The following is a 57,671-nucleotide window of genomic DNA, read 5'->3' as shown; positions in this document are numbered from 1 at the left end:
CGCGCCAGCCGCCGTGCCGACCTGGCCATCGGATAGAGCGCCAGGAAGACCAGGAACGGCCACAGGCAGAACAGCAGCGGCACCAGGGCCCACCACCTGGCCACCCGCCGCGCGGGCGCCAGCAACTCCCGCAGGGTGGGCCACTCCTCGCCCCGGAACCGCTGCCACAGCGGGACTCCGGCCGGTCGCGGCCACTGGCGGGGATCCCGCGGGTAGGGGCTCCGTGGGAACGAGCCCTGATCTCCGTACGTCACGCCGAGTTCCTCACGCCTCTCCGTGTCACTGCCGACACTCCGTCAACCCGTCAGCGCCGCACCCTACTGCCCTGCTCCCGTGCTTCGTCCACCCCCTGCCCGCCACCCGTCCGGCCGACGGCCGTTCTCGGATCGCGCTCGGACCAGGCCGGTCACCCGGTCTCGGGGGAGCAGGAGGGCCCCGCCGTCCTCGTGGACCCCGGTCGGAGCGGGTGCGCGGGCCCGGCAGCGGCGCCGCCGGGCGGTGGTGCAAGCCGCAGGCTCGAACGAGTGGCCAACGCCGCGAAACCTCCACACGAGGACGACGCCGGCCCTGAAAGCCTCGGGGCGGCTGGACGGCTGGACGGCTGGACGGCTGGGCGGCAGGGGGCACCGCTGCGCGCCAGGCGGTGACGCCACGGCGCGGCGTCGGCCCCGCCCTCACCCAGGTCGACGGCGCCGGCACCCTGACCGGTACCACCGCCTCCCCCGCTTCGCCGCTCCGGCCCCGACGCCCCCGGCTCCGGCCTCCGGGCGCACCGCCTGACCCCTGGATACGTCCCGCTCTCGTGCGCTCCTCCTGGTCGCGGCGGTGCAAGGTCACTCGTTCGGAGTAGTCCCGCGATGTGGGGGCCCGGTAGGGGGACGGCCTGGACGGCGGTGCCGCGCCGTGGGCCGCGACTGCCGACGGGTCGCGGACGACCGAACGTCCTAGCGTGGTCCTCGAGCGCCCTTGCCGACCAGGGCGTGGGCGCCGACCGAGAGGGAGTGCGTGATGGAAGAAACGCGCGAGCCGGAAGAGGTCGAGGTCGAGGTCGTGGACGAAGAGGAACTGCCCGACTTCGCCCTGATGGTCGACGTTCCGAAGTGACGGGACGTGACCCACGACCGGGGCGGACCGCTGTGTCCGCCCCGGTCCCCGGGGGGCGGAGTGTCGACCGGAGCAGGGAGGCGGCAGTGCGTGTGGAACCGGACGCCGAGCGGGCCGCCGGGGACGAGGAGCACCTGGACGGCCTGGTGGCCGGCTGCCTGACGGCCGCGGGGTGCGCGGAGGAGTCGTGGCGGCGGCAGGACCTGCGCTATCCCGGACTGCACGCGGCGGCACACCGCCTGCAGCGCAAACGCGGGAAGCCCTCCGATCCCGCCGAGCGGGAACAGGACTCACGGCTGGTGCGCGGTGTCGTCACCCGCGCCCGGTCCAGTGCCGAACGGGCCTGGGCCACGGCCGCTACCGCGGGCTGGGCCGTGGACCTGGCACCGCCGGCGGAGGACCACCTGACGGCGAGCGTCCGGCGGGCCCTGCGCCAGATCCCCGAGCGCACCGACCGCGCCGGGACCGGGCCCGCCGCCGAGGTGGGCGACTGGAGTGCCGAGCAGCGCGCGGTCTTCGCCGACTGCCGCCGGGTGCTGGAGCAGGCATGGCCGTCGATGCTGGCCGAACTCGGCGTCACCCTGCGTCAGATCGCCCTCCTGAACGGCGAGGGCATCGACGGATTCACCGACTTCACCGTGCACGGCACCGCCTTCGTCCACCACCGGCGGCTCACCGACGACCACGAGAGCGGATTGCCGGGGCCGGTCCGGCTGGCCGAGGCACTGGTCCACGAGGGCACCCACAACCGGTGCAACTCGGCGGCCGCGGGCACCCCGTACCTGCGGCCGTCCGACGCGGACGTGCTGCTGCACACCCCGCTGCGCGCCGACCCGCGGCCGTTGACCGGCCTGTTCCAGCAGGTGGTGGTGCTCGCCCGGCTCGTGCTGCTGTACCGGAGGCTTCCGGACGGGCCGACGGTGCGCGCCCGCCACGCGGTCCTGCTCGACCAGGGCCGGGACGGGGCCGTGTCCCTGCGCCGGCACGCCGACGCTCTGACCCCGGCGGGCGGGGAACTGCTGCGGCAGGCCGAGGCGGTCCTCGCCGGCGGGGCGGCGGTGTGAGCGCCGACGCCGACACGGCCTGGCCGGTGCAGGTCCGTGGGCTCTTCCCCGAGGCGCCGGAGTTCCTGCTCGGCAGGGCCGCCGCGCGCAGCCCGGTCTTCGCGGTCAACGACGCGGCCGGCGGACAGCGGGTGCTCATCGGGTCGGCCGCCGGGACCGAGCGCGACGACGTCACCCGGCGCGCCGCGGGCGAGCTGCTGGAGCGGATGCACAACGTCCTGGCCGGGCACCGCGCCGTGCGGCGGGCCGTCGTCGCCTCGTACACCGCCCTGCGCCGCGCGGGTCGGCCCGCCCTGGACCCGTGGGCCTGGCCGGACCTCCAACAGGCGGCGGACGCGCGGGAGATGGAGGTGGAGTGGGTGGAGGGTGCCTCGCTGACCGGCGCCGGGCGCCTGCTCGTCCCGGCGTGCGCGGTGTACCTGGCGTACCGCCCGCCCGCCGGTGGCGCGGCGCCGCCGCCCCCCGGCTCCACCGGACTCGCCGCGCACCGGACCGATGCCGCGGCACGCCGGCACGCCCTGCTGGAGATCCTGGAGCGGGACCTGCTGTGGCACGCCTGGTACGCCGACGGGCCGCGCCTCGTGCCGTGCGGACCGACGCCGCTCGGCGCGCCGTTGCGGCGGGTCCTGGACGCCCTGGGGCTCCGGGACCGCTGCATGGTGCTGCCGGGCCCGGCGGGGACCGCGTGCGTGGTGGCCTGCCTGTCCGATGCCGACGGAGCCCGGCAGAGCTTCGGCGCCCGCGCCACCGATGGCGCTCCCGCCGCGGCCGCGGCATCCGCCGTCCAGGAGGCGCTGATGGTGCGCTGGAGCATGGGGACCCCCAGCGCCCGTACCGCCTGGACCCGGCTGCGCGCGGACCCGGGACACCGGCCCCGCGGCCCGCTGGAGCACGCCCTGCACACGTTCCACCGCCAGGACAGCCTGGCCCACCTGCTGGGCGGAGCCGTCGAGGGCGCATGGCGGACACCGTCCGCGCCGCCGGAGGCGCCGGAGCTGCCCCGCCTGCTCGCCGAGCACACCGGCGAGGACGTGGTCGAAGTCCCCACCACCGCCTCGGGGCTCGGCGACGACGACACGGCGGTGGTGCGCGTGGTGGCCCCCGGCGCCCGCCGACTGCCCGTCGACGAACCACCCCACGCCGCCTCGGCCAGACCGCAGCCCCCGCACCCGCTGGGCTGACCCCAGGAACGGAGACCGACCGTGTCAGCTCCCGCCACCCGCCCCCCGACGGCGGCCCCGTACGCCCGGCACTTCGCCGACCGCTACGACACCTGGTTCGGCAAACCGTCCGTGACCTCCGACACCGTCGCCCTCCTCGCCCGCCTCGCCGGTGCCGGCAGCGCACTGGAACTCGGCGTGGGCACCGGACGCGTCGCCCTGCCGCTGGCGCGGCGCGGCGTACGGGTCGAAGGCATCGACGCCTCGCCCGAGATGGCGGCCGTCCTGGCGGCCAAGCCCGACGGCGACCGCGTCCCGGTCACCATCGCCGACTTCACCCGCCCCCCACGCACAGGGCGCTCCTACGACCTGGTCTACCTCGTCGCCGGGACCCTCTTCGAACTCGACACCCAGGACGACCAGCTGCGGTGCTTCCGCGCCGCCGCTCAACTCACCGGCGAACAGGGGCTGTTCGTCCTGGACGCGTTCGTCCCCGAAGTCCTGGTCGCCGCGCCGCAGGAGCCGGACGGCCAGGCCGTCCCGACGGCCGACGGCGACCGGGTCGTGCTCCACCGCAGCTTCGACCGGGCCGCCCAGCGCTACCACTCCCACTACCGCATCACCCCCGGCGACGGGAGCCCTACGGTGGACCTCGACGTCACCTTCCGCTACGCGGGCACCGGCGAACTCGACCTGATGGCCCACCAGGCCGGCCTGGAGCTGCGCGAGCGCTACGGCGACTGGAGCGGAACACCGTTCACGGACGGCTGCGCCTACCACGTGTCGGTCTACCGGCACGCCCGCTGAACCGGCGGCGCCCGCCATGCCTGCCTGGGCCTGCACCGTCCTGGCCGCCGCCGCGCTGATCGCGCTGGCGGTCCTCGTCGTCTGGGGTGCGTGGACCTCGCCGCACCGCCTCTTCTCCTGGGGCATGTACTCCGGCTCCTCCAAGGGCTTCCTCTGGATCCAGCACGAAGGCCGCCCGCACCCGATCGACATCGAGCAGCTCCACCTGGCCCCGGGCAGCCACTACCTCAACATCCCCGAACTGCGCCGGCTGCTCGCCCACGCCGACCTCGACACCCCGCTCAGCGGACTGATCATCGGATCCGACGGCGGCTGGCAACTCCACTACGACCCCGCCACCCGCAAACTGCGCCTGGCCCGGCTGCCCACCGGACAGCAACTGCGCGCCCTGGCCGAAGCCCTGCGCGAGGCACCGTGACCACCACCCAGACGGCCGCCGAACTGCTCCTGCTCCTCGCCGTCACCTGGCAGGCCGCCCTCACCCTCGCCGACTGCCGCACCATCGCCCGCCGCTACCCCGGGGGCCGCGCCTACTGCCTGGGCCGCGGCTGGACCGCGCCCGCCGAACTCGCCGTCCGACGCCGCCTCGCCCTGAACGTGCTCACCGGCGCCGCGGCGCTGGCGGCCACCACCGGCCTCCGCTGGGCCGTACCCGGCCCCGCCTCGACGGCCGCCTACGGCACCGGCTGCGGCCTCCTCCTGGCGCTGGTCCTCATCGAACGCCGGCACAGCGGCTGCCGCTTCACCACCGTCTGCGTCGCCGAACTCACCACCGCCCTCGGCCTGCTGGCCCTGCCCGGGCCGGGGCCCGTCGCCGCCGGCCTGCTCGCCTCCTTCTGCGCCGCGCAGCTCTACCTCGTGGCCGGCATCCGCAAACTCCGCTCGGCCCACTTCATCACCGGCGGCGTCCTGATCGACAACCTCGCCTACAACGCCGTCCAAGCCGCCGCCGGAAACCGCGACTTCCCCGCCTGGCCCAGCCTCGGCGCACTCAGCGCCATGCTCACCCGGCCGACCCTGCGCCGCCTCTGCCGCGCCGCCGCCATCGCGACCGCCACCACCGAAGTCACCCTCGGCCTCGCCGCCCTCGGCCTCCTCCCGGCCCCCGCCGCACTGACCCTCGCCGTCCTCGTCCACGGCGCCTTCCTCCTGATCAGCCCCCGGCGCATCGTCCCCTTCTCCACGGCCTCCCTCGGCCTGCTCCTCCTCGCCACCACCCACCCACTGCTGCCCACTTGAGGCGTCGGGTAGTAGGGCGGCCGTCCCGGCGGTAGCGGTTCGTCGAGCGTCGGACGAGCCTGCGGGGTGTGACGGGAGTGGCGGTGGGGCCGCCGCGCAGCGGCCCCATCCTTCTGCCATGGCGCCATGGCGGCGGTCTCCGGCTGATGGGTTGTGGGCTCTCGACAAGGTCCTGGGCGGGCAACGGCGTCCGACCCGTGACGGCCGAGACCCTGGTGAGTCGTCCCGCGCACCGGACGCTCCTGCCGGTCCTCAACGAGGGGAACTCCGGGGCGAAGGCGGCGCTTGCGCACCGTCACGCCGTCCGTCCGCCGCGGCGAGCAGGACCTCCGCCGCCTCGGTGCGCACGTACAGGACGTACCGGCCGCTGCGGTGGGCGTCGACCAGGCCGGCGGCGCGCAGGGCGGTCAGGTGCTGGGAGACCCCGCCGGGCGTGATCCCGGTGCGGCGGGCCAGCTCGGTCGTCGAGGCGGGCGTGTCGAGGTCGGCCAGCAGCCGGGCCCTGGAGCGGCCGACGACCGCTGCCAGGGCCTGCGGGACGGTGACCTGCCGTTCCCAGAGCGCGGCCACCCCACGCGGCGGATAGCGCAGGGTGGGCTGCCAGTTCGGGCTGACGACGGAGAAGACCCGGGGCCAGACGAACACCGACGGCACGAGGAGGAGGCCGCGCCCGCCGAGCCGCCGGCTGCCGTGGACGTAGTGGTGCCCGACGCGCAGGGTGTCGTCGTCCCAGGTCACGACGGACCCCAGGTCGCCCAGCAGTCGGTCCGCCCCGTGCTCGGCGAACAGCCTGGCACGGTGCAGCACGTCCCCCTCCAGCAGCGAGCGCATGCGGGGCCAGTGCGGCGCGAGCGCGATCTCCCAGTACGACGCGATGAGGTCGGCGAGTTCGGCGAGGCCGCGGCGCGGATCGCCGCGCAGCCGGTCGACGCGCTCGGAACGCGGCGCGCGCGGAGCGCCGAGGCCCGACCGGACCTGCTCGGCGGGCGTGGCACGCAGGACGGCCAACTCGCTGTCCAGATCGGCGGCCGGGCCCGCCGGCGGCGGCGCGAGGAAGATCGGGATCGACCCGGGCGGATCCGGGACCAGATCGGCGAGCAGACGCCAGTCCAGCCCCGAGGCGGCCAGCCGGCGTCCGGCCTCGACGCTCCACGGGCGGTGCAGCGGGTGCTCGGCCGGATGCTTCAGCACTCTGACGCTGGCCACCACTTCCCACAGCGGCGACAGGGTGAACCTGGTGCGGGCCAAGTCGCGGACGGAGAACGCCAGATCCAGCACGATGCCCCCTCGAAGGCGGAGGACCCAGCGGCCGGCGGCCCGGGATTCAGTACAGCCTAAATTCCTCGCCCGCCGGCCGGTGCGGCGGGAACCTCGGCTCATGACCAGCACCGATCTTCCCCAGCGGCCGGACACGGCCGCTACCACCCCCGATCCGTCTGCTTCGGTCCTGCGGGACCCGGGTTTTCGCCTGCTCGTCGGCGCCGCCGCGGTGAGCAAGCTCGGCACCGCGGTGAGTGCCCTCGCGATACCGCTGACCGCCGTCCTGGCCCTGCACAGCTCGCCAGGACAGGTCGGCCTGCTGGCGACGCTGAGCACCCTCGCCTTCCTGCTGATCGGCCTGCCGGCCGGGGCCTGGGTGGACCGGATCCGCAAGCGGCCGGTGATGATCGCCGCCGACCTGGTCCGGGCCGCCCTCCTCGGGTCGGTGCCGGCCGCCTGGGCGCTCGACTGCCTGACGATCCAACAGCTCTACCTGGTGGTGCTGTTGACGGGCATGGCCACGGTCTTCTTCGACGTGGCCACGCTGACCCAACTGCCCGACCTGGTCGGGCGCCACCGGCTCACCCAGGCCAACGCCCACCTGGTGACGGTGGACGCCCTCGCCCAGATCGGCGGGCGCAGCGCGGGCGGATTCCTCACGGCCCTGCTCTCCGCCCCGGCGGCGATCGTGGTCGACGCGGTCGGATACCTGTGGTCGGCGCTCCTCCTGCTGCGCATCCGCCGGCCGGAGCCGCGTCCGCGGCACCGGCCCGACACGGGGCTCGGCCGCGAGATACGCGAGGGACTGCGCTTCGTGCTCGGCGACCCGATCCTGCGGGCCGTCGCGCTCGCCGGAGCACTGACGAACCTGTCCATCCAGCTGTGCCAGACCATGGTGCCGGTGTTGTTCGCCCGGGAACTCGGCCTCTCCGGCAGTGTCATCGGCCTGTTCTTCGCCGTCGGCGGTCTCGGCGTGCTCATCGGTTCGATGTCGGCCCGCTGGTCGGCCCGCCGGTTCGGCGCCGGGCGGCTGCTGTGGTCGGTGGGTCTGGCCGTCGCACCGTTCGGCGCCCTGCTGGCCCTGGCCGCCCGAGGACCGGCCCTCTGGCTCGCCACCGGAGCCTGGCTGATCACCACGTACAAGATCGGCGTCGACAACGTGATCCAGGTCAGCTTCCGGCAGAGCGTCACCCCCGACCACCTGCTCGGCCGGATGAACGCCACCATGCGCGTCCTGTTGACGGGCTCACTCGCGATCGGCGCGGCCCTGGCCGGCCTGCTGGGCGAACTCGCCTCCGTCCGAACCGCGTTGTGGGCCGGGGCCGCCGGGCTCGCCACGGTCTGGATACCGATCTTCTTCTCGCCGCTGCGCACCCGGCGCGAACTGCCGGGCACCGGCGCTCCGCGATGAACCGGCAGCCGGGCGATCGCTCCCGCGCCGTCATCACTCCGGCAGCGGGCGCGGGCGGGTAGGCCGGCACCGGAGCGGGAACCGCTTCCGTCCACAGACGGCCGGCGACGGTGACCGGCCCGCGCCCGGGAAGGGGAACGGCATGCCGAAGGACCGTGCACCACGCGCCAAGGTCCGCCTCATCGCTTCGGAGGACACCGACCCACAGGTCCGCGTGCCGCCGGGGCAGACGTACGAGATCGTCACGGCCACGATCGTCGACTCGCAGCTCAGCGACATCGCGGAGGAGACCTCCAGCGGGAGAACCCTCAGTCCAGCGCGGCTGTGCGGCAGCCGCTCGACCTGTGTGGCCATCCTGGAAACCGAGTAGACGGCATGACCGCCCCTCTCGCCACCTCCCGGTACACCCTGCGAGTGCCGTTGACCGAGGGCTACGCCCTCTTCAACACCAGTACCGGCAGCGTCATGAAGTTCGACGGACCGCAGGCCGAGGAGGCCACGGCGCTGCTGAGCGGGAACCGCCGGCTGGTCGCCCCGGACTCCGCGCTGGAGGAGACGGCCAGAAGCATGCTTCCGCCGCAGGCCCGGGACACCCAGGACATCGTGGGCGGATTCCCGCACCCGAAGACGTCCGTGTGCGGGGCCCTCGCGGAGGGCTCGGCCGTCGTCGGGGCCGACGGGCTGGAATACCGCTGCGGTCTTCAGGTGGGCGAGCAGCACCGTGCCGTAGGCCGGTTGAGGGCGCCCCCCACGGCGACGCTCCCGTCGGCGGTGCGGGCCTCCGCTGCTCGCGTCTCGCCCGGGCGGCTCGGGGTGCGGACGGTGGCGCTCCCCACGTCGCCGTCGCCGGACGGGCCGGGAACCGGGTGGCCAGGAGGCGCCGAGGGGTGTGCGGCGGGGCCGCCGGGCCCTGCGGGTCCTCACGCGGCCTGGACCCCTGAAGCGTCGCGGGTCGTCACGCGGCCCGGACCGCCGCGAGGGGGGAGAGCGCCGCGTACTCCAGGGGCGCGGAGGGGTCGATCGAGAGGTTCATCGGGGACGGGGCCGCGCCCGAGCGGACCAGGAGGTCGCCGATGGCCGCGATCATCGCGCCGTTGTCGGTGCACAGCCGCAGCGGCGGCACCCGCAGGGTGATCCCGGCGGCGGCGCAGCGCTGTTCGGTCAGCGCGCGGATGCGGGAGTTGGCGGCGACGCCGCCGACCACGACGAGGGTGCCGATCCCGTGGTCGGTGCAGGCCCGGACGGCCTTGCGGGTGAGGGTGTCCGCGATGGCCTCCTGGAGCGCCGCGGCCGCGTCCGGGACGTGCGGCTCGCCGCCGGCGGCCCGTTGGGCCTCGACCCAGCGGGCGGCGGCGGTCTTGAGGCCGGAGAAGGAGAAGGCGTACGGGGGATCGTTGGGCCCGCTGAGCGGGCGGGGGAGGCGCACCGCGTTCGGGTCGCCCTCGCGGGCGGCGCGGTCGATGGCGGGCCCGCCGGGGTAGGGCAGGCCGAGGATCCGGGCGACCTTGTCGAAGCACTCGCCGGCGGCGTCGTCCAGGGTGTCGCCGAGGTGGACGATCGGGTCGCGGGCGAGGTCACGCACCAGCAGCAGGGAGGTGTGCCCGCCGGAGACGATCAGGACGACGCACGGGTTCGGCAGCGGCTCGCTCTCCAGGGCGGCCGCCGCGACGTGCCCGGCGAGGTGGTGGACGCCGTAGAGGGGCACGCCGAGCGAGAAGGCGTAGCTCTTGGCCGCCGCGACCCCGACCTGGAGCGGACCGGAGAGGCCCGGCCCGGCGGTGACCGCGACGGCGCCGACGTCGGCGAGGGTGAGCCCGGCCCGGTCGAGGGCCTCGCGGACCACGGGCGCCATCGCGTGGACGTGGGCGCGGGCGGCGATCTCCGGCACGACCCCGCCGTACCGGGCGTGCTCGTCCATGCTCGACGCGACCGCCTGCCCGAGCAGGACCCCGTCCCGGACGAGACCGGCACCGGTCTCGTCGCACGAGGACTCGATCCCCAGCACCACTGGCGAGGCCGGCATCGCACCCACTCCTTATTGCTCCTCGATATGCAACTGCAACTATTGTGCAATAAGGCATGGGAGCGGGGTCCGGCGGGGTCCGGCTTCCCGGACGGTGCGGCCCGCGGTGCTGGGGGCGGGCCGGAACAGCCAGCTCTCGGTCTGCTGCACGATGCCGATGCCGGTGAAGCAGTGGACGGTGAAGTCCGGGTTCGGTGCGGAGATGGATCCCGCGACACCGCACCGACTCGCCGACTCCCGCCGCGCCACCACCTCTCGGCCCTGGCATGCCCCGGCATGCCCGCCGACTGTAGGCGAACCGACCGGGCGGCGGTCAGGGTCCGTTCACCCCAATGGAGGAGCTCTCATGAAGCTGTCCCGGCGCACCGCCGCCGCCGTTACGCTGACCGCCCTCACCCTGCTGCCGCTCGGCGCCGCCACGGCGCCGGCCTCGGCGGCCGCCACCGTCCGGGACCGGATCGTTTCGGTGGCCCGCGGGGAGATCACCCCCGCGGGCACCTCGCCGGAGAAGACCGGCTCCTGCGACAGGTACTTCGCCTACCACCGTGGCTCCGGCTCCTGCGCGAAGACCCCGTGGTGCGCGGCGTTCGCCGAGTGGACGTGGCACCGGGCCGGGATCGACGGGACGGTCGACGACCTGGCCGCGCGCGGCATCGGCAAGTGGGGCAAGCAGAAGGGGCTGTTCCACCAGCGGGGCACGTACACCCCGAAGCCGGGCGACCTGGTGATCTACGGGGAGCCGGACGGCGGCACTCCCGGCCACGTCGGCGTGGTCGCCGCCGTCCATGCGAACGGAACCCTCGACACCGTCGACGGCAACCTCGGCGACAAGGTCGCCCTCCGTACCCACCTCGACCCGTCGACGGTGATCACCAACCACCAGCACGTCTCCGGCTACGTCAGCCCGCCCGGGGCCTGAGCCTCGCCCGGAGCCCGAGCCCGCCCGGAGTCCGGGCCCCGCCCGGCCTGGCGCACACCGTACAACCCCCACCGGAAGGACAGACCGTCATGGAACGCACCCGTAGGCACCTCGGCCTCATCGCCTCCCTCGCCGCAGCCGCGGCCGCCCTGCTCACCGTCCCGCAGCCCGCCCACGCCGCCCTCGACCCGTGGTCGTGCGTGGAGGGGCGGGTCTGCGTCTACAGCGGCCCCGACGGGACGGGCAGCGTCTGCGCCTGGCCCTACGACGACCCGGACTGGCAGTCCGGTGACCGCTGCAGCTGGTCCGCCACCACCAAGGTCCGCTCGGTGTACAACCACGGCGGCTCCGGCAGGCCGGTGGCGTTCTACCCCGGCGCGAACTACACGGGCCAGCGGGTGGTGTGCACGGCGGCGGGTGCGAGGGGCAACTTCTCGCAGAACGGCGGCACCGGCGTCCACCTCCGCTCCCACCGCTGGTCCTGCTAGACGAGTAGTTCCGCAGTCGGTCAGTGGTCGTAGGCGATCAATGAGCGGGTGACGGGTCGGCCAGTGGTGCGGTTGTGCCAGATCGCGCAGGTCATCGCCAGCAGCCGCTGGCCAGCTCGGGCGCCGACTCCTTCGATGGTGCACCCGCCGTGCTGTTCGAGCCCGAGTTGGCCGTTGAGGGTGTCGTTGACGGACTCGACGAGCTGGCGGACGGACTTCAGCAGTCCCTCGCCGGGTCGAACGCCGCGCATCCATCGCATGGCGGTGCGCATCGGCTCGGCTGAGAGGGGGTCTCACCGGCGAAAACCCGGGTGATCATCTTACCGACGGGCCGTAGGGTGGCCCGGTTCGGAGGGTTCGAGTACCGGAGGTCGGATGCGGGTCACGGAGTTCCTCGGCTGGAAGCGGGATCTCCCGCTGCGCTACCTGCTCGTCGAGGACGATTCCAGCCTGGAGGACACCGAACGCGTCGCGCTCCTCGCGCGCTGCGTCGACGTCGAAGGGCTGTACGTGGCGCCGGTGCCGCCGCCCCGGGAGGTCGTCACGCTGCGCGGCTGCCCCAGTGACAGTCGGCTCGCCGCGCTCGCCACCCGACCCGCTGCGGAGGGCCGGCTGCTCGGGGACCTGGTCGTGGACGTCCTCGACGCGGACGACAGGACATCGCCGACGGACGTCGAGCTCGTCGACGTCTCCGTCATCACCCACAGCCCCACGCCCAGTGACCCGGACCGGATCGACCTGGTCCTCGGCGCCGGTGTCGCGAACACCATGGACAGGGCCCTGGCCGTGCCAGAGGCCCCGACCTCGTACCGCTTCGAAATCAGGTCGGCGCACCGGCGGAGCGACGAACCGCTCGGCACTTGCCTCGAAGCGCGGGGGCTGTACCCGCAGCGCCCCCCGCGGACAAACCCGATCCACCTGATCGGCTGTGAGCCGACCGACGCGCTGCTGGAACGGCTGAAGGACCCGCACCCCCGGCCTTGGGAGTGCGTGTGGCTGGTGGCGTTGGACCGCAACGGTCGGGTCATGTACTACTACGGCGTCGACGTCGACATCGCCGACGTGCGGCCCTCCGTCGTGGGCAGCTCCCTGCTGGACCTCACGCTCGCGGACCGTCGCGACGACCGCCCGCCCCTGGAGGCCCGCGCGATTCACGAGACCTGGTACGACGGCGAACCGAGCCGGCCCAACCTCTGGGCGCCGCTCACCACCCGGGGCCGCTACGCGTGGCTGCGGCTGACGACCAGTGGCCCGTACGGCCCCGGGATCGGTCGCTCCGGTGGCGAGTACCACCTCGACGGCCGCTTCGCCACCGACGTGCCAGGCCTTCACCTGGCCATCGGCGAGGCCGTCCTCGGCCCCGGCCGGGAACTGGGCGGAGACCTCTTCTGGCTCCGGGACCGACTCGGCGGCGGGTCGGCGGTCGTTCCACCGTTCACTCTGATCTGGCACGATTCCGACATCGCCCGTCGTGCCTTCGCCGACCAGGCCGTCGAGTGCGGCGCGAGCAGCTCCTACTTCGACCGAGTCCTGGAGATCCTCGTCGAGCGCGGCGTGACGGTCGTCCTGGACTGAAGCGCCCGACTCCGGAACTACTCGTCTAGGCCTCCCAGGACACCCCGCGCCGACCGGTCTGCCGGTTCCCGGGCAAACGCAGAACCGGGGGCCCGGGGGGCCAACCGCGGGGCCCGGCGTGGCGGGGTTCCCACCCTGGGCGGGCCCCCGCGGGGGCCGGGGCCCGGGTGGCGCGGGGTCAGCTGAAGGCGGTGGCGGCGGTGAGGGTCGAGTGGGCGATTGGCTGGCCAATGCCTGCCAGGACGTCGATGCAGTTGTCGATGATCGGCTGGTCGCTGTCGATGTTCAGGACCGCGGTCAGGGTCTCCCCGGCGAGGCGGGAGGAGGAGCCGGTGACGGTTCCGGTGAGGGTGCCGGCCCCGTCGACCTCGACGACGGCGATGTTGGTGATGGTGCTGCTGGCATGCGTCCCGTTCTGCAGGTTCCAGGTGAAGGTCGCGGTGGAGCCCGGGACCAGCGCCGGCACCGTGAGCGGGTTGCAGCTGAGCGTGCCGAACGTGAGCGTCGCGGTGACGGTGCCGCCCACCACGGCCGTCGGGCCGCTCTGGGAGTCGGTGCACCCGGTCGCCGTCCCCCCGATCGTCACGGTGGTGGCCTCCGGGCCGGCCGACAACGCCGGGTCGAAGGTGACCGCGGCGTTCACGGTGCAGTTCAGGATCTCCGAGGCGGTTGCCGGGGCGGCGTCGGCGGCCGGTGCCACGCCGGTGGCCAGCGCGGCGAGGACGGCGGACACGGTCAGGGCGCTTCGACGTACGGACATGCGGGTTTCCCTCTGCTTTCGACGGATGGGAATGGTGGGAGGGGACGGGCTCGGCACGTCCCCGGGCAGCAGACGACCCCGGGTACGCCGGGCGGAACGCGTCGGCCCGGCGAAGGTACCGGCGGGCAGTCGGGGGCCGTTCACGCAGCCAATCCGTGGGCCCGACCCGTGGGGCCATCGTCACAACGGGAATCCCCCGACGCACCTCCTGCGAGGCGAATGGGAACCCCGGTCGTGCCGGCCGGAGCCCTGCCCTCTCGCGGATCCGCCTCACCCGGGCCCGCCACCACGACATGGCCGGGAGGCACGCGCCTCCTCCCGTAGACGTCGGGCAGGCCGCGCTGGCGGGACCGGGTGTACCGGCAGGTGAGGGGTGCCGTCAACTGCCCTGCGGCTGACCGAATGTCACAGTCCGGTCCCTGTCATGTCCTGGCGATTGTGACGCTGCGGATGGCACCGAAAGCCGTCGTCCGGCCGTCCTGTGGTGTGTTCGATCAAGCAGTCCGCATCGTCATCGGGGAGCCACCATGTCCGTCCGTCGCCGTCGCCCGCTGTTCGTCTCCGCCGTCCTCGTCGTCGGGGCGGGGCTCGCGTTGACCGCCTGCGGGCCCGAGAACACCGACGCGCCCGCCGGCTCGGCGAGCTCCGCGCCCACCAAGGCGGCCGCCGGTGCTCCCTCGGCGACTGCACCGGCTCCGGGTGCACCGGCTCCCGCCGGCTCGGCGGCGCCCACCGCCGCGCACACGCCGGCCGGTGCGAGCCCGTCGAGCGGTGGCGGGACCGGTGGTGGGAGTGCCGCCGCCCAGCCGTGCGACATCCAGAGCCTCTCGATCAACGCGTCGGCGCGCGCCGGGGCGGCCAACCAGTGGGTGATCGAGGTGCGCAACACCGGCGCGAAGGCCTGCAGCCTGAGCTCCTCCCCGGGCGTCGACCTGGGCGACTCGGCCGCCCGGGACCAGAGCAAGAACCTCAAGCCGGTGCTCGCCAGCGGCACGGAGCGGTTCCCGGTCCCGGCGGGCCGGAGCGCCTACGCGGTGATCGACCTCGACCCGAGCGGCGCCACCACCGGCACCGCCCCCGGCATCAACGAGATCAACGTGCTGGTCGACGGCGAGGGCACCAACATGCCCCTCGCGAACACCCGCAACTTCCCGCTCCCCGCCGGGGCCCACGTCCTGAACCCCAAGATGGGCAACTACCGGGGCAGCGTGGCGGACGCGGTCGCCTCCATGACCGCCGCCCCCAAGTAGCCCCGGCCGTACGTCCGAAGCCGGCCCCGCTCCCGGCCGCCCCGCTCCCGGGCCCCAGGCCCTGTCCACGGGCTGGAATTCCGCCCGTGCGGCCCGTGGGGCGGGGCACGATGGGCGGCATGATCCTGCAACCGGAGACCGACGACCTCGCCGCCTACCTCGTGGCGGACGGGGTCATCGACCACCAGGACCCGCAACTGCGGCGGTTGGCCGCCGAGTTGGCCACCCCCGAGGCGGCCTACCGGCACGTCCGCGACGAGGTCCGGCACTCCGCCGACGCGGGCGCCTACAGCGGGGCGTTCCGCGCCTCGGAGGTGCTGGCCGCGGGCAACGCGATCTGCCACGGCAAGGCCCACCTGCTGGCGGCGCTGCTGCGAGCGCAGGGCGTGCCGACGGGCCTGTGCTACCAGCGGCTGGCGGACGGCGAGGGCGACTTCGTGCTGCACGCCCTCAACGCCGTGCACCTGAACGGCCGTTGGGCGCGCCTGGATGCCCGGGGCAACCGCGAGGGCGTCGACGCGCGGTACGACCTGGAGCGGGAACGGCTGGCCTGGCCGGTGCGGCCGGAGCTGGGGGAGTGCGACTACCCAGGGGTCTTCGCGGCACCGCCGGCCGCGCTGGTCCGGGCCCTCGCCGGGGCGGTGCCGGGCCGCGCCGGTTACGGCTACCTCCCGGGCGAGCTGCCGGTCGACGGCGGGGCTCCGGGGCGGCCCGGACGTTGAGCCGGTAGAGGCGCGCGTCAGAGGCGTGCGGGGAGGTCCCGGCGGGACGGCGCGGACAGCTTGCGCAGCACCCTGGCCACGTGGTTCTCGACGGTCCTGGTGGACAGGTGCAGTGCGGCCGCGATCTGACGGTTGGTCAGACCTCCGGCCGCGAGTTCGGCGACCTCCCGTTCGCGCGGGGAGAGCCCGGGATGGGCGGGCCGGCCTCGGCGCGGGGGTGCGAGGGCGCGCAGGCGGGAGCGGACGCGGGCGGCGTCGTGGGTGGCGCCGAGCCCGGTCAGCACGAGGAGGGCGTCGGTGAGCCGGTCGACGGTGTCGCGGCCGGCGTCCTTGCCCTCGCCCTCGCCCGCGGCGCAGCGGGAGGCGGCCTCCGCCGCCAGGGCGGCCATGTACGGGCGGGGCAGCGCGGCGTAGGCGTCCGCGGCGGCGCGGTAGCCGTCGGCGGCGCGCGCGAGGTCCCCGTCGTGCTCGGCCAGGGTGGCGCGGCACCACCGTCGGGCGGCCGCGGCGAGGGGGAGGTGCGGGGCGGCGGGGGCCGTGCGGAGGTCCCGGGCCATCGTCCGGGCCGTGGCGGGGTCGCCGGCGCTCAGCGCCGCCGTGACGGCCCAGGGCGCCAGTTCCGCCGCCCAGGCCCAGATGCCCTTGCTGCACAGCCGTCCCCAGGCCTGCGTCGCGTGCGCTCTGGCGTCGTCGTGGTCGCCGCGGGCCAGGGCCAGCCGGACGAGTACGGTCGAGGAGAGCGCCGCCACCGGTGCCAACTGCTGGTCCAGGTGCGGGGCCAGGCCGCCGGCCAGCCAGGCCCGGCACTGGGACCACTCGCCGCGGGCGAGGCACAGCGCGGCGAGGACGGTTCGTGCCTCGTGGCCGAGCACCGGGGTTCGCGCGGTGTCCGCGACCAGGTCGGCGGCCCGGTCGGCGAGGCCCGTCCAGCGGCCGGTGGCCCAGTCGAGGAGCAGCCGGATGCTGCGGATGCCGTGGGCGACGTGGGGGCCGGCGTGGTGGCGTCCGGCCAGGGCCGCGCCGCGTTCGAGGAACGCCTGGCTGTCGTGGTAGCGGCCGAGCCACAGGGTGGCGTCGGCGGCGTTGCACAGGGCGCGGGCCCGGTGACCGGCCGACGCGGCGTCACCGTTGTCCTCGTCCTCCCCCAACGGCCGGGCCGGGAGCGCCTGTTCGGCCCCGGGGTCGCCGAGGGTCAGGAGCAGCCCGACGAGGTTGGCGTTGACGGCGGCCCGCAGGACGGGGTCGGTGGTGCCCGCCAGCGCGGCGCCCGCCCGCTCCGCGCACTGCCGGTGCTCGGCGAGGGGGATGCCGGGCCAGTGCGGCATGGACATCGCGGCCAGGACGCGGGCGGCGAGGCCGGGTTCGTCGGGGAGGGTCCTGGCGGCGCGTTCCAGGTGCAGCCAGCCGTCGTGGTCCGGTGTCGTCGGGGTGCACAGCGACAGCCCCTGCAGCACCCGGGCCTGGGCGCGCAGCGGGCCGGGCAGGAGCGGGGCGCCGGTGAGGGTGTCGAGCAGGGCGCCGGCGTCCTGGAGGGTGAACCCGGCGATGCGGCGCAGGGCCGCCGTGGCGAGCCTCGCGCGGGCGGGGCCGGGGATCCGGCGGTCGGCGAGCAGGTCCTGGAGGAGTCGGGCGGCTTCGCGGTGCCGTCCGGCGGCGGCGTGGGTCTCGGCGGCGCGCTCGGCGGCCCGGACCAGGCCGCGGCGGACCCCTGCCGCCAGGAGGTGCCCGGCGACCTGCGGCCAGGGGACGTCGGCGCGCCGTCTCAGCACCTGCGCCGCCCGGTGGTGCAGGTCGGCGCGTTCGGGGGCGGGGAGGCTCGCGGCCACGGCCCGGGCGGCGAGCGGTACGCGGAAGCCGTACCGCCGGGGGCCGAGGTCGGTCAGCACGGCAGCGGTGAGGGCGGCGAGGAGCATGCGGCGCACCGTCTCCGCCGTCAGGTCGGTCAGGGCTGCCAGTTCGGCTTCGGAGGCCGGTTCGTCCAGCACCGCCGCGGCGTGCACCAGCCGCCGGGCGTCCGCGGGCAGGTCGGCGAGTCGGCCCAGTACGGTCTCCGCCAGGCGCGGTGGGGCCTCCAGTGCCTCGACGGCGTCCACGGTCGGGCCGCCCGGGGAAGTGTCGGCGAGGACGGTGCCGGCCAGGACGGGCAGGACGTCCACGAGCACCTGGGCGACGCCGCCGGTGAGCGCGTACAGCCGCTCGATCACGTCGTCCGGGCACCGGGCGCCCAGGGTCCGTTCGGTCAACTCCCGTGCCACCACCGCCGGGAGCGGACCGGTCCGGATCCTGAGGACGGCGGTGCCGGGCGGGCAGGAGAGCGGCTCGCCCAGCAGGGGCCGGTCGGCGGGAAGGTCCTCGGGCCGCCAGGTGAGCACCAGGGCGCAGCCGTTCGGGAGGGTGCGGGCCAGGTGCCGGATCCGGTACCTGGTGCGTTCGTCGGCCCGGTGGACGTCCTCCACGACCAGCAGCGTCGGGACGGCGGCCCGGGTCGGGTCGCCGAAGGCGCGGGTGAGGGCGTCGAGGGCGTCGAAGGCGTGCTGTGCGTCGCCGTCGGGCGGGTCGGCGCAGGTCAGGGTCAGGCAGCCGGAGCCGGCCGGGTGTCGGCGGCGGAGCCCTGCCACGAGGTGCGACTTGCCGGTGCCGGCCGGGCCCTCCACCAGCAGGACCGTCCCGGGGCGGGCCGGGTCGGCGAGGGGACCGTGGAGCACGGCCTTCCAGGGGTCGCTCACGCTCGCCTCCGCTCGTCCTGACGGTGCGTACGTCCTGACGGTGCGTACGGGGCTGCGCCCGCCCGCCGGGCCCGATCGTGAGGATGCCCGCGGTTCGGGGTTCGGACGCCCGGGTGGGCAACCGGCGTTCAGGCCGGGTGGATTGATTGAGTATGGGTACTTCCGGCAGCCGGATTGTGTCGTGCCGGGGCCTGGCCCACGCTGATGGCCACCCGCTCCGTTCGCCGGTGACCGGACCCCCACGCATCCGGTCCGTTCCCCGGCGGGCGGCGGCTGCCACCCCCCATCGGGTTCCCCCACACTCAGGAGTGTCATGACCACGACATCGTCACGCCGTTCGTCCACGCTGAGGACCGCGGCAGCCGCCGCCGGCGCGTGCGCCCTCGTCGTCGCAGGTATCGTCCTCGCGCCTGGCGCTCAGGCGGTTCCGGCGTCGGCTCCGGCCCACGCCGCCCACCCGGCCGCCCCGCGGGCCGACGCACCGACGGGCGCCCCCGTGTCCGGCCGCGTCCTCGGCGACGCCGGCATCAGGCCGCAGGACCGGCCCGCCGTCCAGCGGTTCCGCGAGCTGCGCGCGGGCCTCGCCACGGAGGCGCGGCCCTCGGAGACGGCCACGAACCGCACCGCCCCGGCACCGATCGCCGCCCAGGCCCACCGGTGGTGGGGCACCGAGCTGGGCCCCAACGGCAACACCGGCTACGACGCCGTCATCGCCACCCACACCCTCGACGACGCGCTGCGCCTGAGTGGCGCCAACGACTTCCTCTACGCCCCCACCACCAAGCCGCGCAGCAACTCCTGCATCGAGATGGTCACCGTCCACACCCGGGACAGCGCCCAGATATGGGCCTGGGACTGGTGCACCACCGACCCCTCCCAGGCGGTCGGCGCGACCGTCGACATCGACGCCGCCTTCCTCCGGAAGTACGGCGCCACCGTGAACGGCCGCTCCGCCTACAGCGTCCAGGTCCAGCTCACCGACGCCCGGACCAACACCTGGAGCGCCTCCCTCTACAACGTCGCCACCAGCACCTGGGACCCGTTCTTCACCAGCCGGGGCACCGACCAGACCGGCCTCGACTACGGCTGGGACATGTTCGAGTACTACTCCGACCGGACGGCCTCCGGCAACGTGGGCGTCTGCCAGGACCTGAGCGGACGGGTCGTCGAGACCACCGGGCTGAAGGTCCGCACCCCCGCCACCGGCGCCTGGAGCGACGCCGGCCCCTCCAACTCGACCGTCTTCCCCGCCGCCACCATGAGCCCGTCGACCTACTACTGCCCCGGCATCGCCGGCCGCATGGCCACGGCCTACAGCGCCTGGCAGGTGACCGTCCGCTGACCCGCCGTTCGCCTGTCCGGGACCCGGCCGTTCCGGAGCGGCGTCACGGGGCCGGCCGGGGCTCGACGGAGAGGGCGTGACGGAAGAGCCCGTACGGGTCCCAGCGGGCCTTCACGGCCTGGAGCCGCGGGTAGTCGTCCTTGTAGTAGAGGGTGTGCCACGGGACGCCGGAGCGGTTCCAGGCCGGGTCGGCGAGGTCGGCGTCGGGGTAGTTGATGTAGGAGCCGTCGCTGACCTCGCCGGGCACCGGCACGCCGCCGGTGTCCGCGTACATCGCGCGGTAGAACCCCCGCACCCAGGCGAGGTTCGCCGCGTCCTCCCGCTCGTCCGTCCACACCGTCTGGTAGACGACCTTCATCACCGCGTCCCGCTGGGCGGTCGCGGTCGCCCCCGGCGCCACCGCGTTCACCTGGCCGCCGTAGCCGACGAACAGCAGACCGCCGTGCGAGACGGCGGCGCCGTCCGTCAACCAGCTGTAGGCGGTGGTGAGTTGGGCGTCGGTGTACGAGCGGCGCAGGTACGCCGCCTTGAGCTTGTAGCGCCGGCTGAACATGTCCCCGGCCGCTCCCGCGCCCGGCCAGGTGAGGGCGTGCAGCCACGGTACGGTCCGGTGGTCGACGGCGGGTTCGACGCCGGTGCCCGCGCCGACCGCGGACACGAGCTCGGCCACCATCCGGTCCAGGTCGGGGACGGCCGCGTCGGCCTGCACGAACATCGTGATCGGGCCGCCGCCGCGACGGGCCACCGAGAGGATCGCGTACAGGCCCGCGTACGGGGAGCCCGGCTCGCTGTGACGCTCGTGCCAGGTGCCGAAGTTGCGCAGCAGGGTGGTGAACGCCTGTTCCGTCATCCGCTCGTCCCAGGCCCAGACCGCCTGGTAGCCCTTCAGCTCGCGGGGCGAGGGCGGCAGCAGCCGGGACGGGTCGTCGCCCGTCGCGTCCGGGGAGCGCAGCCAGTAGCGGGTGACCACGCCGAAGTTGCCGCCGCCACCGCCGGTGTGGGCCCACCACAGGTCCCGGTGCGGGTCGTCCGGCTCACGGGTGGCGACCACCGTCCGCGCCCGGTCGGCCCGGTCCGCCACCACCACCTCCACGCCGTGGAGGTGGTCCACCACCGAGCCGTAGCGGCGCGAGAGCGGCCCGTACCCGCCACCGGCGAAGTGCCCGCCGGCGCCCACCTCGGGGCACGCGCCCGCCGGGACCGTCACGCCCCAGCCCGTGAACAGCGCCCGGTACACCCGCCCGAGCGTGGTGCCGGGCCGGACGGCGAACGCCCGCCGCTCCGGGTCGTAGCCGACCGCGTCCATGGGGGAGAGGTCCAGCAGCAGGCGGACGCCCGGATCGGCGGTGAAGTCCTCGAAGCAGTGGCCGCCGCTGCGCGGCGCGATCCTCCGCCCGGAGCGCAGCGCCTCCGTGACGGCGCGTACGACGTCCTCGGTGGTGGCGGCGACCCGGATCTCGTCCGGGTCGCCGGCGAAGCGGAAGTTGTCGCCCCGCAGCAGGCTCGCGTACCGAGGGTCGCCCCGCCGGATCACCGCCGCGCCCCGGCCCGGGGCCTGCGCCGGAGCGGCTCCTCCGGCGGACCCCGCGGCCCCCGGCAGGCCCGAGGCCGCGCCGCCGGCCAGCAGGGCGCCGGCCGAGGCGAGCAGGCCCCGGCGGTTCGGTCCGTACGGGCCCGGCCGGTCCGTCATGTCCACCACCCCGTTCCCCCGCGATCCGGGTCTCTCCGTGCCGACTACCGCTGCCAACGGTCCCACACGCGACCGGAGTTGAGAACAGAACGTGTCCTGTCCGCCGGGCTGGCCCGACGCGCGGGAACGGGCCCCGGGGCGACGGCTGACGGACGGCCGGCCGGACCGGAGGGGCCTGCGACACCACTTGTCCGAGGGCGCGGATAGGGTGACGTGCCCGTGCCGCGCGGCCGACCTGTCGGCGTGCGGCCTTTCGTCGTGTCAGGAGATATCTGGGTGAAGACCCGTATGACAGCGCTCCGGAGCGCCGCGGTCGTCGCGGCGGCCGTCCTCATGGCGGCGCCCGCCGCCGGCTCCGCCGTAGCCGCCCCCGCCGGAAGCCCGGACACCAAGAAGGTGACCTACCAGGGCCGCGTCTTCCAGGTGCCCACGGCCTGGCCGGTCGTCGACCTGGCCGCGGACCCGCAGGCCTGCGTCCGCTTCGACCAGCACGCGGTGTACCTCGGTCGCCCGGGCGAACAGCAGGTCTGCCCGCCGCGGTTGACCGGCCGCTCGGAGGCCCTGCTGGTCGAGCCCGCCGCCGGCGCCGCGCCCGACCGGGAGGGCTCCAACCCGGTCGCGCAGACGATCCGCGCGGAGGACGGCGTCGTCGCGGTGACCGGTACGTACGACACGGACCAGCCGCTGGTGCGCCGGATCATCACCAGTGCCGGGCTCACCCCCGCGCCGGAACACCGACCGGAGCCGGCGCCCGCCGCAGCCCCGACGGCCCCCGCCGCGAAGTCCGCCACGCCCAAGTCCGCCGCCGCGCCGTCCAGCCGGGCCATGGCCGCACCGATGGCCGCCGCGGCCCAGGTGCCCGCGTCGGCGACGAACTACACCGGCAAGGGCTTCGACGCCTGCACGGCGCCCTCCAGCGCCGCGATGAACGCGTGGATGAACTCCTCCCCGTACCGGGCGGTCGGCATCTACATCGGCGGTGTCAGGCGGGGCTGCGCCCAGCCGAACCTGACGTCCTCCTGGGTCCAGCAGCAGCAGTCCGCGGGCTGGTCCTTCATGCCGCTGTACGTCGGCGTGCAGGCCCCGAAGATCGCCTACCCCGCCACCGAGGGCGCCAACGCCGCCGACGACGCGGTGGCCCAGGCCCAGGCCCTCGGCTTCGGCCCCGGCACGATCCTCTACTACGACATGGAGGGCTACACCACCCCGCAGTACTCGGCCACGGTGCTCGCCTTCCTCACCGCCTGGACCAACGAACTGCACGCCTGGGGCTACAACTCCGGTGTCTACAGCAGCTCCTCGTCCGGCATGAAGGACCTCGCCGCCAACGCCGGCAACAGCGCCTACACCATGCCCGACGCCGTCTTCAGCGCCAACTGGAACGGCAAGGAGGACACCGCCGACCCGTCGATACCGGCCGGCTACTGGTCCAACCACCAGCGCGCCCACCAGTACGCCTCGCCGGCGAACCCGGAGAGCTGGGGCGGCTACTCGATAGCGATCGACCAGGACTACGTCGACATCCAGCTCACCAGCGCCCCGCCCTCCCTGTCCTCCGCGCTCTTCCTCGGCGTGCGCCAGAGCTCGGGCGCCTGGCCCGGCTTCAGCCCGCTGACGGGCGGGGCGGGCGTCTTCCGCGGCTCGGAGGCCGCGATCGCCGGGCTGCCGGGAGGCTCCTCGCAGGAGCTGGGCATCGGCCTGGACGGCCGGCTCTACCACGGGGTCCGCGCCGCGAACGGCAGCTGGAGCGGCTTCGCCGCGCTCCCCGACGACGGCACGCCCGCCACCCAGGCCCGCCGGGCCGCCATCGCGGGCCTGCCGGACGGCTCCTCGCAGGTGCTGACCATCGGCAGTGACGGCAACGTCTACCACCGGATCCGCCTCTCCGACGGCAACTGGTCCGGCTTCGCCCCGCTCCCCGGCGTCGGCACCCCGACCATGGCGGCCGGGGACGTCGCCATCGCCGGCCTGCCCGACGGGTCCGCCCAGGTCCTGGCGATCGGCAACGACGGCAACGTCTACCACGAGACCCGCTTCTCCAACGGCAGTTGGAGCGGCTTCGCCCCGCTCCCCGGGGTGAACAGCTCGCGGATGGCGGCCGGCCGGGTGGCCATCACGGGCCTGTCGGACGGTTCCTCGCAGGTCCTGGCGATCGGCAACGACGGCAACGTCTACCACCAGACCCGCTTCGCCGACGGCAACTGGTCCGGCTTCGCCGCGCTCCCCGGCGTCGGCACGCCCACCATGGCCGCGCGGACGGTCGGCATCGCCGGCCTGCCGGACGGTTCGTCCCAGGTGGCGGTGGTCGGCGGCGACGGCAACGTCTACCACGAGACCCGCTTCGGCAACGGCTCCTGGTCCGGCTTCGCCGCCGTCCAGGGCCCGTACGGCGCGAGCACCTTCCCGGCCCAGCGCGCCGCCATCGCGGGCCTGCCGGACGGCTCGAGCCAGCTCGTGGTCACCCGCAGCTGACCCGCTCCCACCCCGCACCCGACGCCCCCGCCCCCGGCAATGCCCGGGGTCGGGGGCGTCTGGCTCGATGAAGGCTCTCCGCCCTGACCAGCGCAGGAGCGGCCGAGACTCCGCCGGGGCAGCCTGATGGACAGCCGCCGGACGTCGTCGTGGTGTCGGTCACCGCAGATTCTCGGCGACGCGGACGAGTTCCTCGTCCGAGAGCCGCGGGGGAGCACCGGTCGTGACGACGAAGGTGTAGGTCCCGTCCGACCATGTCAGCGAACGGGGCCCGCCGTTCGGATCGGATTGCGTGATGGCCGCGGGGTGGCCCTTGACCAGGGCGGCCCGGCCCTCCGGTGGTGCGCTGTTCCGGAGGGTCTGGCTGATGATCAGATTGCCTTGTTCAGGGCCCGTCCCCAGTCGGTACCCGCTGGCCCAGGCCGGAGTGTCGGTCGGGAGCGGGGCCAGACCGGGCAGGTGGACCATCCTGCCCGCGGGATAGGGGGAGTAGTTCTCCGGCAGGAACACGGGCCGCAGGAGGTCGCGCTCGTCGAAGTGGACGGCGGGCTTGCCGGTGGCGTCGTTCAGAGCCCTGGTCCCGAGCGGTTTGTTCAGGTGGGTCGTGATCTGTCCGATGCCACCCGGGTCGCAGAACCCCGGGGGGACTGTGTGTCGCAGGGAGACCTTCACCGCGTCGGCGGACTCGCGGACCACGAGTTCGGGCTGCTTCTCACAACCCCACCCGATGCTCAGTGTCAGGGTCTGGCCGTCCGAGCCGACCAGCAGCACCTGGCCGGCCACAGTGCCTTCGTAGACCCTGGTCTCCGGGACCCGGTTCATCCAGGCGTTGATCGCGAAGCCGCCGCCGAGCAGGGCCATGGCAGCCCCGGCGGTCAGGCGGATCCGTCGTCCGTGTTTCGACATGTGACGGACCGTACCTTGCGTCGTGGGCCCCGCCCCCGGCGGTCGTGGCCGCACCGCGTCAGCGAGGCCGACGGCCGGCCGTCGGCTGCTCGACACCCGGCCCGCCGGCGTGCGGCACCTGGACGTAGCCCTCGGTTGGCACCGGCAGCGCGTCGATGCACGCCGTCGAACAGGCGTTGACCAGCAGCGGCAGGACGTCGGCGCCCGACGTCCACAGCGAGATCCAGGCCTGACGGAGGTTCACGCCCTCGACGTGCCGGTCGCAGACGCTGCACGTACGGATCGCCGAGGCACCCCACACACCGGGGTCGAGGTCCTCGACGTCGACGCCCCGGGCGGCGGCCGCCGTCGGCAGCTGCGGGAAGGGCGGCCGCCGCTTGTAGTTCCCGTACACGGCCCGGGTGCTCACCGTACTGCGACGCAGGCTGGCACACCGGGTGATCTCGTACGGGAACCAGTGCAGGCGGTAGGAGGTGTACGGGGTGAACTCCTCAAGGCCGCGCATCGCGCCGATCTCGGGCGGGATGCGCACCAGGTTGCTGCCGTACAGCACGAGGTGCTTGACCGAGGTGAGCTTGGCGATGGTCGGCGGGAGCGTGACGACCTGGCGCCGCTGTTCCGCCGTGAGGTCCACGAGCGGCTTGAAGACCTCACGTCCGTCGGCCGCCGCCTCTTCGACCAGTTCGAGAAGGCGGATCCATCCCGGTGCGGTGGTGTCCTGGCGTTCCCGGTGGAAGCGGGTCGGCCCCTGCGGCCTGGTGCGGACGTGCTCGACGCACATGCAGCGATCGCGGGGCGAACCGTGGCCGCCGGGACCGCCGGCGTCAGCCCAAAGGTTCGAGAACACCTGCGGTTGCGGCTCCTCACTCATCCGCACACACTAGCGTCTCGGTCGACGGGTCGTGGGCGCGGCCTGATCCTGGGCCGACGCCCGCCGGACGCGGTAGTTCCAGCGCGTGAGTGACCGGACGACGGAGGCGGAGCCGACGGGGTTGGCGCTGTGGACGTAGACCGTTCCGATCCGGAAGGGCCGTCCCTCGAAGGCCGCTTCTTCCAGGAGGGCCACCACGGGCATGACGGTGTCGTCGCCGCCGAGGTCGTGGTCGAGCCAGAGTTCGTCGATGAAGCCGTCGCGGTGCTCCTCCAGGAGCCGGGTGCCTTCGCGGCTGGTGCGGGCGATCCGTGTGGCGCCGGGGAGTGGTCGCAGGTCGTCGATGCCGAGGACGACGGGCGTCGGTGCGGTGGGCGCTTCTTCCATCGGGCCAGTCTCACAGCGGGCGGGCGGGATGGCCACGAGGTTTTGGGCTGCTGCTCGGCGGGCGGCCGGGCACACGTCTGGCCCCGGCCGGGGCCTCCTTGGAGCTGCTGTCCTGGTGTCCGTGCCGGGTGGACTGCCCGCGCGGCGGCCCGGGGCCGTACCGGGTGGCGGGGAAGTGGGCGACCGGCTCTTCCCCGGGGCGCGCGAGGGGGCGCGGGCGCAGCGGGTTCATCTGTTCGAGTTGCGTCGGGCGTGCGGGGCTCCCGGCCCTGGGGAGGAAGGAGGGCACCGGAGCGGGCGTCCCCGGGCAACGGGCCCGGCGGGGGACGGCCGCTCGCCGCCCGGCGCGTCACCCGGTGCCGGGCCGAAGGAAGGCTCCCATGCGCAGAAGCGTCCCCTGCCTCGTCTCCTCCGCCCCGCTGGTGCTGGCGCTGTCCCTCTTGGGCGCTCCCGTCCCGGCCCAGGCAGCTCCCGCGCCCCGGGCGTCCGCCGGGCCGGCCGCGGCCGCGCCGACCAGGGCCACCGGTACGTTCGCGGTCCCTGGCCAGGACTGCGGGCCCTGGGGCTGCCAGTACGCGCCGCCCCACTTCCTCCCGGAGGACCCGCCGGCTCCCTGCGGCGCCTTCACCTGGGGCTAAATCCCTTGGCGCTTCCCGGGCGTTCCGTGGTGGAGTGACGCGTCGGCTGATCGACCATCATGCGAGGTACTGCTTTGGCGAGCGTGACCGTCTCCACCGCGTACGGCAAGGTGCGGGGCCAGGAGCGCGAAGGCGTCGCGGCCTTCCTGGGCATCCCGTACGCGGCGCCGCCCTTCGGGCCGCGCCGGTTCCGTCCGGCGCGGCCGCCCGAGCCCTGGGCGGGGGAGCGCGACTGCGGCCGCCCGGGGCAGGCCGCGCCGCAGCCCGGCTATTCCTCCGCCATGGCCGAACTCCTGGTGGAGCCCGTGGAGACGGGGGAGGACTGTCTCAACCTCAATGTGTGGTCCCCCGCACCCGGGCGTGCCGCCGGCCGTCTTCCGGTCCTGGTCTGGATCCACGGCGGGGCGTTCCGCAACGGATCCGGTTCGCTGCCCGGCTACGACGGCACCCGGCTCGCCGCGGACGGCGCGGTGTGCGTCACGCTCAACTACCGGCTGGGCGCCGAGGGCTTCCTGCTGCTGCCCGACGGAACGGCCAACCTCGGCCTGCTGGACCAGATAGCCGCCCTGGAGTGGGTCCGTGACAACATCGCGGCGTTCGGCGGCGATCCGGACAACGTCACGGTGTTCGGCCAGTCGGCCGGAGCCATCAGCATCACGGCGCTGATGACCATGGAGCGGGCCGAGGGGCTGTTCCACCGCGCGATCACCCAGAGCGGTGCCGGGCACCACTGCCACTCGCTGGAGACCGGGCACCGGATCACCGAGCGGCTGGCCGCCATCGCCGGGGTCGAGCACACCACGGAGGCCCTGGCGGCCGTGCCCCCGGAACGGCTGATCGCCGCCAACGCCGCCCTCGGCCAGGAGATGGCCCGGGACACGGCCCCGGGGCGGTGGGGCGAGTCCGCCGGCGGCGGCACCACGGTGCTGCCGGTGGTCGACGGGACGACCCTGCGTGCTCGGCCCGTCGACGCCGTCGCGGCCGGGGCGGGCCGCGACATCGACCTGCTCACCGGCACGACCACCGACGAATTCCGGCTCTTCCTCGTCGCGTTGGGCATGGCCGACCGCATCACGGACGAGGTCCTGCACGGATTCCTGGCCTCGTTCGGGCTCGACGCCGCGCAGGCGGTCGCCGCCTACCGGGCCGACCGCCCGGAGGCCACGCCCGGGGACCTGTTCTCGGCCGTGATGACCGACCACTCCTACCGCATCCCGGCCATCCGCGTGGCGGAGGCCCGTGCCGCCCTGGGCGCACGGACCTTCGTCTACGAGTTCGCCCACCCCTCGCCTGCCTTGGACGGCCGGCTGGGCGCCTGCCACATGGCGGAGATCGGCCTGGTCTTCGGAACCACCGACCCGCTCCTCGGGGCGGAGCCTCCGAAGGAGCTGTCCGACCGGATGCGCGCCGCCTGGCTCGGCTTCGCCTGCGAGGGACGGCCGGAGCCCGACTGGCCTCCCTACGGCCTGGACCGTTCGGTGCTGCACCTGACCGGTGACGCCCTCCGGCTGAGGCAGGACCCGGGCGGCCGGGAGCGGTCGCTCTGGGAAGGCGTCCGGTGAGCCGCTGACGGCGGGGCGACGGCGGCTTCCAGGGGTCTCAGATCCCCGCGCCGCGGATGTCCGCGTGCACCCGGGCCGCCAGATCGGCGAGTTCGTCGGCATCCCGCGCGTTCGTCTGGAGATCGAGCAACACCTCGTCCGCCCCCGCAGCCGCGTAGCCGGCCGTGTCCTGGACGATCTGCTCGACCGTGCCGACGAAGGGCTTCCGCTCGGCATCGCGGACCGGGGCCTCGGTGATCCGGACGTTCGCCCTCGCGCAGACCTGGATCGCGCCCGCATCGCGGCCGTACAACGCGGCCCGCTCGCCGATCTCACGCCGCAGGACGGCCAGTTGCCCGGGCGTCATGCCTGTCGGCAGCCAGCCGTCGGCGCGGCGGGCGACCCGGTCCAGGGCATTGCCGCCGGACGCCGCCAGGTAGACGGGCACGGGGCGTACGGGCTTCGGCCCGACCTCCGCCTCGTCGACCAGGGCGTGCCTGCCCCGGTACGACACGGGGTCGGGGCCCCACACCGCCGCGCAGACGTCCAGCAGTTCATCCAGGACGGCTCCGCGCTCCTCGAACGGCGCGTGCCCGGCCGCCGCGTGCTCGTCCAGCGACCAGCCCGTCCCCAGCCCCGCGACCACCCGGCCGCCGCTCGCCGCGTCCAGCGTCGCGAGGGCGCGGGCCAGCTGGAACGGGCCGTGCAGGGGCGCGACCAGGACGCTGCTGCCGAGCCGGGCCCGCTCCGTCGCCGCGGCGGCGAGCGAGAGCACCACCAGCGGATGGGCGACCGACCGGTAGGAGTCCGGCCAGGCCAGCCCCGGCACGTCGTACAGGCCCTGCCGCGGCCGCTCGGGGACCAGCACCCGCTCGAAGACCCACAGGCTCTCGTAGCCGATCCGCTCCGCCGCCCGTGCCACCGCTGCCGGAGCACGCGCGAGGTCGTACCACTTCATCTGCGGCAGCCCGAGTCCCAAGCGAATGGCCATGGCTCGATCCTGGCTTCCCGCGCCCCCGGCCGCAGCCGTTGTACCCCCGTCCGCACGACGCGCGCCGGTCAGGGCGCGCGCGGTTCAGCTGCCTGCTGCCGGGGCGCGATGCCCGAACGGGCCGCCTTCCGGCGGGACCGGGTCCGGAGGGGAGGCTTCGAGTACCGCCCGGGCGTCGGTGAGGGCGGCCTCCAGCTGGTCGCGGAGGGGCTCGGGGAGGCTGGCGGGGCCGAGTGCGCAGGCGGCGAGAGCCTGTGCGGGTTCTCCGTGCCTGACGACCCCGGTCGCACCTGTGTGATCGGGATACCCGAGCCCGGCGGCGAGGACGTGCTCTTCTGAGCCCGGCGCCTGTGGGAGACCGAGGGGCACGCGGCTGGCGGCGCGCCAACCGGATATGCGTCGAGTGCGCCGCACGCGGGACGATCACGATCAGCGGGAGGGGGGCTCCCGCCGCGACAGCGCCAGCTTTCGGCGTCCTCGGTCGATGTCGGTGACGACGACCAGGACTTCGTCGCCGACTCCTACGACCTCCTGTGGCGTCCGTACGGGAGTCCGTGCGAGGTCCTTGAGGTGGATCAGCCCCTCGACCCCGTCGGCGACCTGGACGAAGGCGCCGAACGGGATCAGCCGGGTGACCCTTCCGCGCAGTGTCCGGCCCGCGGCGACGCTGTTGGCGAAGTCCTGGAAGGGGTCCGGCCGCGTAGCGCGCAAGGACAGCCTGGCCTCCCCGTTCGTGGTGTCGAAGTGGAGGAATCCGCACGAGACGCGCTCACCGACCCGGACGATGTCCGAGGCCGTTTCGAAGTGACACCAGGACAGTTCGGGGATCGTGATGAACCCGACCCCCGGGAAGACCGGATGGCCGGGCCCGTCGTCCAGCGCCACGAACACGCCGAACGACTCGATCGACGCGACCGTGCCGGCGAGGATCTGGCCTGGGGCGAGCCGCTTCAGAAAGGCCCACAGCTCCGGGTTCCCGGTGGCTGCCATGGACAGCCGTACGCGGCCCGCGGGCGGGTCGACGGCGATGACCTCGGCGGTGATCCGCTGACCGACCTCCACACCCTCGCTCCGAGGCCGCCCCCAGGGCAGGTCCAAGGAGCCGACGAACCCCAGGGGTCTCGCCGGGAACCCGTCCAACGTCACCGCCACCCCGGAGCGGGTGACCTCTGATGCGACCCCACCACACAGGTCACCGACGCGGATCGCTGACAGAAAGCTCCGTACGGCGCGGTCCTCCGGTACTTCGCGCATGGCGGCAAGCCTTTCACGAAGGGAGGGGCGGGTTGCCAGGAGGCGGGTGTCGGACTCGGTTCGGGCGGGAACGTGCCGGTCCGTCTGCGGGTTGATGCCCCTGCTCGGGGCAGCACGACCGCCGAAGGTTCAACCACCATGGAAGCGCAGGCCGACGGGCTCTGGAGAGCGGGGGAGGGTTGTGCCGGTGTCGCTCCGATGTTCCTCGCCCCCCGAGACACGGCTGTCGGCGCGGCGGCGGACCCGTCGCCGTCAGGGGGTGTTCCTAGACTCTGGCCCATGGGACTTTCGATATCAGTGGGACTCCTCTACGACCAGGCTCGCAACGATGCGGAAGGTCTCGACCATCACCGGGCGGCCTTCGCCCGCCTCGGCCGGGCGCTCGTGGAGGAGGGGATCAGCTGGCACGAGCCGGAGATCACCGATCCGCCTCGTGCCCGTACCTTCTCCGGTGGCTTTCCCTACGGGTACCTGACCCAGCTGCGCCGCATCCTGGTGCTCGTGAACCTCGGCGAACCTGTCACGTCGGCTCTGGAGGTCAGCGGGCGCCAGTTCGACCGCGATTGCGAGAAGATCCAGGATGAGACGTCGAGGCTGGCCTCCCATCTGCTCTGTCACTCCGACAGCTCCGGCTACTACGTGCCGGTCGAGTTCGAGGATCCGCTCTTCCTCCCTGACGAGGCGGCAGTCGAGGGCGCCGGAATCGTCGGCTCCAGTCAGCGCCTGCTGGCTGAACTGTCGGACCTGGCGCCGTCGATCGGCATCAACCTCGACGACGAGCGCGTTCCCTCCGGTTCGGGGGAGGCCTGGGAGGCTCGGGATCTCGCGGTGGACGGACCGTTCGCGACGGAGCGCTTCACCTGGTACCAGCTCTATCGGGCATGCCTGGCAAGCATCGAGGGCGGCCACGCCATCGTGTTCCACTGACTCATCCCCGGCAGTGGTCATTTCCGGATTCCGTTGAGGACGAGGACGAGGACAAGGACGACGGCGGTGCGGGCGACGGAAACGCTGGAGGGAGCCCTCGGCGGGGGCACCCCGCCCCGAGGGCGGGGCGGGGTGCGGGGTGGGTGCGGTCAGTGGGCGAGGATGCGCAGGGTGGAGTTGACGGTGAGGTAGAAGGTGTGGGCGTCGGGGCCGAGGGCCAGGGCGGTGACCCAGTTGAGGCCGGTGATCTCCTCGGTGGGGACGAGGGTGTTGGTCGCGGTGTCCAGGGCGAGGACCGAGGCCTTGCTGTCGCCGCTGGTGAGGTCCTGCAGGACCAGGTAGAGCCGGGTGCCGTCGGCGGACACCGAGGGGTTCTGCAGCCACTGGCCCGGGGCGAGGTCGAGGGTGGTGAGGGTGTCGGTGGCGAGGTCTACGGCGTAGCCGGTGCCGGTGTTGCCCACGCCGTAGAGGCGGGTGGCGTCCGGGGAGAGGGCCAGGATCGGGCGGGAGCCGATGGTGGCGGCGGTGGTTCCGGTGATGGTCGGGGTCGTGGTGCTGGTGTCCAGGCGGACCAGGTTCTCGTCGGTGGCGGTGTACGCGGTGTCGCCGTCCGGGGGCGTGACGATCGAGCCGAGGTAGTGGCCGGGGACCGGGACGGCGGTGGTGTAGGCCTGCTGCTGCGGGGAGAAGGACAGGACCCGGGCGCCCGGCTCGGCCGGGCGGTGGTAGCGGGCCGGTCCGTCCTGGCCGACGTAGACGGTGGCGCCGTCGGGGCTGACGGCCAGGGAGGTGAGGGCGCCGGGGAAGGTGCCGTCGGGCCGCGGCTGGTCGGGTGCCTCGGTGCTGGAGACGACGGTGTCGGTGGCCGTGTCGATGGCGCCCAGGCTGGACAGCGGTGCCTTGCGGGCGGTGGAGAAGAGCACGTAGACGCGCGAGCCGTCGGGGCTGACGGCCAGCGGGCCCGGGCCGGCGCCGAGACCGGTGGACAGTGTCACCACCGCGGTGATCGCGCCGCTCTGGGTGTCGACCACCTTCACCTTGGCGCCCTTGGTGGTGTCCTTCACCGCGACGTAGGCCTTGTGCCCGTCCGGGCTGACGGCCACCGAGGCGGGGGACGAGTCCAGTTCGACGGTCTGCGGGACGCCCGGGACCGGCCCGCCGGAGGTGTGGGTGGCGGCGCCGGCGGAGCCGGACCCGGTGAGCAGCAGTGCCCCCGCCACCGCCAGGGACCCTAACCAGCGGGCCGTCGAGACAAGCGAGTTCATGGGTAACCCTCCCCTTCGTACACCGCGGGTCCCCGCGGTGGAAGGAAAACGCTACGGGACGAAGCCGGTCCGGGGTGCGGCTTCACCCGGGAGGTGAGGGCCGCAGGGGGAAGTGGCAGGCGGCCAGGTGGTCGTCGGGGCCGTAGGCGGTCAGCGGTGGCTCGACCTCGGCGCAGATCTGCTGCGCCGCCGCGCAGCGGGTGCGGAAGCGGCAGCCGGACGGCGGGTCGATCGCGGAGGGGAGTTCCCCGGCGACGCCCCGGTTGCTCCTGGCCCGTTCCACCGCGGGGTCGGCGACGGGGACGGTGTCGAGCAGGCCGCGGGTGTAGTGGTGCACCGGCCGGGCGTACACCGACGGCGCGGGGCCGATCTCCACCAGCTTGCCGAGGTACATCACGCCGATCCGGTCGGACAGGTAGCGGACCACGGACAGGTCGTGCGAGATGAACAGGTACGACAGGCCGAGTTCGCCCTGGAGGTCGCGCATCAGGTTGAGCACCTGGGACTGGATCGACACGTCGAGGGCCGAGACGGGCTCGTCGGCGACGATGAGCCGGGGGCTGAGGGCCAAGGCGCGGGCCAGTCCGATGCGTTGGCGCTGGCCGCCGGAGAACTCGTGCGGGTAGCGTTCGAGGGCGGTGAGCGGCAGGCCGACCAGGTCGAAGATCTGCCGGATCCGCCGGTCGCGCTCGGTCGGGCCGTCGACCCGGTGGATGTCGAGCGGTTCGCGCATGATCGAGTGGACCGGCATCCGCGGGTTCATGGCCGCGTAGGAGTCCTGGAACATCAGCTGGACGTCGCGGCGCAGCCGGCGCCGTTCGGCCCGTGGCGCCTGGGCGAGGTCGCGGCCCTGGAACACCAGGCTGCCGCTGGTGGGCCGTTCCAGGCCGACGACGAGTTTGCCGACGGTGGTCTTGCCGCAGCCGGACTCGCCGACCAGGCCGAGCGTCTCTCCCCGGCGGACGGTCAGGGAGAGGTCGGCGACGGCGCTGACGGCGCCGACGGTCCGGCGCAGGACGAGGCCGTTGGTGACCGGGTACTGCTTGACCAGGTGCTCGACGCGCAGCAGCGGTTCGGCCGCCGGGCCGTCGGCCGCTGCCGTCACCTCGTCGGTCACCGCCGGAGTCTGTACAGCCGTCGTCCGTGCTGTGGACCGGACGCCCGATCCGGCCTCGCCGACCGGGAAGTAGCACGCGTAGCGGTGCTCCGGGACCTCCCCGGACAGCGGCGGCTCCTGCGTGTGGCACTGCTCGGTGGCGTAGCGGCAGCGCGCGGCGAAGCGGCAGCCGGGCGGGGGAGTGGTCAGGTCCGGTGGCAGGCCGGGGATCGAGTAGAGCCGGCCGCCGGAGCGGGCGGAGCGTTCCGGCAGCGAGGCGAACAGCGCCTCGGTGTACGGGTGGCGGGGGTTGCCGTAGAGCGCCTCGGTGCCGGTGGTCTCGACGACCTTCCCGGCGTACATGACGGCGATCCGGTCGGCCCGTCCGGCGATGACGCCGAGGTCGTGGGTGACCAGGATGACGGCCATGCCGAGCTGCTGCTTGAGGTGGTCGATGAGTTCGAGGATCTGCTTCTGGACGGTGACGTCGAGGGCGGTGGTCGGCTCGTCGGCGATGAGCAGTTTGGGTTCGTTGGCCAGGGCCATGGCGATCATGGCCCGTTGGCGCATGCCGCCGGACAGTTCGTGCGGGTAGACCAGGGCCCGCCGGGCGGGGCTGGGCATGCCGACCAGGTTCAGCACCTCGACGGCGCGTTCGTGCGCCTCCCGGCGGGAGGCCCGGCGGTGGATGCGGACGGACTCGGAGATCTGCCGGCCGATGGTCATGGTCGGGTTGAGCGAGGTGGTCGGGTCCTGGAAGATCATCCCGATGTCGTTGCCGCGCACCCGGTCCATCGTCCCGGGTTCGAGCGCGAGCAGGTCGCGGCCGTCGAGCAGGACGCTGCCGCCGACGACGCTGCCGCCGTTCGGCAGCAGCTGCATGATCGACATGGCGGTCATGGTCTTGCCGCAGCCCGACTCGCCGACGATGCCGAGGGTCTCGCCCGCGTCCACCGCGAGGTCGACGCCGTCCAGGGCCCGCACCACCGAGTGCTTCAGTCGGATCTCGGTGCGCAGGCCGGTCACTTCGAGGAGCGCCACTGCCGGAACCTCCGTCGGTTCACCGTTTCCGCAGGCGGGTTTCGAAGGCGTCGCGCAGGGCGTCGCCGATCACGTTGAAGCAGAGGATGAGCAGGATGATCACGGCGGCGGGCGGGTAGATCATCCACCAGTAGCCCTGGCCGGCGTAGTTGGTGCCGACGTCGAGCATGCCGCCCAGGTCGTTGTCGGGGGCCTGGAGGCCCAGGCCGATGTAGCTGAGGGTGGAGAGGGCGAAGACCGCGTCGGCGATCGAGAACGTGGTGTTGACGATCGTGGTCCCGATGGTGTTGGGCAGGATGTGCTTCAGCACGATCCGCCCGCCGCCCGCGCCCATCATCCGGGACGCGGAGACGTAGTCCCGGACCTTGATCGCCAGGGCCTCGCCGCGGACCAGGCGGGTGATGCCGAACCAGGAGGTCAGGCCGACCTCCAGGATCAGCATGGTCTTGCTCTTCCCGTAGACGCTGCTGAGGTAGATCAGCAGGAAGATCAGCGGGAAGGACATGAAGGAGTCGATCACCCGCATCATCAGCGCGTCGACCCAGCCGCCCAGGTAGCCCGCGACGGCGCCGTACAGCGCGCCGATGACGGCGGCGATCAGGCCGGCGGCGAGGCCGATCTCCAGGCTGGTCTGCCCGCCGGCCATCACCTTGCCGAGCTCGTCGATGCCGTCGTTGTCGGTGCCGAGCGGGTGCCCGGCGCCCGGCGGCAGGGTGACGGCGGAGAGGTTCACCACGGAGGTGTCGGCGTGGTAGAACAGCGGGCCGAGGAAGCAGAACGCGGTGATCGCGACCAGGGCGGCGACGGCGACCAGGGCGAGCCGGTTCTCGGCGAAGACCTCCGCGCCGCGCCGGAGCATCGAGCGGGCCCGACCGGCCGGCTCCCCACCGGGGGCGTCGAGCCGGCCGGGCGTCGTACCGGGTCGGGGCCCGGGCCGGGGGTTGGGCGTCGTGCCGGGTGTCGGGGCCATCAGGTGAGCCTCACTCGGGGGTCCAGCACGGCGTAGCCGAGGTCGGCCAGCAGCGAACCGACCACGGTGGCCACCGCGGTGAGCAGGGTGGCGGCCAGGGTGATGCCGTAGTCGCTCTGCAGCGCGGCGCGGGTGGTCAGCAGGCCGATGCCCTGGATGTTGAAGACGTACTCGACGATCAGCGCGCCGCCGACCAGCGCGGGCATCGAGAGGCCGACCAGGGTGACCATCGGGATCAGGGCGTTGCGCAGGACGTGGCCGTACAGGGTGCGGCGCCGGGAGGCGCCCTTGGCCTGGGCGGACCGGACGTAGTCCTGGGTGATCTGGTCCAGCACCCCGGAGCGCATGTAGCGGCTGTAGCCGGCCACGGTGGTGAGGGTCAGGGTCAGGACGGGCAGGCAGACGGCCCCGGGGTGGGTCAGCGCCTCGCCGAAGGTGGCCACCTGGTCGTGCACCGAGACCCACTTCAGGTCGTCCTCGAACCACTGCTGGATCAGGAAGCCGATGAAGAAGGTCGGCACTCCGTAGGCGATGAAGGAGAACACCGTGAAGGCGTGGTCCAGCGCGCTGTTGCGGCGGGTGGCCTGGAGCAGGCCCGCCGGTACCGCGATCAGCAGGGCGATCAGCAGCGAGGCGCCGACGATGTAGGCGGAGGCGCCGAGGGCGTTGAACAGCAGGTCGGAGATGGGGCGCTGCTGGATGTAGTCGAAGCCGAGGTCGCCGTGGAGCAGGCCGTCCAGCCAGGTCCAGTACTGCACGTAGACCGGGCGGTCCAGGCCCATCTGGTGGGTCAGGTGGGCGATGGTGGCCGGGGTGGCGTGGGAGCCGAGGATCGCCCGGACCGGGCCGCCCGGCATGAGCTGCATCAGGCCGAAGGAGATGACCGTGACCATCAGCACCGTCACGAGGGCCTGGAACAGCCGACGGATCAGGTAGGCCGTCACCGCCGCCCCCCGAGGGGGGCCGCGGCGCGCTCACGGGTGGCCGTCATTTCGTGTAGTACCAGTACTCCGGCTCGTAGCCCTGGAAGGGGTCGCCGGCGTCGACGTGCAGCTTCCTGGTGACCTCGCTGACCGTGAGCGTGTTGGGGGTGTAGATCACCGGCTGGTCGCCCGCGATGTAGTCCTCGTAGGCGTACAGGTCGTTGACGTCGCTGCCGGTGGTGGTCTTGACGATCAGCTGGTCCAGCTTCGGGTCGGAGAAGCTCCAGACGTTCGGCCCGGCGCCGGTGGCGAACAGCGCGTCGCCGGTCGGGTAGTAGTCGGGGGCGAAGACCCAGCCGCCGTAGAGCAGGGCCTGCCACTGGCATCCGGCCGGCTGGGCGGCGGTGCAGGCCACGCCCTCGTTGCCGATGGTGTTCTGGGTCTGGCTGACGACGGTGATGCCGATGCCCGCCTTGGCCGCGTCCGAGCGCATGTCCGCCGCCATGGTGTCCAGGGCGGCCTGGCCGGAGGGGTAGTTCATGGTGAACGCGGCCTTGGTGCCCGCCGCGATGCCGGCCCCGCACTGGTCGGGGCCGGTGCCCGGGTTCGTGCAGGTGGCCGGGGTGCTGTCGGTGTTCCAGCCGTGGCCGCGCAGCAGCTGCTTGGCGGCCGCCGGGTCGTAGGTGGCCTTCTCGGACTGGCTCTTGGGGGAGAGCGGGTTGCCGGCCGGGAGGCTGGGCACGGCGCCGGTGCTCGGGTAGCCCCAGCCCTTCCAGATGCCGTTGATGATGCCCTGCTGGTCGACGGTGTCCTGGACGGCCTTGGTGAAGTAGGGCTGCTTGAACAGCGGCCCCACGTCCGGGTTGGCGAAGTTGATCTGGTAGTACGAGATCTCGTCCAGGTAGGTCGGGGCCGGGATGTAGTAGCCCGCGCCGCTCAGCGGGTTGCCGGCGTCCGGGTTCTTGGCGTTGAAGGTCGGGGAGTCCTCGGCCGGCAGGTAGCCGACGTCGATGGCGTTGGCGCCGCCGCTGCCGGCCTTCAGGTCCGCGTACTCGGTGGTGTCCGAGGTGTAGGGGACGAAGTCCACCTCGTCGAGGTAGGGCTTCTGCGGTCCCGAGTAGGCGGTGTTCGGCACGATCGCGTACGCGCCGGAGGTGCCGTTGTAGGTCTTGAGCTTCCACGGGCCGTCGACCACCGACCACAGTGGGCTGCCCGCGAAGTCGCCGCCCTTGGTCGACTGCGCGCTGAGGTAGGCGTAGTCGGCGGCGCAGTCGGTCATGGCGGCGTCCGAGCCGAACGCGTCGTTCGCGCAACCGCCCTTCTGGCCGGGGCCGGTGAGGTCCCAGGCGAGCGGCATCGGGGTGATCTGGCTGAGCTCGTCGTCGGTGAACCAGGTCTGGCTGACCGGGGTGTCGAGGGTCAGCGTCAGCGTCTGGCCGGAGGCGGTCGCCGAGGCCACGTTGTCCGGGAAGTACTTGGCGCCGATCGCCGGGTTCGGCGGGGTGTAGTAGCCGCTGTTGGACGTCTCGGCCTTGGCCATGTTGATCCAGAACAGCACGTCCTGGGCGGTGACGTCCTCGCCGTTCGACCACTTCCACGGTTTGACCTGGATGGTGACGGTCTTCCCGTCCGGGCTCCAGGCGGGCGCCTCGCCGAGGGACACCTCCGGGTCCAGGGCGACCTTGTCGTTCAGCCCCCAGTAGTACAGGGGGCGGTAGAACAGCTCCTGGAACTGGCTGGTGTTCACCGTGCTGACCTGGGCCGCGGAGTCGAACGGCCAGATGGCGTCCGGGAAGGTGGAGGGCGCCTCGGCGACCCGCACCACGCCGCCCTGGACCGGGGCCCCGACCGGCCCCGGGCTGCTGCCGCCGCCGCCGCCCCCGCCGCCGCTGCCGCTGGTGCAGGCCGCGGCGGTCGCCACGACCGTGACCAGCGCCACCACTTGTGCGAGTCTGCGCGCTCCTGTGGACTTCGTCATCCTGGGCATGCCCCTCTCACCCCACGTGAACACCAGCGAGTGCTTTCCTTGCGCGATCCGACGGTTCGCCGACGCGGGCATGGCGGTGCCGGGACCGGGCAAGCGTGAGCGGCTTTCCCGACGCCGGGAAGGCACCGGCGTCCGTGGGCTTCGGCCGCGTGCTGCTGGCCCTGCCCCGCCGGGTGCTAACAGTTAGACGGATTTCGCGGAGACTGAGAAGACCCGGGAAGGGCTGCGGTTCGTCAAGTTTCCATCAAGGAGCGGATCTTGGGACCGTACGGGCTGCTGCCCCCTTGCGGGCCCGGTGTGCGCGGAGGCCGGCCCGGAGCTCCCTGCCCCTCGGCCCTGCGGCGGCGGGAGAACCCGGCGAGGGCCCCGCCGAGCAGGCGGGGCCCTCGCCGTACCGGGGCGGAAGCCCTCTCACGGTGGTGCGGTCAGTTGCCGCCGTGGACCAGGTTGAGGGAGAAGCCGTCGCCAGTGGGGACGGACGGCGTCCGGACCGTCGTCACCCCGGTGGCGGCGTCGTGGTACCAGCCCGAGCCGGCCGCGTCGAGCGCGGCGGCCGAGTCCCGCCGGGGCAGCGGGCCCGCGTCGGTGGCCACCAGGCGCGGTGCGGGGCGGCCGTGCACGGTGAGGCGGTACGAGCGCTCGGCCGGCTTGCCGGCGTAGTCGCCGTCGCTGGCGCCGATGCGGATGTTGGTGACGGCGCGGCCGGTGTGCACGTCGACCTGCTGGGTGGCCGAGGAGCCGGCGGTGTACTGCCGGGTGACGCCGTCGTCCTCGTACAGGGTGTAGGAGGAGTCGCCCGAGGCCTTCGGGTAGAGGTCGTAGTCGAGTTCGGAGCGGTCGCGGTTCTCCCAGGACAGCGTGCCCTTGGGCCACATCGGGACGATCGCGCCGCCGCGGACGAACAGCGGCAGGGTGTCGAGCGGGGCGGAGTAGCCGTTGACCGTGGTCGGGCCCTGGTAGGTGCGGCCGGTCCAGTAGTCGGTCCAGGTGCCCTCGGGCAGGTAGATGCCGTCGCGCACGGCGGTGTCCGAGTAGACCGGCGCGACCAGGAAGTCGGGCCCGGCCAGGAACTCGTACGTGGCGTTCGGGCCGAGGGCGTTCGGGTCGTGCGGGTACTCCAGGGCGAGCGGGCGGACCGCGCCGACGCCGGTGCGGGCGGCCTCCGCGGAGAGGGTGTACATGTACGGCAGCAGCCGTTCCTTGAGTTGCAGGTACTTGCGGTTGATCGAGGTGTACGGCTCGCCGTCCAGCCAGGGCTGCTGGTCCCGCTGCTGCGTGCCCGTCATGTCCCGGGCCCAGCCGTCCATGGTCATGATCGCCGGGAGGAAGGCCTTCCACTGCAGGTCGCGGGTGTACATCGCGGGGTCCCGGCGGTAGATCGAGCCGACGTCGCCGGTGTTGTAGGCGATGCCGGACATGGTGGCGCCGGCGTAGGTCGGGATCTGCCAGCGGATGTAGTCCCAGGACAGGCTCTGGTCACCGCTCCACAGCACGCCGCAGCGCTGCGCGCCGGCCCAGGAGACCGGCAGCCAGACGAAGCCGCGGGCGTCGCTGCCGTCCTCGATGCCGGCCTTGGCCTGGTCGCAGGCGTTCAGCGCGAAGTCGTAGCCGTTGCCGACCCAGGCCACGTCGAGCTTGCGCACCCGTACGCCGGCCTTGACCTCCTCGGCCTGGTCGGGCAGGCCGTTCTGGGTCCACAGACCGAGTTGGGCGTGGTCCCTGCGCAGGCCCGTGCCGGTCTGCGCGAGGTTCTCGTAGCCGCAGCCGTAGCCGTCGTTGACCAGCATCCAGCCCAGCGGCATCTGGTGGTCCACGTAGCCGTCGGCGACCTTCAGCGCGTCCGGGGTGTGGCGCTCGCCGCGGTTGGCGTTGTGGAGGTAGCAGTCGGCGTCGCCGGGCTCCAGCCCGTAGACCGGCGGCATGAAGGGCTTGCCGACCAGGTCGGTGTACCGGCCGATCACCGCCTTGACGTCGCCGGTGAAGTAGTAGGCGTCCAGGCGGCGTTCCTGCTGCCCGGTGCGGACGGGCGAGCCGAAGTCGTAGATCCCGGGCGTGAAGGTGTTGCGGAAGACGCCGTAGCCGGCGGTGGAGACGTAGAACGGCTGGGAGTTGTTCCAGCCGCCCTCGTTCCAGTCGGTGCCGTTGGCGACGTGGACGGTCCGGTCGCGGTGGGAGAAGGAGCCGTTCTGCTCGCCGCCGCCGAAGAACTGCTCGTCCGCGCCGCGCTCCAGGCTCTGCCGCAGTCCGCCGGTGCTCCAGCGCAGCGGGGCGCTCTCCTGCCAGAGGGCGGTGCGGTCGTCGGCCTTGTACAGGCCGAACCGCAGCGGGTGCTTGTAGATCCGCAGGACCAGGCCCTTGGAGCGGATGCCGTAGTACGCGCCGGCGTCGAAGGTGCTGGTGTCGCGCTGCGGCTCGGGCTGCTCGCGGACGATCGTGCTGCCCGCCGGATCGGTGAGGACGCCGTCCGGGGCGGCGCGCAGGCGCAGCTGGTCGTCGGCGAGGAAGTCGACCCGGGCCTTCAGGGTGCCCGCGGCGATGTCGTAGCTGCCCTGGGAGCCGCCGAAGCCGGTCAGGTCGCCGGCGTCGGCGGTCTGTGGCAGGTAGGCCGTACCGGTGTAGGAGCCGCCGTGGACGTCGTAGGGGACCACCAGGACGTGGTAGGTGCCCGAGGCCTTGGGGATCACCGTGGCCTCCGGGTCGGCGGTGCCGGCGCTGGTGGCCACCTGCTTGCCGCCGGCGTCGTAGACGTAGAGGTCGAAGTCGTCGGTGGGGTTCTGCCAGCGGACGGACACCGGGACGCCGCCCTCCGGGTTGTCGTCCCAGTACCCGGCCGGCACGTTCACGGTCAGGTCGAAGTGGTCGCAGACCGTGCCGCCCGGGTCCTGCGTGGCCGGAGGGCAGCTGGCGGGGTTGCCGAGGGTGCCCTTGGCGTACTGCGGGCTCTGCCAGGTGACGCTCCGGTGGCCCTGGTCGAGGACGGCGGAGGCGGGGGCCGCGGCGCGGGCGGGGAGGGCGGGCCCGGCGAGGGCGGGGAGGACGGCCAGGGCCGCCAGGAGGGCGGCCCTGCGGAGGTGGGGCCGGAGTGGACGCACGGTGGTGTCTCCGTTCGGCGTTCGAGGGGCGGGTGGTCGGGGGGCCGGTGGTCAGGGCGTGCCGGACGTGCCCGGGCGAGCGGGGAGGCGCCGACGGCGCACACCGCGGCGAGCGCCGGCACACGGTCGTCCACCGCGGTTGCCGCCTTCGTATGCGCTTGATCGACTGATTGGAAATGCTTGATTGGAGGTGATTCCGCGCAGATGCGAAAGAGCTTCCTGGTTTAGTGAGTTCATGTCAACCGTTGCGGTGACAGAAACGCCCGGCCGGTGGGCCCGGCCGGGCGTCAGCGTGCGGGTGGGAGCCGGGTCTTCGGGACCCGGGCCCGTGAGGACGGCGCCTCGGCGTCAGGCGCGCAGGATCCGTACGCCGTCGGCGGCGATCGCCTCCTCCTGTGCCGACGTGACCTCGCCGTCGGTGACCAGGTCGTGGACGTCGGAGAGCGGGCAGATCCGGGCGAAGGTGACCCGGCCGATCTTGCTGCTGTCGGCCAGGACGACCGACCGCGCGCTGCTGCGCAGGAACGCCCGGTCGGTCTGGGCCTCCATCTCGTCGTGCGTGGTGCAGCCCTCCTGGGGAGTCAGGCCGTCCACGCCGATGAACGCGATGTCGAGGTGGTACTGGGCGAGCATCCGGTCGGCGGCCGGCCCCACCAGTTCGTAGCTGGTGGTCCGGGCGATGCCGCCGACCACCACCAGGCGGATGTCCGGCCGGACGATCAGGTCGGCCGCGATGTTGACGGCGTTGGTCACGATGGTGATCCCGCCGCGTTCGGCCAGGACGCGGGCCAGCTCGCTGGTCGTCGTGCCGCCGGTCAGGCCGACCACCGCGCCGTCGGGCACCAGCTGCTCGGCGGCCAGGGCGATGCGGCGCTTCTCCGCCTGCCGGGTGCCGTGCTTGTGGCGCAGCGGCAGTTCGAGGTTGACGGCGCCGGTGACCGCCCCGCCGCGGGTGCGGTGCAGCAGGCCCTGGTCGTGGAGCTCCTGGAGGTCCCGTCGGACGGTGGCCGCCGACACCCGCAGGAGCCCGGCCAGCTCGTGCACATCGGCGCTGCCCGTCTCGGTGAGGTGCGTGAGGATCCGGGAGGTGCGGTCGGCTTTGAGCATGGCGGAAGTCTAGTGCCGCGCGCGCGAGGGACGATCTTTGCGTGGAACTGCGCGGAACCGCGTGGCACCGTCGGGCGCGGGCGCGGGCGCGGGCGCGATGCGGTAGCCGGGGCGTTGCCGGGGCACGGGGAGCCCGCGCAGCCCCGCGCGGCGCCGAGGAGCCGGGCCGGGTCCGTTCAGCGGCCGTCGGCCGGGCCGGTGCTGTCCCGGACGACGAGTTCGGGCCGCAGCAGCTGGATCGAGTTGGCCGGGCTGCCGGACCGGGTGAGGGCGCGCAGCAGCAGCTCGACCGCCTCCCGGGCCATCTCCCGTTTGGGGATGGCCACGCTGGTGAGCGCCGGTCGGGCCACGCCGACCTCCGGGTTGTCGTCGTGCCCGACGATCGACAGGTCGCGGGGCACGGAGCGGCCCTCGGCCCGGGCGGCCTCCAGTGCCCCCAGGGCGAGGACGTCGTGGGTGGCGAAGAGCGCGGTGATCGTCGGGTCGGCGGTGAGTGCCGCCGTCGCCGCGGCGAAGCCGCCCGCGGGGGTTGGTTCGGAGGCCGTGTGGACGGCGGCGTCGGGGACGGTCAGTCCGTCGGCGGCGAAGGCGCGCCGGAAGCCCGCGACCCGAGGGCCGTGGTCGGGGCTGGCGAGCACCGCGACGCGTTCGTGCCCGAGTTCGCGCAGGTGGCGCCCGGCCAGGTAGCCGGCCCGCTCGTAGTCGATGGTGACCACCGGGAAGCGGTCGGGGGCGTCGGTCTCCCAGGCGCACAGCGCGACCGGGAAGGAGGCCTCGGCCAGCAGCGGCAGGTGGTCGATCAGGTCCCGGTCGCCGGCGATCAGCAGGGCGTCCACCGAGCGGCTGGTCAGGCCCGCCAGGTGCCGTTTGGCGCGCTCGCCGTCGAGCCGGGTGGTGCAGAGCAGCAGGTGGTAGCCGTTCGCGTCGAGGACGTCCTCGACCTCCTCGACGATGTCGGGGTAGAAGGAGCCCGTCACGGTGGGGACGAACAGTCCCACCGTCCTGGTGGCGCCGGTGGCCAGGGAGCGTGCGACCAGGTTGGGGGTGTACCCCAGTTCCCCGATCGCGGCGCGCACCCGGGCCGCGGTCGCCGGGCTCACGGCCCCCCGCCCCCGGATGACGTTGGAGACGGTCTGCTTCGTGACCCCGGCGCGCTCGGCCACGTCCTGCATCGTCACCATGACTGGATCCTTCGACTTTACCGGTCAACTTGCCTTCGGTGAAAGGTAGGGCACCGGTGAGGGGGCGTCAAGATTGATCAAACCACCGCCCTGGCTCGTCACTTGAGAGTTCCTTGCGTGAACGGTGTCGAGGTCCCGTAGTCCTGAGCAGGTTTTTGCAAGGACTCTTGATTTACCGGTCAACCCGACCGTATCGTCCCAGCCATCCAGCCGCTCCCCGTCCTCGGGCCCCGGCTGACGACACGTCCGCGCGGCATCTCGCGCCTCCGAGAGGAACCACCCATGGGGAGAACGACCATGCCCGCCGCCCGCGTCGTCGGGGCGGCCACCGCCGTCGCCCTCGCGCTCGGAGCGGGCGCCTGCGGCAGCGGCTCGGAGGGCGGCGCGAAGGCCGCCGGCGGCTTCACCTACTGGTCGATGTGGCGCGCCGACGAGCCGCAGGCCAAGGTGCTGAAGGCCGCGATCGACGACTTCACCGCCACCACCGGCGCCAAGGTGGACGTCACCTGGGCGGGCCGGGACATCGCCAAGAAGATCGGCCCGGCGATCGCCGCCAACCGGGCCCCGGACCTGTGGGACGAGTCCGACGACAAGGTCTACGGCACCACCGCCGCGGCCGGCCAGGCACTGGACCTCTCGCCGGTGCTGCAGCTGCGGGTGCCCGAGGAGGACGTCCCGGTCTCCCAGGTCCTCCCGGCCAAGTACTTCGACATGCTGCCGAAGGACCCGTCCGGCTCCAACCACTACGTGATCCCGTACGAGGTCGTCACCAACGCCATGTTCTACAACGCGGCCGACCCGGCGATCACCGCCGCCATGCCGAGTCCGCCCACCGACTGGGCCGGACTGCTCAAGGCCTGCGACGCGCTGAAGGCGGCCGGGAAGGCGTGCGTCGCCTCCGAGGGGGAGGATCCCTGGAGCAACGCGCTGTACTTCGACTACCTGCTCGACGGAGCGGGGGTGAACGTCGCCCGGCTCGCCGCCGACCGGACCGGCGCGACCTGGGACGACCCGGCGGTCCTCGGCGCGGCGCGGCAGGTGGAGCAGCTGGTGAGGGGCGGCCACCTGATCGAGGGCTACGACGCCACCAAGTACCCCGCGCAGGAGACCAACTGGGCGGGCGGCAAGGCCGCCTTCTACATGGACGGCAACTACGTCACCGCCGAGGTGGCCAAGCAGGTCCCGGCCGGCTGGAGGACGGCGTCGATGCTGCCGCCCGGCGCGAAGACCCCGGACGCCGCCCTGTTCGGCTTCGCCATCCCCAAGCGGGCCAGGAACGCCGCCGCCGCACAGAAGTTCATCGCCTTCTTCCTGCAGAAGAAGCACCTGTCCGGGATCTCCACCACCGCGGGCAACCTCACCCCGCGCGGCGACATCCCGGCCCCCGCCGAGCTGGCCGACGTCCAGAAGTCCCTGGAGGCCCCGACCGTGCGCCTCGCCTTCGACGGGGTGGCCGGCAGCTGGCTGCCCAAGGTCCTGAACGAGAACTACCTGGACTTCTGGCACGGCAGGACCACGGCCGACCGGTTCGTCGCCAAGTGCAAGGCCGACCAGGTCACCTACTGGCAGACCCAGGGCTGACGGTGGCGACGACGATCGAGGAGCCGCCCCGGACGGACGCCGCCCCGGGCCGGTCCGAGCGCGCCGTCCGCTCCGGCGTCGGCCCGCTGGAGCGCCAGCGCCGCCGGGTGTTCTGGCCCTTCACCGCCCCCGCGCTGATCGTGTACGCGGTGCTGTTCGTCGCCCCGGTCGGCTACGCCCTGTGGACCAGCCTGTACGCGTGGGACGGCATGGGCGAGATGGAGTGGCGCGGCCCGCGGAACTACCTCCTGCTGTTCCAGGACCCGAGGTTCCGCACCTCGCTGTTCAACACGCTCGAACTGATGGTCGTCGGAGGCACGATCACCTTCGTGCTCAGCTTCGCGCTGACCCTGGTGCTGCGCGAGATGCGGGCCAGGCTCTTCGCCCGGTCGGTGCTGTTCTTCCCCTCGCTGGTCAACGGTATGGTCTTCGGCATCGCCGCCGGGTTCCTGTTCTCGCCCACCGGCCCGGTCAACCAGGCGCTGAAGGTCTTCGGGGTGACCACACCGCCCAAGTGGCTGTCGACGGACAACCTGCTCCCGATGGTCCTGGGCACCCTGGTCTGGACGGCGACCGGCTACTACACCTCCATCATCATGGCGGCGGTCGACCAGATCCCCGACTACCTCTACGAGGCGGCCGAACTCGACGGTGCCGGCCCCTTCCAGCGCTTCCGGCACATCACCCTGCCGTGCGCCTGGGACGTCATCGCGGTCTGCGCGGTGCTGTGGACCGTCAGCTCGGTGAAGATCTTCGAGCTGATCCTGCTCTACGGCGGCAGCACCAACGCCTATCCGCCGGTGAGCAGTTGGAACACCGCCGTGTACGTGTACGCCGAGGCCTTCCCGCAGGGCACCGTCCCCCGGCTGGGCACGGCCACCGCCGCCGCGATCGTCAGCCTGGCCATGGTCACCCTGATCACCGCCGTGCTGCGCCGCCTGCTGCGCCGCGAACCGGTCGAGTACTGACCCGTCGCGTCCCGGCCCCCCGCACCCAACCGGAAAGGTCCCTCCCGTGCGACGCAGTAACCGACCCACCGGACCCGCGAGCAGGATCGGCACGGCCGCCGTCTGGATCGTCGTCGCCGCCGACCTGCTGCTGCTCCTGTGGATCCTGCTGACCTCGCTGCGCAGCGGCCCCGACATCCTGCGGCACGGCTTCGGCCTGCCGACCAGCCCGGACACCGGCAACTACACCACCGCGCTCGACGAGGGCGGCTTCGCGCGGGCGGCCCTCAACAGCGTGCTCACCGCCGGCCTCTCCTCCGTGGTCGCCGTCGCCCTCGCGGCCCCCTGCGCCTACGCCCTCGCCCGGCGCCGCTCGCGGACCTCCTCGGCACTGACGATGAGCTTCGCCATGGGTCTCGGCGTGCCCGGCCAGGTCCTGGTGGTGCCGCTGTTCATCGGCCTGTCCCGGGTGGACCTGACCGACAGCGACCTCGGCCTCGGGCTGGTCTACGTCGGCCTGGCGATGCCGTTCACCGTCTTCCTGCTGACCGGCTTCTTCCGCGGCGTCCCCGGCGTGCTGGAGGAGGCCGCCGTCCTGGACGGCGCCGGCCCGCTGCGCACCTTCGTCCAGGTGGTGCTCCCGGTCGCCCGGGGCGGGCTGGTCACCGCGTTCCTCCTGCAGTTCATCACCGCCTGGAACGAGACCCTGTTCGCCCTCGTCCTGACGAACAGCCAGGGAACGACCACCCTCCCGGTGGCGCTCTCCTCGTTCGTCGCGGCACAGCAGTTCAACGGCCTGGACTTCGGCACGATGTTCGCCGGGGTCTGCATCATCCTCGCCCCGATGATCGCGCTCTTCTCCTGGATGGGCTCGCGGATCATCCAGGGCATGACAGTTGGGATCGGCAAGTGACCTCGACCCTGCGCACCGACCCGCTCCGCATCGACGGGACCCCCGATCCGGTCGGCGGCACCCTGCCGATCCTGCACGGCCTGCCCCGGCAGACCGGCGCCGGCGCCGGGGTCGACGACGAGATGCGCCGCAACCTGGCCTACGGGGTGCCCGACACGCTGCTGCCGTACACCCGGCAGGGCGGGTACGACCGCGTCCGTACCGAGCGCGAACTCCCGTGCGTGGTACTGGAGAACGAGACCCTCACCGCGACCTTCCTGCCCTCCCTCGGCGGGCGGCTGTGGTCCCTGGTCCACCGCCCCACCGGGCGGGAGCTGCTGCACCGCAACCGGATCCTGCAGCCCGCCAACCTCGCCCTGCGCGACGCCTGGCTGGCCGGCGGGGTGGAGTGGAACCTCGGTGCCACCGGGCACTGGCCGCTGACCTGCGAGCCGCTGCACGCCGTCCGGGTGCGCGCGCCCGACGGCACCCCGGTCCTGCGGATGTACGCCTTCGAGCGGCTGCGGCGCCTGGTGCTGCGGATGGACAGCTGGCTGCCCGCCGGCTCCCCGGTGCTCTACGTCCATGTCGCCGTGCACAACCCCGCACCGAGCGAGACGCCGGTCTACTGGTGGTCCAACATCGCGGTGCCCCAGGACCGGGACGTGCGCGTCCTCGGCCCGGCCGACCACGCCTTCCACTGCGACTACGTCAGCGATCTGCGCCGGGTGGCCTTCCCGGAGGCCGACGGCGCCGACCGCAGCTACCCCGGCCGGGCGGCGCGCGCCGCGGACTACTTCCTCGACCTCCCCGGCGGCGAACGCCCCTGGATCGCCGCGCTGGACGGCACCGGCGCCGGGCTCGTCCAGACCTCCACCGCCCGGCTGCGCGGACGCAAGCTGTTCTGCTGGGGCACCGGCACCGGCGGCAGGCACTGGCAGGAGTGGCTCTCCGGCCCGGACTCCGCCTACCTGGAGATCCAGGCGGGCCTGGCCCGCACCCAGCTGGAGCACCTGGCGATGCCCGCCGGCGCCACCTGGTCGTGGACCGAGGCGTACGGGCTGCTGCAGGCCGATCCCACGGCGGTGCACGGGAGTTGGGGCGCCGCCCGGAAGGCCGCCGGCCAGGCGCTGGACCGGCTGCTCCCGCCGCTGGAGCTGGAGCGGGCCGACGCCCGGGCCGGGGAGTTCGGCGCGCCCGAGGAGGTGCTGTCCGAGGGCGACGGCTGGGCCGCGCTGGAGATCGAGGCCGGTGCCCTGCCCGCCTCGCCCGCCCTGCCCTTCGGCGAGCCGGCGGCCGCCCAGGAGCCCTGGCGGCGGCTCCTGAGGACCGGCACGCTCCCGGTCTGCGACCCGCCGGCCGAGCCGGTCACCGGGGCGCACTGGCGGCGGCTGCTGGAGGCGAACGCCACGGACTGGCACGCGCTGTACCAGCTCGGGCTGCTGCGCCTGGCCGACGGGGAACGGGAGTCCGCCCACGAGGCGTTCGAACGCTCCGTCGCCGTCCAGGCCTCGCCCTGGGCGCTGCGCGCGCTCGCCCTCCTCGCCCCGCAACCGCGGGAGGCCGCCGACCTCATGCTCTCCTCCCACCGACTCCGCACGGAACTACGGGAGTTGACGATCGAGACGCTGGAGTCGCTGCGGCGCGCCGAGCGCCCCGCCGAGGCACTCGCGCTGATCGAGGCGCTCTCCCCGGCCGACCGGGCGCACGGGCGGATCAGGCTGGCCGAGGCGGAGGCGGCGCACGCCCTCGGCAACGACGACCGGGTCCGGCGACTGCTGGCCGAGGGCATCCAGGTCGACACCATGCGCGAGGGCGAGCTCTCCCTGGACACCCTCTGGCTCGCCGTCCACCCCGGCACGCCGGTGCCCCCGCGGTACGACTTCCGCATGGCGGACGGCTGACCGCCCGCCTCCCCGGACCACTCTCCCGTTCCGCACCCCCACAGCAGGGGCGCAACCGTGCGCCCCGCCACGGAAGAGGAGTACCAGTGTCATCCCTACGCACCCGATGGGCCCGCACTCTCGCGGCCACCGTCCTGGCGGCGCTCGGCGCCGGAACCCTGGCCGCCGGACCGGCGTCCGCCGACAGGCCGTCCGCCGACTCACCCGCCGCCGGCAGACCGGCCCCCGCGACGTACACGGTCTCGGTCGGCAGGACCGGCTCGTACGCCTACCCCGACGACACCCAGGCCAGTCCCTACACCGACAAGGACGGCACGTTCTACTTCCAGCAGTCGCACTCGCTGTACGGCGCGAACGACTCCCGGCAGTGGGACTTCTTCACCGGCCGGGACTTCGACAGCGCCACCAGGTCCGCCGCGATCAGCGACGCCGTCAACCCCGCCGACCCGTCGGACCGCAACGACGACACCACGGCACGCTGCAACAACAGCCCCACCGGACGGCAGTCCAGCTACGCGCCGCAGGGTTCGCACTACGCCCAGCGGAACTACTGCGACCTGGCCGGGGTCTGGGTCGACCCGGACAGCGGGGACTGGTACGGGCTGGTGCACAACGAGTTCACCCCCCAGCCCTTCGGCGACGGCCTGCACTACGACGCGATCGACTACGCCGTCTCCACCGACCAGGGCCGGACCTGGACGATCAGGGACCACGTGATCACCTCGCCCCGCAGCACCACGCGAGGTGACACCGCGGCCTTCCCGCAGCAGACCTTCTCCTACGGCGACGGCGACCAGCGACTGTTCGTGGACACCGCCTCCGGATACTTCTACGTCTTCTACGGCTCCCGGATCGTCGACAAGGGCGGCAGCTGGGGCGCGTTCCAGCAGCACGTCGCGCGGGCCCCGATGTCCGCCAAGATGACGCCGGGCAGCTGGCAGAAGTGGTACGACGGCGCGTGGTCGCAGCCCGGGGCCGGCGGCCTGGAGAGCGACATGGTGCCCGCCGACGGCGCCAACCCCACCGGGTACCTCCCGCCGGCCAAGGAGTACGACCCGGCCAACCCCGGCACCGTGAGCCAGCAGATCGCGGCCGGCACGCTCGCCCCGAGCACGCCGCTGTTCGTCATGAACATCGCCTACGACGCCTACCTGGGCCTCTACATCGGCACTCCGCAGGCCGTCGACCAGAGCGGCAACGCCCCGCAGCAGATCTACGCCACCAAGGACCTGGCCACCCAGAAGTGGACCCTGCTCGGCGACACCGGCGGTTACCACACCGCCTCCTGGTACCGCTGGTTCCTGGACAGCGCCAGCCTGACCGGTACCACGATCGTCGGCAGGACCTTCCGGTCGTACTGCTCCTTCGCCTGCGCCGGCTCGGACGGCCAGTACGTCGAGCTCACCGTCGGCTCGTCCGCGCCGGCCGCCCCGCCGGTCGACCTGGCCAGGACCTACCGGATCCAGAGCGGCAACGGCAGGGTCCTCGCCCAGAGCGCCGGCGGCTCCGCCGTCACCTCCACGGCCAGGGCGGCCGGCTCCGCCCGCGAGTCCTGGCGGTTCCTGGCCGAGGGCGACGGCTCCTACCGGATCGTCAACGCCGCCACCGGTCGGCTGCTGGGCGTCGACGCCACCTCGACGGCGGGCCGGGCCTGGGGCGCGGCGCTGACCGCCACCGGCGCCGTCGACGGGAACGCCACCGTCGGTCAGCAGTGGTTCGTGCTCCCCAGCAAGGCCGGGAAGGGCCGGTTCCAGCTGGTGAACCGTTACAGCGGCCTGGTGATCGGCATGTCCGGCACCTCGGGCCGACTCGCCGAGACCGTGCCCGCCCGCTCCTGGAACGACACCACCGGCTCCACGGTCGGCGGCGGCCGCACGGCGGCCGAGCAGACCCTCGCCCTCGTTCCGCAGACGCCGCGGTGACGCGGGAGCCGGACACCGGATCGCCGCCGCGGCGGTGGTCGACCTCCTGACCCCGACCCCGGCACGGCTCGATCGACGGCCGTGCCGGGGCCCTCCTGTGGGCCGGGTCAGTCGGCCGCGGCCTCGCGCAGCCGCTCGGCGGCGGCCTCCGGACTCACATCGGTGACGAAGGCGTCGAGTCCGGATTCCACGCCCGCCAGGTACTTGAGCCTGCCGGGAGCGCGCCGGACGGTGAACAGCTCCAGGTGCAGGGCGAGTTCGTCGCCGCCGTCCTTCGGCGCCTGGTGCCAGGCGGAGATGTACGGGGTCCGGTTCGGCGCGGAGCCGGCGGGAGCGGGGAACAGCCGGTCGAAGCGGCGCAGCAGGTCGAGGTAGAGGCCGGGGAACTCGGCGCGCTCGGCCTCGTTCAGCGCGGTGAGGTCGCGCACCCGGCGGTTGGGGTAGAGGTGGACCTCGTACGGCCAGCGGGCGGCGAAGGGCACGAAGGCCGTCCAGTGCCCGCCCCGGAGCACCAGCCGCTCGGGGGCGGCCCGTTCGGCGGCGACGAGGTCCTCGAAGAGGTTCCGCCCGGTGCTCGCCCGGTACGCCTCGGCGCGGCCGATCATCCGGGCGGTGCGGGAGGGGACGAAGGGGAAGGCGTAGATCTGCCCGTGCGGGTGGGCCAGGGTGACGCCGATCTCCTCGCCGGGGTTCTCGAAGCAGTACACCTGCCGGACCTCGGGCCGGGCGGAGAGTTCGGCCGTGCGGTCGGTCCAGGCGTCCAGCACCAGGCGGGCCCCGGCCTCGTCCAGGTCGGCGAAGGAGGCGTCGTGGTCGGGGGAGAAACAGACCACCTCGCAGCGGCCGGTGCCCGGCCGGAGGGTGCGCAGGGGGTCGCCCTCGTGGGCGGTGACGTGGGCGGCGGAGTCCGGGGCGAGCGAGGGGAAGCGGTTCTCGAAGACCACGACCTGGTAGTCGGCCGCCGGGACCTCGCTCAGCCGTCCGTTCCGGGAGGGGCAGAGCGGGCACTCGCCGGCCGGGGGGTGGTAGGTCCGCTGCTGGCGGTGGGCGGCGACAGTCACCCACTCGCCGAGCACCGGGTCCAGCCGGGTCTCGGAGAGGCTCGCGGAGGGTTCCAGCGGGCGTTCGTCCACGGCGTTCCGGGCCGCGCCGAACTCCTGGTCGTAGTAGACGAGTTCGCGGCCGTCGGCCAACTTGGTCGCGGTCTTGTGCACCGCCGTGCTCCTTCTGCGGGGGAGTTCGGCCAGTCTGCGCCGATCTCCAACAGAATCAAACATATTCGATCGCTTGTCAACAGGTGTAGACCTGCCGACAGGGCATCGGGCACCGATTCCGGTCCGCGCCGCGATGCGAAACCCGCAGGTGTTGACTGCGGCGGCCGATGATGTTTGATTATGTCGAAATCGGCTCCCGTTCGCCGAAGGAGGCACCGACGGGAGCCGCCACGACGCACGCGCACGACGTACGGGAGCCGAGCAGATGATCGACCGGGCCGCCACCGACTTCGAGGCCGTCCACGGCGCCCGGCCGAGCGGCGTGTGGGCCGCGCCCGGCCGGGTGAACCTGATCGGTGAGCACACCGACTACAACGACGGCTTCGTCCTGCCCGTCGCCCTCCCGCACACCACCAGGGTCACCGCCCGCCGCCGCACGGACGGCCGGGTGCGGTTCCACAGCACCCGGGGCGACGGCACCGTCACCGACCTCGCGCTCGACGGCCTGGCCCCCGGGGTCGTCACCAGCTGGGCCGCCTACCCGGCCGGCGTGTTCTGGGCCCTCGCCGAGGCCGGACACGCGATCGGCGGCGCCGACCTCTCCGTCGACAGCGACGTGCCGGCCGGTGCCGGGCTCTCCTCCTCCGCCGCCCTGGAGTGCGCCACGGCCGCCGCCCTGAACGACCTGTACGGGCTCGGCCTGTCCGCGCCGGACCTCGCCCTGGTCGCCCAGCGGGCCGAGAACGCCTTCGTCGGCGTGCCCTGCGGGGTGATGGACCAGATGGCCTCCGCCTGCTGCACGGACGGTGCCGCGCTGCTCCTCGACACCCGGACGCTGGAGCGGCGCCACGTCCCGCTCGACCTGGAGGCGGCCGGCTTCCGGCTGCTGGTGATCGACACCCGGGTCAAGCACGACCTCGGCGACGGCGCCTACGCCGCCCTGCGGGCCGGCTGCGAGCGTGCCGCCGACCTGCTCGGCCTGGCCGCGCTGCGCGACCTGCCGGCCGCCGGCCTCACCGCGGCCCTGGAGCGCCTCCCCGGGGAACTCGCCCCGCTGGTGCGGCACGTGGTCACCGAGAACCGGCGGGTGGCCGAGGTGATCGAGCACCTGGACAGCGGGCGGACCGCCGCGCTGGGGCCGGTCCTGACGGCCGGACACGCCTCGCTGCGCGACGACTTCCGGGTCTCCTGCCCCGAGACGGACCTCGCGGTCGAGGCCGCCGTGGCCGCCGGGGCGCTGGGCGCCCGGATGACCGGCGGCGGCTTCGGCGGCTCCGTCATCGCGCTGGTGGCCGCGGCGGACGTGGCAGCGGTCGCGGACGCGGTGCGGTCGGCCTTCGGCTCCGCGGGCTTCGCCGCACCCGTCGCCTTCACCGCCGTCCCCTCGGCGGGGGCGCGTCGACTGGCCTGACCGGGCGGGGCCCGGAGCCCCCGGTCAGCCGGCGGCCGGTACCACGACGAGTTCGCCGACCGCCTCGGCGAGCGCGTTGCGGGCCGCCGCGGGGAGGGCGTCGTCGGTGATGAAGCAGTCGACCTCCGTCAGGGCCGCGAAGCTGCTCAGGCCGACCACGCCCCACTTGGTGTGGTCGGCGACCACGACGGTGCGGCGGGCCGAGGCGATCAGGGCCCGATTGGTCTGCGCCTCGGCGAGGTTGGGGGTGGTGAGTCCGGCCTGCTCGCTGACGCCGTGCACGCCGAGGATGAGCAGGTCCACGTGGAGGGTGCGGATCGTCTGGTCCGCGAGGGCCCCCACCAGGGCCGCGGAGCGTGTCGGCGCCCCACCGGTCAGCAGCAGCGACGGAACGGTCTCCGCTCCGTCGCTCTCCGCCGCCCATAGCAGGTCCGCGATCCGCAGGGAGTTGGTGACGAGCGTCAGCCCCGGCACCTCCAGCAGCCGGGAGGCGACCGCGTAGGTGGTGGTGCCGGCGGACAGCGCCACCACGCTGCCCGGTTCCACCCGCTGCGCGGCGGCGTCGGCCAGCGCGGCCTTGGTGCTCTCCTCCAGCCCGGACTTCACGTCGAAGCCGGGTTCGTCCGTGCTGGCGGTCCCCACCGCGATGGCCCCGCCGTGGACCTTCCGCACGTCTCCCTGACGTACCAGTGCGTCCAGGTCGCGGCGGATCGTCATGTCCGACACGCCGAACTGCTCGACCAGCTCGGCGACGCGCACCGCGCCGGCCTTGCGAATGGCCTCCAGGATCAGCGCCTGGCGCTGCGGGGCGAGCAAACTCTGATCAGCCACGAAGGCCCTTTCGATCGAACGGGTGCCTGACCGCTCCCGCTTCCTCCGGCAGGCCGACCCTGCCGCGGTCCGGACGTACCGGTGCCACCGCCGAGGGCCGGGCGGGGCGCCGGGGCGTTCGCGTCGGTGACCGGGGAGCCGTCGGCCGCGACATGATCCAGTATTCCAGGACCCCAACGGGCCCCGACCCGACCGGTCGGCCGGTCGCGCTCCTGCGTCCGGTGGCGGCTCGGCCGGGCCGGGTCCACGTGCACTCGTGCTCGGACTTTGCCATTGAGTGCGTGTTGTTGCTTATTCTGCCCGTCATCTTGTCAGGAGTGAGCAGAGCCCCGTACAAATGGTCCGGCTGGGACCAACAGCAGCCATCCATGCCCTGACCCCGAGATCCCGTGAGGTCGAAGCGTGTCAACTGCCCTCCGCCGGTGGCTCCGTACCACCGTCGCCTGCTGTACGGCGCTCGCCGCCGTGTCCACCGCTACGCTCCTGGCTCAGCCCGCGGTCGCCGCGGAGCCCTCCCCGCCCGGCACCGTCGCCGAGTACCCGAACTACGCCCCCACACCGCCCATGGGCTGGAACGACTGGTCGTACTACCAGTGCGGGATCGACGAGAAGACCATCCTCGACAAGGCCCGGGCCCTCGTCTCCACCGGGCTGGCGAAGAAGGGGTACGACACCGTCACCATCGACGACTGCTGGATGTCCAAGCAGCGCGACGCCCAGGGCAACCTGGTCGCCGACCCGCGGCTGTTCCCGCACGGCATGGCCTACATCGGACGCCAAGTCCACGACCTCGGCCTGAAGTTCGGCATCTACGAGGACGCCGGGACCGCCACCTGCGGCGGCTACCCGGGCTCCCTCGACCACTGGAAGCAGGACGCGGACCTGTTCGCGTCCTGGGCCGTCGACTACGTCAAGCTCGACGGCTGCAATGTCCCGGTCAAGCCCGGCGAGACCGAGGAGCAGAGCTACCGCGACACCTACACCGCGATGAGCCGGGCGCTGCTCGACACCCACCGCAGGATGGTCTTCTCGGTCTCCGCGCCCGCCTACTTCCAGGGCGCGACGAACTGGGAGTCGGTGATCCGCTGGTCCGCGCCGCTCGGCAACCTGTGGCGGGAGGGCGCGGACATCGCACTCGGCCAGGCCAGTGGCGCCGAGAAGTGGGCGTCGATCATGTACAACTACGGCTACAACGTCGGACTGGCCGACCTGCAGCGCCCCGGCCGGTGGAACGACCCCGACTTCCTGCTCACCGGCGACTCCGGGCTCAGCCAGGACGAGATGCAGAGCCAGATCTCGCTGTGGGCCGTGATGGCCGCGCCGCTGATCTCCAGCACCGACCTCACCCGCCTCTCCCCGGCCGCGCTGGAGCTGCTCGGCAATCGCGACGTCATCGCCGTCGACCAGGACCGGCTGGGCGTCCAGGGGCGGGTCGTCCAGCACGGAACCGGCTACGACGTGCTGAGCCGGCCGCTGGCCGGCGGGGACCGCGCGGTCGCGCTCTTCAACTCCTCCGACACCGCGCAGACCATCACCACGACCGCCGCCCGGGCCGGCCTGCCCGCCGCCGACGGCTACCGGCTCGACGACCTGGTCACCAAGAAGGCCGTCGGGACGGCCGGCGTGATCTCCGCGAACGTGCCACCGCACGCCACGGTGCTCTACCGGGTCCACCCCGGCGCGACCCACGGCCTGGCCCCCGCCACCGCCGTCACCTGGCAGGACGTCAGTACGGCGCAGGAGCCCGGGACGTACCGGATCACCCTGGCCGACAACGGCGCCGTCGCGCTGAACGACACCAGCGTGCGGATCAGCGCCCCCGCCGACTGGACCGTCACCCCGGCGACCGTCACGCTCCCGCGCATCGCGCCGGGCACGACCGCGTCGGCCACGGTGACGGTGCACGGCCCCCAGGGCGCTCCCGGCACCACGGCCACGGCGATCACCGCCACCGCGAGCTACCGGGCCCGGCCGGCCGGGGTCGACACCGTCAGCGGTGAGCAGACGATCGTGCGGACCGTGCCCTACCCGTCGCTGGAGGCGGCGTTCGACAACGTCGGCGCCACCTCCGAGAGCGACACCGCTCCCGGCGACTTCGACGGCGCCGGGAACAGCTACTCGGCGCAGGCCCTGGCCCTGGCCGGCGCCACCGCGGGCGCCACGATCAGCGCCAACGGCCTCAGCTTCACCTGGCCGTCCGCGGCCGCCGGCACCAACGACAACGTGTCGGCCGCGGGCCAGGAGATCACCTTCAGCGGCCAGGGCAGCGCGCTGGGCTTCCTCGGCGCCGAAGCGGGCTTCGCCTCCGGCACGGTCACCGTCGCCTACACCGACGGCACCACCAGCAGCGGCCAGTTGGGCTTCCCCAACTGGTGCTGCACCCCGACCGACGCCTACGGCGCGAAGACCGCGTTCACCACGGACCACCGCAACACGCCCACCGGGCCGGGCAACTTCGGCACCGGGTACGGCGTCTTCACCAACACCGTCCCGCTGACGCCCGGCAAGACGATCCGTTCCGTCACGCTGCCCCGCGCCGCGGCGATCCACGTGTTCGCGCTGGCCGTCCAGCCGTGATCCGCGCCGCCCGGCCCACCGGACCGGTTCCCGTGGGCCGGGCGGTCGGCGTTCCCCCGCCCGAGACATTGCCCCTCCACGCGAACGGCATCCAGGACCCCTCCATGACCGTCACGAACCGCACCACCCTGGCCGGTGCCCGGCTGGTCCTGCCCGGCGGCGTCGTCGAGGGCGACCGCCTCGCCGTCGAGGGCGAGCGCATC

General features: G+C 73.5%; 46 protein-coding genes and 2 pseudogenes (1 of these 48 running past the window's edge). 24 read left to right on the top strand and 24 right to left on the bottom strand.

The annotated features are described in order from the left end of the window. A protein-coding gene (locus ACLWS4_RS26510; protein ID WP_380744210.1) for a hypothetical protein crosses the window boundary here: on the bottom strand, positions 1-254 show its start. Its footprint begins 709 nt before the window's first position; 254 of the gene's 963 nt are visible here — the first part of the coding sequence; it begins with the start codon at positions 252-254; its stop codon lies beyond the left edge, outside the window. Between the two features lie 936 nt (positions 255-1,190). On the opposite strand from ACLWS4_RS26510, the gene ACLWS4_RS26505 reads away from it, so the two are divergent. From ACLWS4_RS26505 to ACLWS4_RS26485, 5 genes are read left to right on the top strand one after another with little or no spacing between them, the layout of a single operon-like run. Beyond that, on the top strand, positions 1,191-2,168 hold the full coding sequence (locus ACLWS4_RS26505; protein WP_416875385.1) for an aKG-HExxH-type peptide beta-hydroxylase: 978 nt from the start codon (positions 1,191-1,193) through the stop codon (positions 2,166-2,168). Beyond that, positions 2,165-3,349: a YcaO-like family protein gene (locus ACLWS4_RS26500; protein WP_416875384.1), complete on the top strand. Its 1,185-nt coding sequence runs from the start codon at positions 2,165-2,167 to the stop codon at positions 3,347-3,349. The genes ACLWS4_RS26505 and ACLWS4_RS26500 overlap by 4 nt, the downstream gene beginning before the upstream one ends. 21 nt (positions 3,350-3,370) lie before the next feature. Next, positions 3,371-4,135 carry a class I SAM-dependent DNA methyltransferase gene (locus ACLWS4_RS26495; RefSeq protein ID WP_416875383.1) on the top strand — a complete coding sequence of 255 codons (765 nt, stop codon included), beginning with the start codon at positions 3,371-3,373 and terminating at the stop codon, positions 4,133-4,135. A gap of 16 nt (positions 4,136-4,151) precedes the next feature. After that, positions 4,152-4,553, top strand: coding sequence for a hypothetical protein (locus ACLWS4_RS26490; protein ID WP_416875382.1), 402 nt, complete (start codon positions 4,152-4,154; stop codon positions 4,551-4,553). Next, positions 4,550-5,374 carry a hypothetical protein gene (locus ACLWS4_RS26485; RefSeq protein WP_416875381.1) on the top strand — a complete coding sequence of 275 codons (825 nt, stop codon included), beginning with the start codon at positions 4,550-4,552 and terminating at the stop codon, positions 5,372-5,374. The genes ACLWS4_RS26490 and ACLWS4_RS26485 overlap by 4 nt, the downstream gene beginning before the upstream one ends. Here the strand turns inward: ACLWS4_RS26485 and ACLWS4_RS26480 are convergent. Then, a pseudogene (locus ACLWS4_RS26480) lies at positions 5,370-5,459 on the bottom strand (IS5/IS1182 family transposase); the annotation flags it as partial. The gene ACLWS4_RS26485 and the pseudogene ACLWS4_RS26480 overlap by 5 nt on opposite strands. Positions 5,460-5,626: 167 nt before the next feature. Then, positions 5,627-6,652 carry a DUF5937 family protein gene (locus ACLWS4_RS26475; RefSeq protein WP_416875380.1) on the bottom strand — a complete coding sequence of 342 codons (1,026 nt, stop codon included), beginning with the start codon at positions 6,650-6,652 and terminating at the stop codon, positions 5,627-5,629. A 100-nt stretch (positions 6,653-6,752) separates the two neighbouring features. Here ACLWS4_RS26475 and ACLWS4_RS26470 point away from each other — a divergent pair, with 100 nt between their 5' ends. Together ACLWS4_RS26470 and ACLWS4_RS26465 are read left to right on the top strand one after the other, a co-directional pair. Beyond that, positions 6,753-8,045, top strand: a complete 1,293-nt coding sequence (locus tag ACLWS4_RS26470; protein ID WP_416875379.1) for an MFS transporter — start codon at positions 6,753-6,755, stop codon at positions 8,043-8,045. Positions 8,046-8,187: 142 nt separating this feature from the next. Then, positions 8,188-8,415 carry a hypothetical protein gene (locus ACLWS4_RS26465; RefSeq protein WP_416875378.1) on the top strand — a complete coding sequence of 76 codons (228 nt, stop codon included), beginning with the start codon at positions 8,188-8,190 and terminating at the stop codon, positions 8,413-8,415. 61 nt (positions 8,416-8,476) lie between these two features. On the opposite strand, the gene ACLWS4_RS26460 is transcribed toward ACLWS4_RS26465, so the two are convergent. Then, entirely contained in the window at positions 8,477-8,647 is a 171-nt protein-coding gene (locus ACLWS4_RS26460; protein WP_158077724.1) for a hypothetical protein, read from the bottom strand. 353 nt (positions 8,648-9,000) lie between these two features. After that, positions 9,001-10,068 carry a tRNA (adenosine(37)-N6)-threonylcarbamoyltransferase complex transferase subunit TsaD gene (tsaD, locus tag ACLWS4_RS26455; protein WP_416875377.1) on the bottom strand — a complete coding sequence of 356 codons (1,068 nt, stop codon included), beginning with the start codon at positions 10,066-10,068 and terminating at the stop codon, positions 9,001-9,003. 346 nt (positions 10,069-10,414) lie between these two features. Between tsaD and ACLWS4_RS26450 the strand changes: the two genes are divergently transcribed. Together ACLWS4_RS26450 and ACLWS4_RS26445 are read left to right on the top strand one after the other, a co-directional pair. After that, a complete protein-coding gene (locus ACLWS4_RS26450) occupies positions 10,415-10,987 on the top strand; it encodes a CHAP domain-containing protein (RefSeq protein ID WP_074003332.1) in 573 nt (190 codons plus the stop codon). 89 nt (positions 10,988-11,076) lie between these two features. After that, complete coding sequence (locus ACLWS4_RS26445) at positions 11,077-11,475, top strand: peptidase inhibitor family I36 protein (protein WP_416875376.1); 399 nt, start codon at positions 11,077-11,079, stop codon at positions 11,473-11,475. Between the two features lie 20 nt (positions 11,476-11,495). On the opposite strand, the pseudogene ACLWS4_RS26440 reads toward ACLWS4_RS26445, so the two are convergent. Beyond that, a pseudogene (locus ACLWS4_RS26440) lies at positions 11,496-11,714 on the bottom strand (IS982 family transposase); the annotation flags it as partial. A 136-nt stretch (positions 11,715-11,850) separates the two neighbouring features. Here ACLWS4_RS26440 and ACLWS4_RS26435 point away from each other — a divergent pair. Next, positions 11,851-13,050 (top strand): hypothetical protein, encoded by a 1,200-nt coding sequence (locus tag ACLWS4_RS26435; RefSeq protein ID WP_416875375.1) that lies wholly within the window; start codon positions 11,851-11,853, stop codon positions 13,048-13,050. 178 nt (positions 13,051-13,228) lie between these two features. Here the strand turns inward: ACLWS4_RS26435 and ACLWS4_RS26430 are convergent, their stop codons facing one another. After that, positions 13,229-13,810 carry a hypothetical protein gene (locus ACLWS4_RS26430; RefSeq protein WP_416875374.1) on the bottom strand — a complete coding sequence of 194 codons (582 nt, stop codon included), beginning with the start codon at positions 13,808-13,810 and terminating at the stop codon, positions 13,229-13,231. Between the two features lie 527 nt (positions 13,811-14,337). Between ACLWS4_RS26430 and ACLWS4_RS26425 the strand changes: the two genes are divergently transcribed. Next, positions 14,338-15,060, top strand: coding sequence for a DUF4232 domain-containing protein (locus ACLWS4_RS26425; protein WP_416875373.1), 723 nt, complete (start codon positions 14,338-14,340; stop codon positions 15,058-15,060). A gap of 119 nt (positions 15,061-15,179) precedes the next feature. Continuing rightward, positions 15,180-15,782: a transglutaminase domain-containing protein gene (locus ACLWS4_RS26420; RefSeq protein WP_416875372.1), complete on the top strand. Its 603-nt coding sequence runs from the start codon at positions 15,180-15,182 to the stop codon at positions 15,780-15,782. Positions 15,783-15,799: 17 nt separating this feature from the next. Here the strand turns inward: ACLWS4_RS26420 and ACLWS4_RS26415 are convergent, their stop codons facing one another. Beyond that, a complete protein-coding gene (locus tag ACLWS4_RS26415; RefSeq protein ID WP_416875371.1) occupies positions 15,800-18,508 on the bottom strand; it encodes a LuxR C-terminal-related transcriptional regulator in 2,709 nt (902 codons plus the stop codon). Between the two features lie 496 nt (positions 18,509-19,004). Between ACLWS4_RS26415 and ACLWS4_RS26410 the strand changes: the two genes are divergently transcribed. Then, the gene (locus ACLWS4_RS26410) at positions 19,005-19,850 is read left to right on the top strand and encodes a hypothetical protein (RefSeq protein WP_416875370.1); all 846 of its coding nucleotides are present in this window, start codon (positions 19,005-19,007) and stop codon (positions 19,848-19,850) included. A 43-nt stretch (positions 19,851-19,893) separates the two neighbouring features. On the opposite strand, the gene ACLWS4_RS26405 is transcribed toward ACLWS4_RS26410, so the two are convergent. After that, entirely contained in the window at positions 19,894-21,540 is a 1,647-nt protein-coding gene (locus ACLWS4_RS26405; protein ID WP_416875369.1) for an FAD-binding oxidoreductase, read from the bottom strand. A gap of 288 nt (positions 21,541-21,828) precedes the next feature. Here ACLWS4_RS26405 and ACLWS4_RS26400 point away from each other — a divergent pair, with 288 nt between their 5' ends. Next, on the top strand, positions 21,829-24,012 hold the full coding sequence (locus ACLWS4_RS26400; RefSeq protein WP_416875368.1) for a glycoside hydrolase domain-containing protein: 2,184 nt from the start codon (positions 21,829-21,831) through the stop codon (positions 24,010-24,012). A 159-nt stretch (positions 24,013-24,171) separates the two neighbouring features. Here the strand turns inward: ACLWS4_RS26400 and ACLWS4_RS26395 are convergent, their stop codons facing one another. From ACLWS4_RS26395 to ACLWS4_RS26385, 3 genes are all read right to left on the bottom strand, one after another. Further along, a complete protein-coding gene (locus tag ACLWS4_RS26395) occupies positions 24,172-24,918 on the bottom strand; it encodes a hypothetical protein (RefSeq protein ID WP_416875367.1) in 747 nt (248 codons plus the stop codon). A gap of 58 nt (positions 24,919-24,976) precedes the next feature. After that, positions 24,977-25,699 (bottom strand): leucine-rich repeat domain-containing protein, encoded by a 723-nt coding sequence (locus ACLWS4_RS26390; RefSeq protein ID WP_416875366.1) that lies wholly within the window; start codon positions 25,697-25,699, stop codon positions 24,977-24,979. Between the two features lie 99 nt (positions 25,700-25,798). Continuing rightward, the gene (locus ACLWS4_RS26385; RefSeq protein ID WP_416875365.1) at positions 25,799-26,176 is read right to left on the bottom strand and encodes a cyclic-phosphate processing receiver domain-containing protein; all 378 of its coding nucleotides are present in this window, start codon (positions 26,174-26,176) and stop codon (positions 25,799-25,801) included. A 380-nt stretch (positions 26,177-26,556) separates the two neighbouring features. Here ACLWS4_RS26385 and ACLWS4_RS26380 point away from each other — a divergent pair, with 380 nt between their 5' ends. Both ACLWS4_RS26380 and ACLWS4_RS26375 read left to right on the top strand, forming a co-directional pair. Next, positions 26,557-26,814, top strand: coding sequence for a hypothetical protein (locus ACLWS4_RS26380; RefSeq protein WP_380781153.1), 258 nt, complete (start codon positions 26,557-26,559; stop codon positions 26,812-26,814). 83 nt (positions 26,815-26,897) lie between these two features. Beyond that, complete coding sequence (locus tag ACLWS4_RS26375) at positions 26,898-28,376, top strand: carboxylesterase/lipase family protein (RefSeq protein WP_416875434.1); 1,479 nt, start codon at positions 26,898-26,900, stop codon at positions 28,374-28,376. A gap of 37 nt (positions 28,377-28,413) precedes the next feature. Here ACLWS4_RS26375 and ACLWS4_RS26370 read toward each other — a convergent pair whose 3' ends face one another. Continuing rightward, entirely contained in the window at positions 28,414-29,346 is a 933-nt protein-coding gene (locus ACLWS4_RS26370) for a TIGR03619 family F420-dependent LLM class oxidoreductase (RefSeq protein WP_416875364.1), read from the bottom strand. A 429-nt stretch (positions 29,347-29,775) separates the two neighbouring features. Beyond that, complete coding sequence (locus tag ACLWS4_RS26365) at positions 29,776-30,408, bottom strand: S1 RNA-binding domain-containing protein (protein ID WP_416875363.1); 633 nt, start codon at positions 30,406-30,408, stop codon at positions 29,776-29,778. Positions 30,409-30,879: 471 nt separating this feature from the next. Here ACLWS4_RS26365 and ACLWS4_RS26360 point away from each other — a divergent pair, with 471 nt between their 5' ends. After that, positions 30,880-31,527 carry a hypothetical protein gene (locus ACLWS4_RS26360; RefSeq protein ID WP_416875362.1) on the top strand — a complete coding sequence of 216 codons (648 nt, stop codon included), beginning with the start codon at positions 30,880-30,882 and terminating at the stop codon, positions 31,525-31,527. Positions 31,528-31,676: 149 nt separating this feature from the next. Here the strand turns inward: ACLWS4_RS26360 and ACLWS4_RS26355 are convergent, their stop codons facing one another. The 8 genes from ACLWS4_RS26355 to ACLWS4_RS26320 form a co-directional block, all read right to left on the bottom strand. Next, the gene (locus tag ACLWS4_RS26355; protein ID WP_416875361.1) at positions 31,677-32,792 is read right to left on the bottom strand and encodes a hypothetical protein; all 1,116 of its coding nucleotides are present in this window, start codon (positions 32,790-32,792) and stop codon (positions 31,677-31,679) included. 82 nt (positions 32,793-32,874) lie between these two features. Next, positions 32,875-34,929: a dipeptide ABC transporter ATP-binding protein gene (locus ACLWS4_RS26350; RefSeq protein WP_416875360.1), complete on the bottom strand. Its 2,055-nt coding sequence runs from the start codon at positions 34,927-34,929 to the stop codon at positions 32,875-32,877. Between the two features lie 19 nt (positions 34,930-34,948). Continuing rightward, a complete protein-coding gene (locus tag ACLWS4_RS26345; RefSeq protein ID WP_416875359.1) occupies positions 34,949-35,899 on the bottom strand; it encodes an ABC transporter permease in 951 nt (316 codons plus the stop codon). Then, complete coding sequence (locus ACLWS4_RS26340) at positions 35,899-36,843, bottom strand: ABC transporter permease (RefSeq protein ID WP_387973106.1); 945 nt, start codon at positions 36,841-36,843, stop codon at positions 35,899-35,901. The genes ACLWS4_RS26345 and ACLWS4_RS26340 overlap by 1 nt, the downstream gene beginning before the upstream one ends. Positions 36,844-36,886: 43 nt before the next feature. Then, on the bottom strand, positions 36,887-38,800 hold the full coding sequence (locus ACLWS4_RS26335) for an ABC transporter substrate-binding protein (RefSeq protein WP_416875358.1): 1,914 nt from the start codon (positions 38,798-38,800) through the stop codon (positions 36,887-36,889). A 434-nt stretch (positions 38,801-39,234) separates the two neighbouring features. Further along, positions 39,235-41,901, bottom strand: a complete 2,667-nt coding sequence (locus tag ACLWS4_RS26330; protein WP_416875357.1) for a TIM-barrel domain-containing protein — start codon at positions 41,899-41,901, stop codon at positions 39,235-39,237. Positions 41,902-42,249: 348 nt separating this feature from the next. Beyond that, positions 42,250-43,008 carry a DeoR/GlpR family DNA-binding transcription regulator gene (locus ACLWS4_RS26325; RefSeq protein ID WP_387830121.1) on the bottom strand — a complete coding sequence of 253 codons (759 nt, stop codon included), beginning with the start codon at positions 43,006-43,008 and terminating at the stop codon, positions 42,250-42,252. 176 nt (positions 43,009-43,184) lie between these two features. Then, on the bottom strand, positions 43,185-44,189 hold the full coding sequence (locus tag ACLWS4_RS26320; RefSeq protein ID WP_117486251.1) for a LacI family DNA-binding transcriptional regulator: 1,005 nt from the start codon (positions 44,187-44,189) through the stop codon (positions 43,185-43,187). Between the two features lie 282 nt (positions 44,190-44,471). Here ACLWS4_RS26320 and ACLWS4_RS26315 point away from each other — a divergent pair, with 282 nt between their 5' ends. The 5 genes from ACLWS4_RS26315 (at position 44,472) to ACLWS4_RS26295 (ending at position 51,435) form a co-directional block, all read left to right on the top strand. Then, positions 44,472-45,770: an ABC transporter substrate-binding protein gene (locus ACLWS4_RS26315; RefSeq protein ID WP_416875356.1), complete on the top strand. Its 1,299-nt coding sequence runs from the start codon at positions 44,472-44,474 to the stop codon at positions 45,768-45,770. Between the two features lie 2 nt (positions 45,771-45,772). Continuing rightward, entirely contained in the window at positions 45,773-46,738 is a 966-nt protein-coding gene (locus ACLWS4_RS26310; RefSeq protein WP_416875355.1) for a carbohydrate ABC transporter permease, read from the top strand. Positions 46,739-46,784: 46 nt separating this feature from the next. Further along, complete coding sequence (locus tag ACLWS4_RS26305; RefSeq protein ID WP_117486249.1) at positions 46,785-47,630, top strand: carbohydrate ABC transporter permease; 846 nt, start codon at positions 46,785-46,787, stop codon at positions 47,628-47,630. Further along, complete coding sequence (locus tag ACLWS4_RS26300) at positions 47,627-49,513, top strand: DUF5107 domain-containing protein (protein WP_416875354.1); 1,887 nt, start codon at positions 47,627-47,629, stop codon at positions 49,511-49,513. The genes ACLWS4_RS26305 and ACLWS4_RS26300 overlap by 4 nt, the downstream gene beginning before the upstream one ends. Before the next feature lie 86 nt (positions 49,514-49,599). After that, positions 49,600-51,435, top strand: a complete 1,836-nt coding sequence (locus ACLWS4_RS26295; RefSeq protein WP_416875353.1) for an RICIN domain-containing protein — start codon at positions 49,600-49,602, stop codon at positions 51,433-51,435. A gap of 107 nt (positions 51,436-51,542) precedes the next feature. On the opposite strand, the gene galT is transcribed toward ACLWS4_RS26295, so the two are convergent. Next, complete coding sequence (galT, locus tag ACLWS4_RS26290) at positions 51,543-52,649, bottom strand: galactose-1-phosphate uridylyltransferase (RefSeq protein ID WP_416875352.1); 1,107 nt, start codon at positions 52,647-52,649, stop codon at positions 51,543-51,545. 265 nt (positions 52,650-52,914) lie between these two features. Between galT and galK the strand changes: the two genes are divergently transcribed. After that, positions 52,915-54,060, top strand: a complete 1,146-nt coding sequence (gene galK, locus ACLWS4_RS26285; RefSeq protein WP_416875351.1) for a galactokinase — start codon at positions 52,915-52,917, stop codon at positions 54,058-54,060. 24 nt (positions 54,061-54,084) lie between these two features. On the opposite strand, the gene ACLWS4_RS26280 is transcribed toward galK, so the two are convergent. Next, positions 54,085-54,891, bottom strand: a complete 807-nt coding sequence (locus ACLWS4_RS26280; protein WP_416875350.1) for a DeoR/GlpR family DNA-binding transcription regulator — start codon at positions 54,889-54,891, stop codon at positions 54,085-54,087. A 402-nt stretch (positions 54,892-55,293) separates the two neighbouring features. Between ACLWS4_RS26280 and ACLWS4_RS26275 the strand changes: the two genes are divergently transcribed. Beyond that, on the top strand, positions 55,294-57,468 hold the full coding sequence (locus ACLWS4_RS26275) for an NEW3 domain-containing protein (RefSeq protein WP_416875349.1): 2,175 nt from the start codon (positions 55,294-55,296) through the stop codon (positions 57,466-57,468). The last annotated feature ends 203 nt before the right edge of the window (positions 57,469-57,671 follow it).

It is taken from the genome of Kitasatospora sp. SC0581 (genome assembly GCF_048159585.1).
In the GTDB taxonomy this organism is placed as follows: Bacteria; Actinomycetota; Actinomycetes; order Streptomycetales; family Streptomycetaceae; genus Kitasatospora.
This window is presented reverse-complemented; position numbering and strand designations above follow the sequence as displayed.

What these genes read in the sequence shown, in the direction of transcription:
- ACLWS4_RS26490 (WP_416875382.1), top strand. Translation starts at nt 4,152, where the DNA reads ATGCCTGCCTGGGCCTGCACCGTCCTGGCCGCCGCCGCGCTGATCGCG.
- ACLWS4_RS26470 (WP_416875379.1), top strand. Translation starts at nt 6,753, where the DNA reads ATGACCAGCACCGATCTTCCCCAGCGGCCGGACACGGCCGCTACCACC.
- ACLWS4_RS26465 (WP_416875378.1), top strand. Translation starts at nt 8,188, where the DNA reads ATGCCGAAGGACCGTGCACCACGCGCCAAGGTCCGCCTCATCGCTTCG.
- ACLWS4_RS26460 (WP_158077724.1), bottom strand. Translation starts at nt 8,647, where the DNA reads ATGTCCTGGGTGTCCCGGGCCTGCGGCGGAAGCATGCTTCTGGCCGTC.
- tsaD (WP_416875377.1), bottom strand. Translation starts at nt 10,068, where the DNA reads ATGCCGGCCTCGCCAGTGGTGCTGGGGATCGAGTCCTCGTGCGACGAG.
- ACLWS4_RS26450 (WP_074003332.1), top strand. Translation starts at nt 10,415, where the DNA reads ATGAAGCTGTCCCGGCGCACCGCCGCCGCCGTTACGCTGACCGCCCTC.
- ACLWS4_RS26445 (WP_416875376.1), top strand. Translation starts at nt 11,077, where the DNA reads ATGGAACGCACCCGTAGGCACCTCGGCCTCATCGCCTCCCTCGCCGCA.
- ACLWS4_RS26435 (WP_416875375.1), top strand. Translation starts at nt 11,851, where the DNA reads ATGCGGGTCACGGAGTTCCTCGGCTGGAAGCGGGATCTCCCGCTGCGC.
- ACLWS4_RS26430 (WP_416875374.1), bottom strand. Translation starts at nt 13,810, where the DNA reads ATGTCCGTACGTCGAAGCGCCCTGACCGTGTCCGCCGTCCTCGCCGCG.
- ACLWS4_RS26425 (WP_416875373.1), top strand. Translation starts at nt 14,338, where the DNA reads ATGTCCGTCCGTCGCCGTCGCCCGCTGTTCGTCTCCGCCGTCCTCGTC.
- ACLWS4_RS26420 (WP_416875372.1), top strand. Translation starts at nt 15,180, where the DNA reads ATGATCCTGCAACCGGAGACCGACGACCTCGCCGCCTACCTCGTGGCG.
- ACLWS4_RS26405 (WP_416875369.1), bottom strand. Translation starts at nt 21,540, where the DNA reads ATGACGGACCGGCCGGGCCCGTACGGACCGAACCGCCGGGGCCTGCTC.
- ACLWS4_RS26400 (WP_416875368.1), top strand. Translation starts at nt 21,829, where the DNA reads ATGACAGCGCTCCGGAGCGCCGCGGTCGTCGCGGCGGCCGTCCTCATG.
- ACLWS4_RS26395 (WP_416875367.1), bottom strand. Translation starts at nt 24,918, where the DNA reads ATGTCGAAACACGGACGACGGATCCGCCTGACCGCCGGGGCTGCCATG.
- ACLWS4_RS26390 (WP_416875366.1), bottom strand. Translation starts at nt 25,699, where the DNA reads ATGTGCGTCGAGCACGTCCGCACCAGGCCGCAGGGGCCGACCCGCTTC.
- ACLWS4_RS26385 (WP_416875365.1), bottom strand. Translation starts at nt 26,176, where the DNA reads ATGGAAGAAGCGCCCACCGCACCGACGCCCGTCGTCCTCGGCATCGAC.
- ACLWS4_RS26380 (WP_380781153.1), top strand. Translation starts at nt 26,557, where the DNA reads ATGCGCAGAAGCGTCCCCTGCCTCGTCTCCTCCGCCCCGCTGGTGCTG.
- ACLWS4_RS26370 (WP_416875364.1), bottom strand. Translation starts at nt 29,346, where the DNA reads ATGGCCATTCGCTTGGGACTCGGGCTGCCGCAGATGAAGTGGTACGAC.
- ACLWS4_RS26360 (WP_416875362.1), top strand. Translation starts at nt 30,880, where the DNA reads ATGGGACTTTCGATATCAGTGGGACTCCTCTACGACCAGGCTCGCAAC.
- ACLWS4_RS26355 (WP_416875361.1), bottom strand. Translation starts at nt 32,792, where the DNA reads ATGAACTCGCTTGTCTCGACGGCCCGCTGGTTAGGGTCCCTGGCGGTG.
- ACLWS4_RS26345 (WP_416875359.1), bottom strand. Translation starts at nt 35,899, where the DNA reads ATGGCCCCGACACCCGGCACGACGCCCAACCCCCGGCCCGGGCCCCGA.
- ACLWS4_RS26335 (WP_416875358.1), bottom strand. Translation starts at nt 38,800, where the DNA reads ATGACGAAGTCCACAGGAGCGCGCAGACTCGCACAAGTGGTGGCGCTG.
- ACLWS4_RS26325 (WP_387830121.1), bottom strand. Translation starts at nt 43,008, where the DNA reads ATGCTCAAAGCCGACCGCACCTCCCGGATCCTCACGCACCTCACCGAG.
- ACLWS4_RS26320 (WP_117486251.1), bottom strand. Translation starts at nt 44,189, where the DNA reads ATGGTGACGATGCAGGACGTGGCCGAGCGCGCCGGGGTCACGAAGCAG.
- ACLWS4_RS26315 (WP_416875356.1), top strand. Translation starts at nt 44,472, where the DNA reads ATGGGGAGAACGACCATGCCCGCCGCCCGCGTCGTCGGGGCGGCCACC.
- galK (WP_416875351.1), top strand. Translation starts at nt 52,915, where the DNA reads ATGATCGACCGGGCCGCCACCGACTTCGAGGCCGTCCACGGCGCCCGG.